The organism is Phycicoccus elongatus Lp2 (assembly GCF_000367525.1).
GTDB lineage: Bacteria > Actinomycetota > Actinomycetes > Actinomycetales > Dermatophilaceae > Phycicoccus_A > Phycicoccus_A elongatus.
On the sequence record NZ_HF570956.1, the window covers coordinates 1,034,985 to 1,091,972 of the forward strand.

Consider the following 56,988-nt stretch of genomic DNA (forward strand, 5'->3'; position numbering starts at 1 on the left):
TGTCCCGCTTCAGACTTTCTGGCAGGCCGGTTATGAGGGCATGATCGGCGCCTGAGTCAGGGAGGTGTGCCATGGGGCGACCACCGGTGATTCCGCCGGAGAAGAAGTCCCGGATCGTGTTGAGCATCCTTGCCGGGGAGGTCTCGATCGCCGAGGCCGCCCGCAAGGAGAAGGTGTCCGAGCAGTCGATTGGGCGGTGGAAGGCCGAGTTCATCGAGGCCGGCAAGTCCGCCTTGGCTGCTGGGAAGACCGGTCCGTCGACTCGGGAGGCCCAGCTGGAGGCCGAGGTTGATGACCTGACCCGGGCGCTGGGTGAGGCCGCGGTCGAGATCCGGGTGTGGAAGAAGAGCGCGGAGGGCCGTTTGGGCCCTTCACGGACCTCGAGGTAGTCCGCGTCAGCGAGGGGATGCCGACCGCGAGGTTCACCCAGCTGGTCGGCATCCCGGAACGGACGTACCGGCGGTGGCAGGCCAAGGCCAGGGCTGGGCATCCGCCGAAAGGACCGTGGCCGGCGCCGGCCCGCGACGCGCACCGGGAGGTCGTGACGTCGCTGGCTGGGCAGCATCCGGCATGGGGACATCGGAAGGTGTGGGCCATGGCCCGCCACGCCGGACACCGGCTCTCCCAGTCGACCGTTCTTCGGGTGCTCGCCGAGGAAGGCCTGCTCCTGTCCGCGTCCTACCAGCGGGAACGACGTCAACTCGCCGCAGCCCGCAAGGCCGCGTTCGCGGCGCCTCCGACCGGGCCGAACATGGTGTGGCAGTTCGACTTCAGCGAGTACGAGACCACCACCGGCGGAACCTGGCGAGTCGCCGGCGTCGCGGACTACTGGTCGAAGTACGAGTTCGGGTGGCACTGGTCGCCGACGGCGAACAAGCACGACGCGATCGAGGCCGTCGAGCTGGCGCTGGCCGAGGCCGAGCGGCTGCTCCCGGACGGGCAGTCGCTCATCGAGTACCTGACCGACCCCGACACCGGCGAGATCGTCCCGATCACCCTGGTCACCGACAACGGCGGCCCGTTCCGTTCGTTCGTTTTCGAGTCCTTCATCACCAAGCGACCCGAGCTGCGTCACGTCCGCACCCGCGTGAGGTCGCCGGGCCAAAACGGCGTGCGAGAGCGCGCGTTCCAGTCGCTGAAGTACGAGCGGCTGTACCGCGAGCAGATCGACGACGCCCTCGACCTGGTCCGAGAAGCCGAGACGTTCCGCATCGAGTTCAACACCCACCGGCCGCACGAGGCGCTGGCCTGGAACAGGCCCCGAGAGGTCCACTTGGGCCTCGCTGACCCGGCGACACCCAACTTTCCCGAGCCCGAAAACCTGCCAACTTCTTGACGCGGGACAGCGAGGGTCATCGACGGCTGGGTCGGGGGGCAGGGCGGCGAGGTCGGGGGGCAGGGCGGCGAGGTTGGGGGTTGGAGGGATGGTGTTGAGGAGGTTGACGGGGCTGGTGGTGATGGTCTTGCCGTAGGGGGTGGTCCATTCGGTGGTGGCGTCGGGAAGGAGCCGGACGTTCCAGTGGGGGGTTTGCTTGAGTCGGTGGTGTCGGCGACACAACGCGATGAGGTTGTTCGGGGTGGTCGGTCCGTGGGGCCAGGGGGTGACGTGGTCGAGGTCGCAGAAGGTAGTGGAGATGGCGCAGCCGGGGAAGCGGCAGGTTTTGTCGCGGAACGCGATGAATCGGCGGATCGCGGCGGGGATGCGGTAGCGGGGGTCGACGTCGGTCGCGGTGGTGGCTCCCCGGGTGGTGGTGCAGGTGGTCGGGTGGCGGGTGGAGGGTCGGAACCCGCGGGTGATGTCCCCGGCGATCAGGGCGCCGGTGCCGCGGTCGCACAGCAGGGGCTGGTCGATCACAGCGCGGCCCGTGTCGAGGGCGTCGCGTAGCCAGGTGGTGGGGACCAGGGTGGTGTCGGTGGCGCCGAACCCGGTCAGGCGCACCAGGTCCGATGCCGTGTCATCGGCTGGAACGGCGGCGTGCAGGTGCACGGTGACCTTCGTGTGGTCCAGGACCAAGGCAGTGAGGGCGTCGCTGCGGGATTGGAGAACGCTCAGGTCCTGGTCTTTCGATCGCAGCACGCCGGCGTGTTCCTCGACGGCGGCGCGCACGAGGCGCGAGTCCTCGACCGGCACCCGCCAGGTCCACTCATCCAGGGTTTCGCTGAGTCCTCGGACATCGATTCCGCGGTCGCGGCGGTCGGCTTTCGCGCCGGCAACGGGCAGGTCGGGTGCGCACCTGGCCACGATGGTCCTGGTCCGACGCCGAAGCGGCCCGACCGGCTCCACCCAGGCACCGACCTTTCTGGCGTGCCCGACGAGGCGGGCGACCACCGCGGCTTCGACCGCGGCTGGGGCGTCGGCGAGATCGGCGTGGACCATCGAGGCCCGGTACCCGTCCAACCGGCCTGCGGCCATCTCCGCGACCAGGGCGGGCGCGCGGTGGACCAGCCCGACCGCGGTGTGCAGGCGTCCGGTCGCGACCCCGAGGGAGACGCCCAGGATGGGCGCGACCAGCTCGGGCGCATCCGACCAGTCCTCCAACCGGCCATGGGTGTCGAACTCGGTGTCGTCCTCGTCGGGGCAGTCGGCCAGGATCCGCCGGTCCCGGTCCACCGCGATCGCCGCCAACACCTCGACCTTCTCGGCCTCGATCCGGTTCGCGGCCTCCTGCAACGCCACCAACCGATCCAACTTCGCCTCCAGCGACACCAGCGACCAGTCCCGCCCCACCGGGCACGCCACACCCCCACCAGCAGCAGGAACGGGGGTCGAGGTCATACCTCACGATACTCGAACACACGTTCGATCACAACCGAAGAGGGCAGGCAATTCTGCTGTCCCGCAGCAGTTTCGCTCAGGGCATAACGCCTCTGAGTGAACCCGGCATACCATCGACGACATGCCCAACCCCCGTCTCTCCGTCCTCGACCTCGCCCTCGTCGCCGAGGGCCAAACCGTGGGTGAGGCGCTCTCCGACAGCACGACGCTGGCGCGCAAGGCCGAGGAGACAGGCGCCTTCGAGCGCATCTGGTTCGCCGAGCACCACAACATGGACTCGATCGCCAGCGCGGCGACGGCCGTCCTCATCGGCCACATCGCCTCTGCGACAACGACAATTCGCGTCGGCGCCGGCGGCATCATGCTTCCCAACCACAGCCCGCTCGTCATTGCCGAGCAGTTCGGCACCCTCGCCGCGCTCCACCCCGGCCGCATCGACTTGGGTCTCGGCCGTGCCCCGGGCACCGACCAACGCACCTGGCAGGCACTGCGTCGGGACCCGAGGGCCAGCGATCGCTTCCCCGAGGACGTCGTCGAGCTCCAGGCGTTCCTCGCCGACGACCATCCGAGCCTCGCGGCGGCCGGCATCCACGCCACTCCTGGCCGCGGCACCAAGGTGCCCCTCTACATCCTCGGCAGCAGCCTCTTCGGTGCCCAGCTCGCGGCACAATTGGGCCTCCCCTATGCGTTCGCCAGCCACTTCGCGCCGGACGCCCTCGAGGAGGCAATCGCGGCATACTGTGCCAATTACCAACCCTCAGAGGCGAATCCGCACCCCTACGTCATTGCCGCCTGCAATGTCATTGCCGCAGACGACGCCGAGCACGCCCGGGCGACCCTCGACCGAGTGATCCGCTCCCGCGTCCGCCGGTTCGTCCCCGGTGGCAAGGACCTCACGGACGACCAGCTCGAGGCCCTCGTCGCGGGCCCAGGCGGTGCGCAGGCACGCCACATGATGCGCCACACGATCGTGGGCGACACCACGGCCGTGGCTCGGGGCCTGAGCGACTTCGCCGGCCTCACCGACCCCGACGAGGTCATGGTCACCAATCAGGCCATCGGACTCCCTGACCGAATCCGTGCCCTCGAGATCATCGCCGCCGCACGCTAACGCGAATTCACCACGCGCACACCGACATTCGTGACGATCGGCTCGCGCTGGCCACCCACGTGCACGACCTCCCCCTCGTCCACCCGCACCTGCGTCGCGTGGGCACGCAGCGCCTCTTGCACGACGTCCAGGTGACGAGCCAGGTTGCGCCACACGACGGCTGCGGGATCACCGTCGACCTCCCGCCCGGGCGGGATCACCTCGATCATCGCGACACCGCATCGTTGCGCCGCCCTCCGCGTCACCTCGTGCATCCGCACGTGATCCGGGTGCCCGTAACCACCGCCCGCGTCATAGGTCACCACCACGTCGGCCCCCACCCCTTGCAGGTATGCCGCGAGGTCGTCGACCGCTTCCGCCACCGGTGCCGCCGTGAAGGAGTCCGGACCACTGTCGGCAGCTGGTCCGGCCAGACCCTCCCGGATCCACTCCATGCCCGAGTCGTGATAGACGCGAGCAGCGCCCGTCGCCCGCGCCGATTGCCCGGACTGCGCGGCCACTGCGCCGAGGTAGGCGTGGTGCTCGACGCGCAGTGCCCGAAGCGCGGCGGCGAGCTCGCTCTCGCGCCACGCGGCATACGCCGGGGAGCCCGGCTCGACGTCCGTGACGCCCGGCATCAACTCGCCCCGCTCACCGCGCGTGGCGGTCACCACGTGGACCTCGTGCCCGGACGCGACGAGTTCGGCGATCAAGGCGCCGGTCGCCAAGGTCTCGTCGTCGGGATGTGCATGAGCGAGAACGATGACCGCTGCGTCTCGCAGGAGCGACCAAGGGTCCGGTGAGGGTGCTGCCACGGGCTGATCGTACGAGCCAGGACCGGGTGAGAGGCGACCGTGGACACTGAACGGGTGGATGACGACATCGCCTGGGTGGGTGAGCAACTGGCCGAGATCTGCCCCGGCGAGTCCGTGGTCGCGGTCGGCGCCCATCCTGCCGGCTGGTCTCGGTTGCCCGCGAACGCGCGGCTGTGGCGAGCAGGTGGGGTCGTCGCGAAACTGCACTCCGCGGACGCCTCCCAGGAGCATCTCTCGGCCAGGCTCGCCGTGGCTGCTGATCCACGGGCAGCCGGGATCCTCCTTGCTCCGCTGGAACCCGCTGCGCGAAAGGCACCCTCCGGTCGTCTGCTCACGCTGTGGCCGCGGGTCGAGCCGGTCGACCCCGCGGCAGACCCCCTGCCGTGGGACGCGCTCGGGGACACGGTGGCCCGCCTCCACTCCCTGCCCGTCGAGGGCCATCTGCCGGCGGCCGACCCTCGCGCGCGTGCCCGTCGCGCTGTGGCGCAGGTGCCCGATCCGACGCAGCGCGCCCTGCTCGAGCAGGTGCTCGCCGGGGTGCCGGACGATGTGCCGGCGAGCATCGTCGTCCACGGTGACCTCCACCTCGGCCAACTGGGCCAAGTGGGCCAGCGGGGCCAGCCGGGCCACCTCGGCACCCACGCCACGAACGGCTCACAGCCCGGCCAGTGGCTCCTGCTCGACATCGACGACCTCGGACGCGGCCATCCCGTGGCCGACCTCGCACGCCCGGCGGCCCTGTGGGCAGTGGGGCTCCTGGCGGACGAAGACTGGACGCGACTCCTCGCGGCCCACCGCCGCCGCAGCCCCGGCCTCCTCCCGCCCGACGAGCACCTCTGGGAGCACCTCGACGCCCCGGCCCGCATGGCACTGGTGATCCTCACCGCGCAGGCCCTGCGGCACGGGGAGGACGCCGAGATCATCCGCCGACTGCTCAGCGCGTGCACACGAATCACACAGACTCACGCGCCAGACTTGGGGCCATGAGCCAACCACCGCCCTACCAGCCCTACCAAGGATCCGACGCGGCCGCGGGCCAGCTCACCTGCCCCAAATGTCGCGGCACGATGCGCACCTACGAGCGCAACGGCATCCACCTGGAGCAGTGCGACACCTGCCGCGGCGTCTTCCTCGACGTCGGCGAACTCGAGGCACTGACCAAACTTGAGGCGCAGGTCAGCCACTACCAGGCGCCGCCACCACGGCCGCCCCTACCGCAAAAAGGGCTTCTCCGGGCTCTTCTTCAGCAGCTGACCCCCGCGCCGCGGGCGGAGCTCAGCGGAAGGCCTGCTGCCGGCCCAAGGTGCCGACGAGGCGCTCGCGCGCTGCAGGCGTGGCGGCCTCGTCGCGGGCCGCGCGGACGTCCGCGAGGCGCTCACCGAGTCCGGCGCGATCCGGCGACCCGGCCAGAAATGCCTCCAGCGCACCGATGCCCGCCTCGAGCTCCGCGACCTCGGCCGATTGCGCGGCGTCGAGGCGCGCGGCATACCACGAGGAGTTGAGGACCGACTCGCGCGTGAAGAGCGCCCGGAACTCGGGGGAGTGCACCGTCCAGCCCTCGCTCGACGTGCCGTTCGCCATGATCTCGAGGAGAGCTCGGACCGGCGGGCACGCCGAGGCGATGGTGCCGTCCTCGAGGTAGGAGCGCGCGACCCGCTCGTGGGTGGTGACCATGACGTCGACCGAGTCGACGAAGACCTGCCGGTCCTGGGTCTCCGGGCGCAGGATCGCCTCGGTGAGGACGGCGGTCGGGTGCATGAAGATCCGGCCGAGGAAGGTGCGGGTGAAGGCCTCGGTGATGCGGTGCCCGAGCCGGCTCGCCGGAACCACGCGCCCGTCAATCTCGAGGTCGGCAACCGGCTCGAGATAACCGTGCTCGATGAGCCACTGTGCATCCCGCTCCTGCGGTGTCATGCGGGCGAAGACCTCCGGCACGAGCAGGCTGATGTCGTGGTCGACGCGGACCTGCGGGCCGACGTGACCCGCGCCGGAGATCCAGCCGTCGTACTCACTGAGCGCGAAGGACAGGAACGCCGCGTTGAGGTCGTAGGTCGTGGGGAGGGCGTTGAAGGGTGACTTCGTCATCGCTCCCTCGCTGCCCGCGCCCGTCGTCGACGGAGACTTGCCGGTCATCGAGGAGATGAACTCCATGAGCAACTCGGGCAATTCGAGGTAGTGCAGCGGCGAGAACGCACACAGGGCAGGCGCACCGGGCTCGGGCGGATTGTTGCGTCGACCGGCCGCGACGACGTCGACCCCCGTCGTGATGGGGGCGTCCATGGCCAGGCCGCGGTGCAACCGCAGGGCCGTGTATGCCGCGCGCGTGGCCACCGGGTCGGCCAGGTCCGGCCGGAGCTGGAGGTAGCGAGGGTTCTTGCTCGGTTTGCCGTCGACCAAGCGCGGGCGTGCCGAGCAGGCCAGGTAGCCCGCGGGGGCCGATCCACTGGTTGCACCAAGAGCTGAGGATGTGGCCGTCGCGAACTCGGTGATGAGGTTGCGCATCGGCGCCGTGAACTCGCTCAGGCTGATCGCGTCGTCCCGCATCGCCTGTGCCGCAGCACGATCCAGCGGTTCGAAATTCGACAAGAAGGTGCCCGGGGTGGCGATGTCGGCCTCGGCGATCGTGTCGTAGCCGGGCTTGATCGCGTCATCGGGGCGCTGGAAGAGCAGGCCTTCGCAATTCTCGACGTACTTCACCGACCGGCCCTCGTCAGCAGGGTCGACACTGGGCACGACGGTCGAGGCGGTGATGTCGTCCTCGGTCTGGACCTTTACCGCCGCGGCATAGTCGGGCCGCAGGCTGAAGAGCCGATAGGAGCCGTCGGACTCGAAGCCGACGCGCAGCATGTCGACGAGCACCTGCTGACCATCGAGCCGCAGCCGGTTGCCGGGACGGCCGTTGACGCGGCTCACCGAGAAGTGGCTGCGCCAGTCCTCACCCCACTCGGGTCGGTAGGCGCGCTTGATGACGAAGACGAGCTCGAGGACGTGCGGCGGGATGCTGCGGATGAATGCATTGTGGTCATCGCTGAACTCCGCACTGGGCGTGAGCAACTTGATGACACTGCCCATGCTCCGGTCGCTGCCCAGGATGGGGCGGTGGTCCTGACCGTTCCACGAGGTGTCGACGTAACGATCTGCCCAGTCTCGCTCGAAGATCGCCTCGACGGCATCCATGTCGGCGTCGAAGTCCGCGACATAGGCGTTGCCCAAGGTGATCGCATCGGCGATCGACTTCGAGATCTCGGACTTCCCGCCGCCGGAGACAGTGGAAGGCTTGTGGCACACCGTGGTTTGTGGTGAGGTGCCGATGATCGTCCACTGTGCAGGGTCGTTGCGGACCTGCTTCATCGCCACTCGGAAGCCGGTCGGGTCGAGGTAGGTCGTGTCGCCTCGGAAGGGTATGCCGCGTTCGCCGCCGCCGTTGGTCCCCGCCTCGTCACCCCAGGTGATCGAGCGGGTCGCCAGGGAGAAGCGAGCACCGGTCGGGACGAGCACCAACTCGGGATGCCCGGCGAGGCTGGCCCAGCCCAGGTCGTGGCTCTCCCAGGCGGCCGGATCACGCGAGACGACGTCGTCGACGGTGGGTGAGCCCGCGGCATACCGATTGGCGAACTCTTGCCCCTCGTCCCAGGAGGGGAAGACCATGGCGCCGCCGCTGTGCTCCTCCTCGGCTCCGCCGAAAAGGTTGGCAGACATGGAGATCTGGGTCTTGACCTCCTTCTTGCAGTAGCCGAAGTAGTTGTCCGCGATGATCGTGACCATGACGCCGCGCTCGTCGCGGGCGCACACCTTGAAGGCCTTGCCGTCGTTGTAGCGCTCGGCCGGGTCGGACCAGCACATGCCGTCACGGATCTGCCGCTCGGTCGCCTTGTCGCGATGGGGGAGGCCTAGGGACTGCTTGGTCACGTGGGTGAGGTGGGGCGCGAGGATGACGCAGCCGGTGTGGCCGGTCCACCCGAGGGGATCGAGGGCGGCATCGTTCTCGGGGAGGTAGGGGTCTCCGGCGTTGCCGAAGATGCCCTCGACGAAGTCGAGGTTCGCGACCATCGACCCGGGCACGATGAACCGGGTCTCCATCCGGCGCTCGCGGGTGCGACCGGGGACGCCGACGACGACGAGCGGGCGCAGCAGCAGCGAGACGAAGCAGGAGGCGGCCTGGGCCTGGGTGCTCGTGATCGGCAACTCCAGGGCGGCTGCCGGCGGGGTGAGCGCGCGCTCCAGCAGGTGACCGAAGACCTCGCGGGGAACGGCCTTCTTGTCGGCCGGGATCGGCAGGCCACCCTCGGCGATGTGGAAGACACCGGCGGTGGTGCGGCGGTCATTGCGCGGGTTGTGCAGGACCCCGTTGGCGAGCCGGTAACTGGTGAGCAACTCGGAGGAGTAGTCGTCGGCGTCGACCGGCAGCGACAGGGTGCGCGCCAGGCCCGGCAGGTCCAGGGTCAGGGTGCGCCGCGGCAGCCGCGGCTGGGTGTCGGTGCCCTCGAGGAAGTCGGCGAGGAAGGCCTCGATCCGCTCGTCGACCGGGGGCAGGCGATCGTCGAGGCGGCGGCTCAACTCGCGCTGGCGCTCCAAGAGCGGGGCGACAAGGTCCTCCTCGGCGTCGTGCACCCCCTGCAGGGTGGGCAGGCCGAGCAGGGCCAGACGCAGGTTGACGGCCGAGAGAAGGTTGGGCGTCGTCGTGGGGAGTGGGTCGGTGGTGCGCACTGCGTTCACGGTTTCCAGTGTTCTCCCGTGAAAGCGCTTCCGCAAGCCGGTTCACCCAGTATTAACTCGGCCGCAAGAGTCTCGGGGGCGTTGGGGGACGGGAGAGTCAGAGCGCACGGACCCATCGGGCGAGGGGGTCGCCACAATGGACGCCATGACCATCGCACCGTTGCCCACCCACACGCTCAACGACGGCCTCGAGCTCCCCGCCATCGGCTTCGGCACCTGGCCGCTGCGCGGCGATGACGCCGTGGCTGCGGTGCGCTCGGCCCTGGACGTCGGCTACCGACTTCTCGACACGGCGGTCAACTACGAGAACGAGGCCGAGGTCGGTCGGGCCGTTCGGGAGAGTGCCGTGCCCCGCGCCGAAATCCTCGTCCAGACCAAGGTCCCCGGGCGGTTCCACGCCCGCGACCTCGCGATCCGCTCGGTCGAGGACAGCCTGCGCCGGATGCACCTCGACGTGCTCGACCTGGTGCTCGTCCACTGGCCCAATCCGAGCCAGGGGCGCTATGTCGAGGTCGTCGAGGCGCTCCTCACCTGCCGCGAGCGTGGGCTGGTCCGCTCCGTGGGCGTCTCCAACTACACCGAGCGACTGCTGGACGAAGTCATCGAGGCCACCGGCTTCACACCGAGCGTCAACCAGGTCGAGCTGCACCCCTCCTTCCCCCAGGCCGAACTCGTGGCACGACACGAATCCCTCGGCATCCGGACCCAGGCGTGGAGCCCGCTGGCCCGCATGGAATCCGAGGGGGACGGTGACGACCCGCTGACCAGGATCGCTGCGGCACACCGAATTTCGCCGGCACAGGCGGTGCTGGCGTGGCATGTGGCCCGCGGGATCGTCCCCCTGCCCAAGTCCGCGGACCCGGCCCGACAGGTGGCCAACCTCGCCGCGCTCGAGATCACCTTGACCCCGGACGAGGTCGCCGCCATCACCGCACTCGGCCGCCCCGACGGCCGACTCTTCGACGGCGACCCGGAGACCCACGAGGAGGACTGACACCGTGCCGGTCATCCCCCTCTTCCCGCTCGGGACCCTCCTCGTCCCGGGCCAGGCACTGCCGCTGCGCCTCTTCGAGGACCGCTACCTCGCCCTCCACGACGACCTGATGGCCCGGCCTGAGGATCAACGATCCGTCGGCATCGTCCTCATCCAGGGAGGGTCTGAAGTGGGTGACGGCAACGCCGGCCGCCTCGCACCCGTCGGGACCGAGGGTGTGCTCCAACGATCGGAGGAGGCCGACTTCCACGGGAGCCGCGTGGTGATGTGGGAACTCCTGGGGCACAGGCGATTCCGCCTTGACGGTATGCCGTCAGCCGGCCCCACGGCATATCTCACCGCGGAGGTCGGCTGGCTTGCCGACGACGATCGAGCGCCATTCACGCACCGGCGGGCGGCCGAGGCGGGTCTCTCGGTGCGCGATCGCCAACGCATCCTCGAGGCGGCCGATCCGGCAGCCCGTGATGCCCTGGCCGACGAGCTGATCCGGCACGAGCAGTGGCTGCAGAGCCAGTTCGGTGGACGGCCGATCCACCAGATGCCCGGCGGCGAATCGCTCAACTGAGACGAATCGCTCGATCGAGCAGCGTCAGGACAGGACGCGGTCGATCCAGGCGATGACGTCAGCAGTGACCTCGTCCCGGTTGGTCTCGTTGAGCATCTCGTGCCGCCCACCGGGATAGAGGACCAACTCGACGTCGCGGACACCGGCAGCGCGATACTGCTCGGCGACCGCCAGCGGCCCCTTTCCGTTGTTGCCCACAGGATCCTGATCACCGGAGAAGACGAGGATCGGCAGGTCCTTGGGGACCTGGGCGACGAGGGCGTCGCTGTTGATCTGTCGCAGCCCGCCGAGCAGGTCGGCATAGAAGCCGGCCGTGAAGACATTGCCGCACCACTCGTCAGCGACGTACTTGTCGACCTCGGCCGGGTCCCGCGACAGCCAGTCGAAGGCCGTGCGATTCGGCTTGAAGGCCGCGTTGTACTGACCGAACGACAACTTGTCCATCAGTCCACTGGTGTGCCGCCGCCCCCGCAGGCGCGCCTGCAACCCAGCGATGCCCGTGCCGACGACACCGAGCGGGCCGGGGTCGCCGGCCGTGCCGGACAGCACGAGCCCGGCGATGGCATCCCGGTCACCCTCCGCGCCGGCGTGCTTGGCGGCATACGCCCGGGAGAGGAAGGAGCCCATTGAATGCCCGAAGAGCACGACGGGCAACCCCGGCTGCTCGCCACGCGCGGCGGCCGTCACGGCCGCGAGGTCGTCGACGACGGTGTCCCACCCGTCGTGGTCGGCCCAGTAACCCTCGGCGTCGTGCGTGCCCGCGGTGCCCTTGTGCCCGCGGTGGTCCGCGGCATACACCGCGAAACCGGCACCGGTCAGCGCCTCGGCGAACCGCTCATAGCGGTCCGAGTGCTCCGCCATCCCGTGCGCGACCTGGACGACCGCTCGCGGCGTGCCCTCCGGCAGCCAGCGATTGACGTGAAGGGGGGTGCCATCGGCGGCGCGGACCGTGAACGTGCTGTGCTCCATGGGCGGGAGTCTCGCACGTCGCCCTCCTTTTAGGATGCGCCCCATGAGCACGACCGTCGGGCCGACCCTGATCTTCCAGGCCGTTGACCTCGCGGGCGTGCTCGCCAACGGTGTCCTGGGCGGGCTGCTCGCGCGCCGACTCGGCTTCGACCCGGTGGGCTTCGTCGTCCTGGCCCTCATCTCTGGGCTCGGCGGCGGAGTCCTGCGCGACCTGCTCCTCCAGGTCCCGCCCGTCGCCCTCCACAATCCCGCCTATCTGGGGGTCGCGCTCGCCGGTGCCGCGATCGCCTTCCTCGTCGACCTGCGCGGCACACTGACCCACCGCGGGCTCGTCGTCGCCGACGCCCTCGCCCTCGGCGCCTGGGCGGCGACCGGCGCGACCAAGGCTCTGGCCCAGGATCTCCCCCTGCTCTCCGCGATCCTGCTCGGGCTGGTCACCGCCGTCGGCGGCGGCATGATCCGCGACCTCGTCGTCCGCGAGATCCCCAAGGTCTTCAGCGGCACGCTCTATGCGTCGGTCGCCCTCGTCTCCGCCGTCGCGGCCGCCCTGCTCGCCCTCGCCGGGCACCCCGAGATGGGCATGGGCTCGGCCATCCTGCTGGCCGGCGTCCTCGCCGTCGCGGCCCGACGGTTCGGCTGGGTGCTCCCGGCCGCCACCGACCTCCGTCCGCGCATCCCACACCGCCGCCGCGGCTGATCGACGCTGTGCGAGCATGACGCGATGACCCTCGCCGAGCTCCAGTCCGTCATCGCCGCGACCTATGGGGCGCGGGACGCCGAGCGCGGGATCCCCTCCACGGTGGCGTGGATCGCTGAGGAGGTGGGCGAGCTCGCGCAGGCGGTGCGCAAGGGCACCCGAGCGCAGCAGGAGCACGAGTTCAGCGACGTCCTCGCGTGGGTCGCCTCACTCGCCAACCAGCTCGACATCGACCTCACCCACGCCCTCGAGAGGTATGCCGCGGGCTGCCCCAAGTGCCACGCCGTCCCCTGTGCGTGTGGCTGAGTCCCACACCTGGCCGGCTCACTGACCGGCTCAACGCAGGAGCGAGCGGACCGCCTCGATGGTGTCCGTCTCGGCCGCTGACTTGTCGTCGCGATAGCCCTTGACCCGCGCGAACCGTAGGGCCACCCCACCCGGGTAGCGCGAGGACCGCTGGACCCCGTCGATGGCGATCTCGACGACGATCTCCGGCCGCAGCCACACGACACCGGGGGTCTCGCGCACGGCATACCCCGGGAAGGTTTCGGTCTGCCAGCGCAGGGTCTGGTCGGTGAGTCCCTTGAAGGTCTTGCCGATCATGACGAAACCACCTGGCTCCCCGAAGGCGCCCTGCGGGTCACGCGCCCCGAGGTGGAGGTTGGAGAGCCAGCCGGTGCGCCGGCCGAAGCCCCACTCCGCGGCGAGGACGACCAGGTCGAAGGTGTGCACCGGCTTGACTTTGACCCACGACTTGCCGCGGCGGCCCGCGGCATACGGGCTGTCGATGGCCTTGACGAGGACGCCCTCGTGCCCGGCCGCAAGTGCCTCGTCGAGCACCTGCTGCGCTGCCACGGGATCCTCGGTGACGGTCCCGGGAATGACGAGGTCGGGCCCGACGAGCGCCACGAGCCGTTCCCGGCGCTCCGCGAGGGGTCGGCCGGTGAGGTCCTCGCCGTCAATGGTCAGGACATCGAAGAAGCGGGGCTGGAGGGCGATGGCCGGGTCGGCGCCCTGGCTGCCGAAGCGGCTCATCGTCTCCTGGAAGGGTTTGGGTGAGCCGGCCTCGTCGAGCATGAGGGTCTCGCCGTCGAGGACGAAGGAGTCGGCGGGCCACGTGGCTGCGAGGGCGACGATCTCGGGCACCCGTTCGGTGATGTCGGCGAGGCTGCGCGTGTGGACGCTGATGTCGGCAGCCGTGCGGTGCACCTGGATTCGGGCACCGTCGAGTTTGTGCTCGACACTTGCCCGGCCCGTCGTGGCCAGTGCCTCGGTGACATCAGCCGCGGTCGACGCGAGCATCGGCTGCACGGGTGTGCCCGCACGCAGGGCCACGGTCGCCAGCCGTGATGGATCACGCAGTGCCATGGCTGCCGTGCGGCCGAGGTCACCCTCGAGCATGACGGCCCGCCGCACCTGTGCCAGTGGTCGCGCCACGGCCCTGGCAAGGGCATCGGTGAGTACTCCGTCGAGCGCTCCCGTGCGCACGTCGCCGAGGACGGCGGCCACGAGCAGGTCGCGCTCACTGTCGGTCGCCGGCGACAGGAGGGCGCCGACGAGTTCCTGCCGCCGCCTGGCCGATCCCGGACCCGAGAGCGCGGCGATCTCGCCGAGTGCCCGACGACGTCGAGCGTCGTGACGAGATCGCTGATGGCCAGCGGTGCACGCGGCACGAGCTCGCCCGGCGGCGCCGGCGCTCCGAGGTCGCCCGGTCCCTCGTCGCTCATCGGTCCGCGGCCGCGGGGTCGTCGACGATCTGCATCATGCCGCCGTCGACGAGGGACTGGAGGGCTTCGAGGACCAGCGCGTTCGATCGGGGGTGCCCACCGATGTCCTCGACGACGCGGGTGAGGTAGGCGACCGACATCCGGTCGCCGCTGAGCCGCCAGAGCGTTCCGCCGAGACGATTGAGCAGGCTGGGGACGTGGTCGTGGAGGACCACGACCTCACCCTCACTGGCGACCGCATCGTTCCACGGGGCGCGGGTGACGACCGAGTCCCAGGAGACGGTCGTCCAGGGGGTGTCGAGAGGCTGGCGCTCGTCGTCGGGCAGGTGCTCCCACTCCGGTGACGCGGGGGCACCAGCGGGTGGGCCCTCGGTCAGTCCGATCAACACGTCCACGCAGTCGGCGATCTCCGAATAGACCAATCGATAAGGGCCACCCCCCTGGCACAACGCTCTAGCCAGGCGAGCCAGAGGCATGGGGATCTTGGGCAACGCCGACGTCTCCGGGATCGTGGCGATCATCGCCTCCGGCAGGCTGAGCAACTCGAAGTCGGGCACAGTGATCGCGGGGTCGCGGCGGATGATCACGATCGCGCCCAAGGTCGGGTCCTTCGGGGTGGGCCCCAGCCCCAGGGTGTCCGGGGAGAACTCCTCCTTGTGGCCCGGCCGGCTCGCGTCGACGATGATCGACAGCGGCTTGGGGTAGGGCGAGATGCGATCGTCCCCTCGACGATCACCGTCTCGTCGGTGACGTAGCCTAGCGGTTTGCCCAGGCGACTGGCTGCCGTGGTTTTTCCCGTCCCCGACGGGGCGACCAGGGCCACGGTGCGACCGTTCGCTCCGGCGACACCGACGGCGTGGAGCATCAGCGCAGTGCCCCGGCGGCGGTGCATCGAATGCATGGTGACGGTTCCCGACAGCGCATAGGGGGCCGCCTCCGGATCGGTGCCGACAAAGGCGACAAACGGTGGCTCCGGACCCTGGAGATCCTCCGGGTGGGGTGCGACGACCAACTCCTCGACAGCCGGGCCGGGGCTGTCGGGTTCGACGATCGCGCGGGACCACAGCCCGTGCAGGTGGGCCACGAGCTCCGCGTCGATCCCGACCGGACGCACCTGCCAACGCACCCCGAAGACCTGGATCGTGAAGCCCTCGGCCACACCCGCGGAGGTCTGCTGCGCCGGAGTCACGAAGACAGTCTCCCCTAGGCTGCAACACATGCCACGCCCGCACGTCGCAGCGCTCGTGCACGACGCGTGGAATCAGCGTGTCGCGAGGCGGCTGACCGATCGCGGGTGGGGCACCCGGATCGTGCCGCACATCGGCTATGGCTCGACCATGACCCTGCGCGTGCTGGGCCGGGTGGTCATGGACCGTGACGGCCGCAATGGGACCGACGACGCTCGCCGATCCCCCCGGGCCGGCGACGCCATCCGCGACCTCGACAGTGCGACGCGGTGGTGGCGCGACTTCGTGTCCTCGCCGGCCATGCAGGTGCCGGTGGCCGTGACGATAGGCGAGCGCACGGTCGACACGACGACTGATGCCAGCGGGCTCATCGACCTCACGGTCAGGGGCCACGGGCTGCCTCCCGGTCGGCACCAGGTCCTGCTCTCCACGCCGCACGCCGATGACGCCCACGCCGACGTGATCGTCGTGTCCACGACCCAGCGCTTCGGGGTGGTCAGTGACATCGACGACACGGTGCTCTCGACTTCGCTGCCTCGCCCGGTCATCGCCGCATGGAACACCTTCGTCCGGGAGGAGGGCACCCGGCGTGCGGTGCCGGGCATGGCCACGCTCTATCGCGAGTTGCGCGCCGCCCATCCCGACATGCCGTTCGTCTATCTCTCCACCGGCTCGTGGAACATCGCCCCGAATCTGGGCCGCTTCCTGCGCCGCCACGGCTATCCGTCGGGGCCCCTCCTGCTCACGGACTGGGGTCCCACGAACACCGGCTGGTTCCGGTCCGGGCAGCAGCACAAGCGGGCTTCGCTGCATCGGCTGGCCCGGGAGTTCCCGCACATCAAGTGGCTGCTCGTCGGTGACGACGGCCAACACGACCCGAAGGTGTATGCCGAGTTCGCGGCCGCCCGACCCGGCAGCGTCCGCGCCATTGCGATCCGTCAGCTGACCACGGGCGAGCAGGTGCTCTCCCACGGACTGCCCGTCGCCAACGACGACCTCGTGCCTGCACCGACCGAGGACCTGCCCATGCCCGTCGTCCGCGCCGCCGACGGCTACGGCCTGGCTCGGCTGCTCCGCCCGATCCTCGGCCTCGGGCGACCCGAACTCACCCTCGACCCGCAGGCCGTGGACGATGAGGATGACCATCTGGTCGACGACGAGGATGACGACCTGATGGACGACGAGGACGACCAGCTGCTCGACGACGAGGAGGACGCCGACGATGCCTGAACTGCCCGAAGTGCAAGCCCTTGTCGACTTCCTGAGCACGCGGCTGGACGGCCTGGCCGTCACGGGGGTCGATCTCGGCTCGATCAGCGTCCTCAAGACCTTCAACCCACCGCCGCAGGCCCTCATCGGCGCGCCCGTCACGGACGTCACTCGTCATGGCAAGTTCGTCGACATCGACTGTGGCGGAACGCACCTGATCTTCCATCTGGCCCGCGCCGGTTGGTTGCGGTGGTCCGATGCCCTGCCACAGACCGTGATTCGCCCGGGCAAGTCGCCGATCGCCCTTCGTGTCCGGCTGGACGACGGCTCGGGCTTTGACCTCACCGAGGCCGGGACACGCAAGCGGCTCGCGGCATACATCGTCAACTCGGTCGCCGACGTCCCCGGCATCCAGACGCTCGGCCCGGACCCACTCTCCGACGACTTCACCCTCGAGCGCTTCGCGGCGATCCTTGCCGGACAACGGGTCCAGCTCAAGGGCCTGCTCCGCAACCAGGGCACGATCGGTGGCATCGGCAATGCCTACTCCGACGAGATCCTCCACGTCGCGAAGTTGTCGCCCTTCGCGATCGCCGGCTCGCTCGACGACGCGACCGTCACCCGCTTGTATGCCGCGTTGCGCGACACGCTCTCCGCTGCGGTCGCGGCGGCCTCGGGCAAACCGGCAGCGGAGCTCAAGGACGCCAAGCGCGCGGGCATGCGCGTCCATGGTCGGACCGGAGAGTCCTGCCCGGAGTGCGGTGACATCGTCCGGGAGGTGTCCTTCGCGGACTCCTCCCTGCAGTACTGCGCGACCTGCCAGACCGGCGGCAAGCCCTTGGCGGATCGGCGCACCAGCAAGTTCCTCAAGTAGCGCGCGCCCACGTGTCCACCAATGCGCCCTCGTCCCCCGGCGCGCCCTCGCCCACCGGTGCGCTCTTGCCCACCGATGCTCCCCCCAATCGGTCCTGGCCGGGTACATCTAAGGCCGTCGCCTGAAGGTGACGACCTTGCGGTTTCCCACCCGGTGGATGCGCGTCTGGTGCCTCTCGCCATGCACGAGGCGATGGTGGAACCCGCACAGGGGGACGGCATCGGCCAGGTCGGTCCGCCCCCCGCGTGACCATGGCTTCTCGTGGTGCAGGTCGCACCAGGCGTAGGGCCGATCGCAGTCTGCGGCGGCGCATTCGTGGTAGGCCGTGGCCAGGGCGACCCGCTGAGACTCCTGGAAGTGCCGCTTCGTGCGGCCCAGATCCAGCGGGACTGAATCACCGTCGAGGACGGCCGGCAGGATTCCGGCCTCGCAGGCCAGCCGCCGCACCTGCCCGATGGACATTGCCGAACCCGTGTCCATTCCCGCGGCCCCCAGACCGGACACGAGTTTCTGATGCTCGACGGTGACCACGACCGTCGCCGCAACCTTGCCGTGCAGTCGCTCGGTCGGCAGATGCTCGAGGATCTCGGCGAAGGCCTGCCCATTGCGCTGTTGCCAGTCGATCTCACCGACCACGGTCGCTGCACGGTGCTCGGTCCCCCTGGTGTCGAGGCCGAGCGCTCGGCCCCGCTCCTGCTCGCGCGCCGCCAGCCGCTTGGGTGAGGCCAACTGCTGGACGACCTTCTTGAGGATGTCCGCCGCGGTCCGCGGCACGGTGAAATGCCCGGTGGACGTGCCATCGTCGTTGTGGCGGAGCGTAAAGCGGCACTTCTGCCACGCCAACTCCTCCTCGGCTGCCAACTGCTCGCCCTCATGCGTGTCGGTCTCCTCGACCGACCGCTCGGCCAGCGCCAGCGCCCGGCGGGCCACCTTGCGCAACCGCTCGGGGTCGATCCGCTCGCCCGCCGCCACGAGTGAGGTCTCGATCCGTGCCCGCTCCGTGGCGGCCAGCGCCTCGGGCAGTCGCGCCGCCGTCGTCGCGATCACCTTGGCGTGCTCGGTCGACAACCGGCCCTCGGACAGCGCTGACCTCGTCGCGGCGAGCTCGCCGTCCAGAGCCACCGCGAGCCGGACGTCGTCCGAAGCGTCCGCACCGGACGTGCGTGACCGCGCGGCCACCCAAGCGCTCGTGGAGGACATCCCCGAGTCGTCCGCCACCTGCTTCTCGTCGGCCTCCGCGATGACCCGAAGCCGCAGGCCCTGCAGTCGCCGGATGGCCCTGTCGATCTCCCCCAGCACCACCGCCGGACCGACCGCACCCTCGAGCACCGAACCGTCGAGCACCGAGCCTTCCGCGGGCACGCCGTCGAGCGCTCCGTGGACGGCGTCCAGGGCAGGACGCGCACCCCTGCCGGGCGCTCGGTGGAGGGCTTGGATGCTCATGGAACAAATGTACGAACGACCACCGACAGCCCAACCCGAGCGTCACCGCCGCGGCCACGGCATACCGCTCTCTGTAGTTGTATGCCGTGTGCGCTAGACAGCCCTATCGGGCGCGAGAAGGTGTCGGGCGAGCCCGGCTGGCGGCCACATCCCGAGGGGCCAGCCGCAGCCAGTGCTCGGGCCGTGCCAGCGCGTCCGCCACGGAACCGGCCAGCCGCACGAGCTCGGCCACCTGACACGCAAAGACTCACGCGATGGCCTCCCCAACTTCAACGAGGACACTCCCGGCGACTTACACCGCGCTGGGGGACGTCACCCATTCGGTCAGTCTGGGGCGCGAAGGGGTGGCGTGGGGGACACGGCATACCAAAGTCTGAAGATGTATGCCGTGAAATCTAGATTTCGCTATAGCCTCCGATCGTGGACCCGATTCGCAACCCCTATGCCCCTGGGGCCGGCCAGCGCCCGCCCGAGTTGGCCGGCCGTGACGAGCAGTTGACCGCCTTCGACGTCGTGCTCGAGCGGGTGCAGCGCGGTCGACCGGAGCGTTCGTTGCTGCTCATTGGCCTGCGCGGGGTCGGAAAGACGGTCCTGCTCAATGCCCTCCGATCTGCGGCTGTGCGCGCCGGCTGGGGGACCGGCAAGTTGGAGGCGCGCCCCGATCAGCGCCTCCGCCGACCGCTGGCATCGGCGTTGCACCAGGCCGTGCGCGAACTCGGCCAGTCAGGCGGTCGGCACGACGACGTCCTGGGGGTCATCCGTGCCTTCGCCGAGCGCGACTCCGGAGCCGGCGCCAAACTGCGTGAGAAGTGGAACCCGGGCATCACGGCCACCGCCACCAAGGGGCGAGCCGACTCCGGCGACATCGAGATCGACCTCCTCGAGCTGCTGACCGACGTGGGTGGGTATGCCGCGGACACCGGTCGCGGGATCGCGCTCTTCATCGACGAGATGCAGGACCTCGGGCCGGAGGACGTGTCCGCGCTCTGCGCGGCGTGCCATGAGATGGGTCAGGCGGGCCTGCCCGTCATCGTCGTGGGGGCAGGCCTGCCGCACCTGCCGGCAGTGCTGTCGGCGTCGAAGTCATACTCGGAGAGGCTCTTTCGCTACGCACGCATCGACCGCCTCGACTCGGTCGCCATGGAACTGGCGCTGTCCGCCCCGGCCGAGGAGGAGGACGCCGAGTGGTCTCCGGACGCGCTGTCCGCCATGTATGCCGTGACCGGCGGCTATCCCTATTTCGTCCAGGCCTACGGAAAAGCCGTGTGGGACAGGGCACCTCGCTCGCCGATCACCGCTGAGGACGTCACGGTCGGCGCGCCCGAGGCCGAGGCAGAGTTGGCCGTTGGCTTCTTCGGCTCACGCTATGAGCGCGCGACCCCAGCCGAGCGGGAGTACTTGCGGGCCATGGCGGAAGCTTCGTACCTGAGATCCGAGGGTGCCCCGGATGGTGCCGACGCGGCATACACCTCGGTGTTGGAGACCGAGTTGGACTCCGTGCCCACAGCCGAGGTCGCCCGGATCCTCGGCAAGAAGCCGCAATCCCTCTCTCCGGCAAGGGATGCGCTGCTGAAGAAGGGGTTGATCTACTCTGCCGAGCGAGGTCAGATCGCCTTCACAGTGCCGCATTTCGGCAGGTATCTGCGCGACCACGCCTGATGGCCGTTCTTGTTGTCCGGAGGTGCTTGATTCTGAGCTTTCTACGGGATCTGGGACTGGAATCTGATCATGGCGAACTGTTTGAGGCACTGATCGAAGAAACTGAGTCTTCTGGGTGAGGATTCTGATCCCATCGACATGAGATCCACCGGCGGGAACAGGGCTTCGAGGGGCTGCCTCTACTGTGCGTTCATGACTGAGCCTGCGACCGTGGATTGGAAGGGCGCGGACGAGCTGTGGCCGTCCATTGCCGACGCCTATAGCCGCATGCAGGGGCTCGACGACTCTGGGGCAGCCTCGACGAGCTTGGCCGCGCGGCAGGTTGATCGGGTCCAGCCCGCGGGTCATCGTCCGTACATCGCGGCGCATCGGCTGCTGACGATCGCTCACGAAAACCACCTGGCGTTCTTGGGTTTGGTCCGGGCGATCGGCTTCGGCCCGAATGCCCCCTTCAACTTGCTCCGACCGGTCCTGGAGAACTCGTTGTGGGCGATCTGGCTGCTTGACCCTCGAAGGAGTCATGACCGCCGTCGCCGAGGGCTGCACTACGAAGTTCTCGATCACAAGGCGGAGCTCGCCTTCTTGGAAGAGCTCGGCAAGTTGTCCGATGGACGGGAGTATCGCGAGCAGGCAGCTGAGCGGCGGGCGACAGCGGGTGCCAGCTACCGGCGTGACGCCGAGGCGCTCGGTGTGGAGTACGCGGAACTGGGGAGGAAGGTCAACCTGACGGACGAGGTCCCGAAGCTGGACTGGCTGGTGTCTCGACACGGCACGGACTATGCGCGCATTGTGGTGGCCGAGTGGCGCCGCCTGTCCGGGTACCAGCACACCAAGGTGTGGGCCAGCATGTTCGGATCGGATCGAACCTTTGTCGCGCGCATCGACGGTGGCGGGGTAGCGCACTTCGTGGCCTCGGATGACGGGATCAGCCTCGCCGTCGGGACCAGCGGTCTTGTCCTGCTCGAGGCGATGCGCCTGTACGAGCGACGGCATAACGGCCCAGCGTGACCGTGCCATCGCAGGTCACCCGCGAAACCCGGATCCCGCGACACCATGAGCAGTGGCCGCATGCAATCTCTGCGTCGCCCTTGCGCGCACGGGTACGTTTGATGGCGAGGTGCGCCAAGGGGGCGCATCGCACCCGGTGATGGCGTTGTGGTTGGTCCGCGACGCGTGAGAGGCGGTCTGGTGACAGGGAGTACGTAGCGCCAACGGGGCGGCGCTGGGAGCCTCAAACACCCCAGACACACACAAGGCCGGGCGGGAACCCGGCGCGTGTGTGGTGTACCGCGCGATTCGTGGTCGCGCGTCGAAACCTGTCAGATCAAGCAAGGAGGCTTTGCCTTGCCATTCTTGGGGACAGCCCACAGTCGTGTCAACGCTGTGTCGAAGGTCCGGGTGCCGCTGTGACGGTCACGCGCGCGAGCGTGTCGCATCGTCGCGGAACCCGAGTGGACTTCCTCGAATCTCTTCGTGGGCCGCGAGCCCCGTGGGAAGAGGTCGTTTCGGCGGCACAGGATGCCGCCCTGGCTCGCGAGGTCGCGCTCACCTCGTCGGTGACCATCCGGGAGGTGGACCCGGTCTCGGGTCGTGACCGGCAGAAGGCGTGCGATGTTCCAGGCGCCGCGACGTTGACACCGGATGTGCTGGCCGAGGTGCGTCGCCCGGTGTCCTACCACGGGATGCGGAACTACATCGGCCGGATGGCGTTGCCGTCGGTGGACCGGGAAGCCCACGCTGGTTGGTTCGAGTCCCGCAACGAGCAGGAGACTTACCGTGACCTGCTGTTGACGCGTCCGATCACCCAAATGACCACCCAGCCGCTGCGACTGGAGTGGCCCTTCGCGTCGGGGGTGCGCACCCACGTCCCGGACGCGCTCTATGTCACGGTCGACGGTGTCGTCACCCTCCTCGACGTCACACGGCGTGCCCGTCTGGACTCCGCGGAGGCGCACGCGGTGTTCGTCCTTGCCCAGGCGACCGCCACCGCCTTGGGCTGGCGTTACGAGCTGCGCGGCGAACTGTCGGCCCAGCACCACGCGGAAACCGGGGAAGTTCTCGACCTCGGTGGTGTTCATCAGGGCGCCACCAGCAGTGACGGCCCCTTCGAACAGGACGGGCTGGAGATTCGCGCGGGCGGCATACACCGCGGCGGTGTAGCCGGCCGGGCCGGAACCAATGATGATGACGTTGCGGACGTCGGTGGTCACGTGCGTTCTCCTCGTGGGACGTTCAGGCGCTCACGGGCGTCACGCCGAGCTCGTCGAGGAGGGTCAGGACCCGCTGCTTGATGTCGTCGCGGATGGGGCGGACGGAGTCGACGCCCTTGCCGGCGGGGTCTTCGAGTTCCCAGTCCTCGTAGCGCTTGCCCGGGAAGATGGGGCAGGTGTCGCCGCATCCCATGGTGATGACCACGTCGCTGGACTGCACGGCATCGGTGGTGAGGATCTTCGGGGTTTCGGCGATGATGTCGATGCCCTCTTCGGCCATGGCTTCGACGGCGGACGGGTTCACCTGGTCTGCGGGTGCGGATCCGGCCGAGAGGACCTCGACGGCGCCGCCGGAGAGGTGATGGGTGTACGCGGCGGCCATCTGCGATCGTCCGGCGTTGTGCACGCAGACGAACAGAACGGAAGGCTTGGTTGCGGTGCTCATGGGTGGGCTCCTTCTGGTGTGGCGGGTGCGGGTCAGTTGAGGATTTCGCGCAGGAGGGTGGTGACTCGGGCCTGGATGTCATCGCGGATATCGCGGACGACTTCGATGGGCTGGTCGGCCGGGTCCGCGACGTCCCAGTCCTCGTAGCGTTTGCCCGGGAAGATGGGGCACGCGTCGCCGCAACCCATGGTGATGATCACGTCGGCTGCGCGAATGACGTTGTCGGACAGCGGTTTCGGGTATGCCGTGACCAGGGAGATGCCGCGCTCGGCGAGAACGTCGACGACCATGGGGTTGATCTCTCGCGATGGGGCGGAGCCGGCGGAGCGGACGTGGACCCGGCGGGCCGAGAGGTGTTCGGTCATCGCTGCTGCCATCTGGGAGCGGCCGGCGTTGTGGACACACACGAAAACGATCTCGGGGACCGTCTTGGCGATGTGACCTTCCGCCTGGGCGGCGGCCATCAGCTGTTCCCGGGCCTGGCGTGCGACCAGCACGGGAAGGTAGGTCTGGACGGTGGACGCCGGCTCGAGTGCCAGACGTGCGGCGTCGACGGCAGCGGCAACGCTCTGCGAGGAGAAGATGCCCTCGTAGGAGTAAGTGAGGTCCTCGGTGATCGCCGCGTACGGGTCCTTCGAGGGGGAGATAGTGCTCATGGCGGAGCCCTTCCTTAGGCCGAGTTCGATGGAGCGGGGTGAGGGACGACGACGTCGTCGGCGCTCGAGGCGGCGTCGGGGTACAGAGCCAAGGTGATGGCGACGCCCACGACGAGGCCGACCAGCTGCGCCACCACGAACCCCGGGGCCGAACTCGGGGCGATGCCGGCGAACGTGTCGGAGAAGATGCGGCCAACGGTGACCGCGGGGTTGGCGAACGAAGTTGAGCTGGTGAACCAGTACGCGGCACCGATGTAGGCACCGACGGCCGGGGCGGCCATGGCGCCGCGGCCAGTGCGCGCCAGGGCAAAGATCAAAGCGACCAGAACGCTGGTCGCGACGACCTCGGCAAGCAGGTGAGGGCCGGTGGCGCGTTCCTTGGTCGACAACGCCATCGATGCACCGAACATCGCGTTGGCCAGGACGGCACCCGTGATCGCGCCCACGACCTGCGCGACCGCGTAGGCAGCGACCTCTGAGAGGGAGAGGCCCGTCCCTGCGCGCCGCCCGATGAACCAGTCGGCGAGAGAGACGACCGGGTTGAAGTGAGCCCCGGACACCGGTCCGAACATGAGGATGAGCACCGCAAGGCCGAGCACGGTTGCCGTGCTGTTCTCGAGGAGCTGGAGCCCGACGTCCTGCGGGGAGAGCTGTGCCGCGGCAATGCCGGACCCGACGACCACGGCCACCAGGAGGGCGGTGCCGAGGAACTCGGCGAGCAAGCGGCGCGGCAGGGGCGGTGTCTCAATGTCGGTCACACGAGAATGTTGACTCAACCCCAGTGGCTCAGTCAAACTTGAGTCAATGAACACTGAGCAAACAGAGATTCTGCAGCGACGGGCCGCTCTTCATGGCGCCCTCGCCGACGTCACACGCCTGCGCATCGTCGACCTGCTCGCCGTCAGCGACCGGTCCGCGACCGAGCTGGGGACCGCCCTCGCGATCCCATCCAACCTGCTCGCGCACCACCTCAAGGTCCTCGACTCCGCCGGCCTGCTCACCCGTCGCCGCTCCGAAGGTGATGCGCGCCGCTCCTACCTCTCCCTCAACGGCCACAACGAGTGGCTCCTGCGAGACCTTGGTGCGGGGCAGACCCAGGTGAGCGCCTCCCGCATCGTCTTCGTGTGCACCGCGAACACGGCCCGCTCCCACTTGGCCACCGCTGCGTGGCGACGTGTCAGCGACATCCCGGCGACGTCGGCGGGCACCCACCCGGGCGAAAGCACCCACCACGGCGCGATCGCCACAGCACAGCGTCACGACCTCGACCTTCCGGCGATCACCCCCCGCGCGCTGGGCCCAACGGACCTCACCAACGATCTCATCGTCACCGTGTGCGACCGTGCCCACGAGGACCTCGACGGCCGCGACTGGGCACACTGGTCCATCCCCGACCCCGTGCCTGCAGGCAGCGACCGAGCCTTCGACGACGCCCTCGAGGCAATCACCACCAGAGTGGCGCGCTTGTCGGCTCAAGTTGTCAGCACAACCGGTTGACCCTTGCGTTGGACGGGTCTCTCGCGTGTTCGGATCCACCGTTGGGACAGACGGCAGGCCGGTACGTCCAAGCCCTCATGCGTGCTCATAGTTGGATCTCGGTTGCCAACACCCCTAATATCTGATCATGCGCTCAGATGACATAATTGTTGGCTTGGATGGTTGCTCGGTCCACTGTGTCCACCCTGAAAAGGTTCAGCTGGTGCTCGATGCGACGTTGCCGGTCGATGATCTGGCCCGGGCGGCAAGCATGTTCAAGCTGCTTGGGGACTTGACCCGTTCCCGACTGTTGTTCGCCCTGCTCGAAGCCGGAGAGTTGTGTGTGTGCGATCTTGCGGCCTCGACCGGGACTCAGGAGGCGACGGTGTCGCAGTCGTTGCGGATGCTGCGTGCCTCGGGGGTGGTCACCGGGCGCAGGCAGGGGCGGTTGGTGTTCTACCGGCTCGCGGACTCGCACGTGCGGATGCTTCTGGACCTGACCCGAGAGCACTTGGCCCACGACGCTGGCGGCGCCTCCGAAGGGCCGGTGACTGCTGTCGGTCCGTCCACCCAGGTGACCCGATGAGTGGCGGGCACGGCCACGCGGGCGGCGCGCACCGGTGGCGCCTGCGGTTGGCGTTCATCCTCGTCGCCGGGTACTTCGTCGTTGAACTCGTCGCAGGCCTGATGTCGGGCTCTCTGGCGTTGCTTTCCGACGCGGGCCACATGGCCGCCGACGTCGTCGCCCTGGGTGCGGCGTTGGTCGCCACGCGGATCGCCACTCGCCCCGACAACACCGGGCGTAGGACGTTCGGCTCCTACCGGGCCGAGGTCTTCGCGTCGGGGCTGGCGGTGTTGTTGATGCTTGGGGTCTCGGTCTACATCGCGGTGGAGGCCATCGGGCGCATCGGCGAAACCGCTGAGATCTCGTCCGGGCCGATGCTGATCGTGGGCGCCGTCGGACTGGTGGTCAATGTCATCGCGTTGCTCCTGCTGCGTGGTGGGGCCAGTGACAGCCTGAACGTCAAAGGCGCCTACCTCGAGGTCGTCGCGGACACGGTCGGGTCGGTCGGTGTCATCATCGCCGGCGTCATGGTGAGCGCGACCGGGAACGCGTGGTGGGACACCGGCATCGCGCTGGCCATCGCCGTCTTCGTCGCTGTCCGCGCCGTCATGCTTGGACGTGAAGTCCTCACCGTCCTGGGTCAACACGCCCCTGCTGAGATGGCGCCGGACGAGGTTGAGCAGGCTCTGGCAGGGGTCCCGGGAGTGAGCGACGTTCACGACCTGCACGTGTGGACCCTGACCTCTGGGATGAACGTGGCCACCGCGCACCTGATGACCGACCAGGACGCGGACCCGCACGCCGTCCTGGACAACGCCCGCTTGGTCATGCGCACGAAGTTCGGGGTCGAGCACGCCACCCTGCAGGTCGAACCCGACACCCATACCGGTTGCAAGGAGGTGACCTGGTGAGCACGTGGACCACTGTGGGCACCAACGAGCGACGCGCGACGTTGATGCGCCGCGCCCAACTGTTGGCCGGGGCCTCCGTCGCCTACAACACCATCGAAGCCGTCATCGCGATCACGGCCGGAAACATCGCCGGCTCCTCCGCCCTGGTCGGGTTCGGCCTGGATTCACTGGTCGAGGTGTCCTCCGGGCTGGTGATCCTGTGGCAGTTCCGCCACCCCATGCCAGAGAGCAGGGAACGCACCTCGCAGCGCCTCATAGCCGTCTCGTTCTTCACCCTCGCTGCCTACCTCGCCGTTGAGGCGGGGCACGCCCTGATCAGCGGAGCCCAACCAGAGAGCAGCCCCGTCGGCATCGGCCTGGCCCTGGCGTCCCTGGCGGTCATGCCGTTCCTGAGCCTGTGGCAGCGCCGCACCGGTCGAGAACTGGGTTCGGCTGCCGTTGAGGGGGATGGCACCCAAACCCTGCTTTGCACCTACCTATCCGCGGTCCTGCTGGTCGGGCTCGTCCTCAACGCCACCCTCGGCTGGTTCTGGGCCGACCCGGTGGCCGCGCTGATCATCGCCGCGGTCGCGGCTCGCGAGGGCTGGGAGAACTGGCAGGGCGACGACTGCTGCACCCCGGCAGCACTCACCACGCCACGGGCAGTGACGGACGTGCCGGCCGTGACCACGCACTGCGCCGAGGACGACTGCTGCACCCCCAGCGCCACCGAACTCGACCACGACGCGTCCACCAAGGTCGATCGCGGAACCTGACCGCGCCACTGACCGTTCGCCCCACCAAGCCCTGCCCTGTCCCTTACCCTGCCCTGGAGTTGACCCCTGTGACCCCCGTGAAACGCAACGCCATCGTCTCTGCCATCGTCGTCGCCCTCTTCGTGGCGTTCGTGGCGACCGCCCTGGCCCTGCGCCCGAAGACGGCCGACCCCACCGACGCCGCCACCACCGGGGCAGGGACCGGGACGGGCAAACTCGTCCGTGAGAACAGCCACCGGCTCGGTGCCGCCGGCACGGGCAAGGTCGTGCTGGTCGAGTTCCTGGACTTCGAATGCGAATCCTGCCGGGCGGCATACCCCGTCGTGGAAGAGCTGCGTACCACGTATGCGGGCAAGGTCGACTTCGTCGTGCGCTACTTCCCGATCCCCAGCCACACCAACGCGATCAACTCCGCCGTCGCTGTCGAGGCCGCAGCCCAACAGGGCAAGTTCGAAGAGATGTACAAGCGGATGTACGACACCCAGTCCGAATGGGGCGAGCAGCAGGACTCCAAGGCTGCGCTGTTCCGCGGCTTCGCCCAGGAGCTGGGTCTGGACCTGACCGCCTACGACAAGGCCGTCGCGGACAAGGCCACCCTGGACCGGGTGGAGGCCGACCGGCAGGACGGGATCGACCTCGGCGTGGAAGGCACCCCGACGTTCTTCCTCAACGGCAAGAAGCTGCAGCCGTCCTCGGTCCAGGACTTCCGCGACCAGATCGACGCCGCCCTCAATGGCTGAAACCCCACCCGCCCGGCCGACCGCTCAACCAACAGCTCAGATCGAAGCGGTTGGTCGAGGCACGGTCTGGTCCCTGACCCTGGCCGGCCTGACCGGGTTGGCCGCAGCGTTCGTGCTGCTCGTCGAGAAGATCGCCCTGCTCACCGACCCCACCTACGTGCCCTCGTGCAGCATCAACCCGGTGCTCTCCTGCGGGTCGGTCATGAACACCGACCAGGCAGCAGCGTTCGGGTTCCCCAACCCCATCCTGGGCGTCGCCGGCTTCACGGCCCTGCTGACCGTTGGTGTGGTGCTGATGGCCCGGGTGAGCCTGCCGGGGTGGTTTTGGTGGGGCATCCAGGCCGGGACCACGTTCGGGGTCGTGTTCGTGCACTGGCTCATCTTCCAGAGCTTGTATCGCATCGGCGCCCTGTGCCCCTATTGCATGATCGTCTGGGTCGCGGCCATCACCGCGTTCGCGGCCGCCACCGCCCACAACGTGAGAACGGGACGGCTCCCCGTTCCCGCGCGACTGCGCGGGATCGCGTCCTACGGTCCGATCGTCGTGACCGTGTGGCTCGTGGTCATCGCCGGCCTCATCGTCATCCAGTTCTGGGACTACTGGGTGACGCTGGGCAACTGACCGGCCGTGGTTCAGATCGGGACGGTGAACCCCGAGACGAGTTCTGCCTGGAGCCAGCGGGTGAGGTCTTCCCATACCCCGGTCAGCAGCAGCAGCCCCACGAGGATCAACATGACGCCGCCGAAGATCTGGATGGGACGGTGGTGTCGACCCACCCATCTTGAGACGCCACCGAAGCGTTCGATCCCGGCCGCAGCGAGGATGAACGGCAACCCCAGACCCAGCGCGTATGCCGTGGCCAGGGTGGCTGCGCGTCCCGTGCTCGGGTTCGTGGTCGAGGCCGACAGGGTCATGACTGCGGCGAGGGTTGGGCCGGTGCAGGGCGCCCACCCGAGCCCGAAGATGGCCCCGACCACGGGCGCCCCGAGTAGGCCGGTCCGGGGTCGCCACCTGAGTGCGAACTGGCGCTGCGAGCCAGCGCGAGCACCCACGCCAAGGAAGACCAAGCCCATGACGATGATGACCGCGCCGCCGACTCGCATGAGGATCACACGGTGCTCGGTCAGCGCCCGACCCAGGGAGGCGATGAAGATCGACCCCACCACGAAGACTGCTGCGAAGCCCAGGACGAAGAGCACCGCCCCGAGCAACATCCGACCGCGTGAACGCCGCTCCAGCGCGGTGTCACTCAGCCCTGTCACGTAGCCCAGGAACCCCGGCACGAGCGGCAGGACGCACGGCGACGCGAAAGAGACCAGCCCGGCGAGTGCCGCCACGAGGACAGCGAGCGGCAGGGCTCCGGAGGCGATTGCGTCGGTCACAGTGATCAGGAGTCGAGCACGTCGTCGATGAGGCCTCGCAAGGTTGCGGCCGACACGACGCCGCTGACGCGACCCGCGACCCGCCCCTCACGGTCAAGGATGAGAGTGGAAGGCGGGCTCGTGGGGGCCTGGCGGCCGAAGGCGAGAATGAGGACGCCCGACTCGTCGGTCAGGCTGGGGTAGGTCATCTTCTGCGTCGCCACGAACGCCGACCCGCGCTCGGCGGACTCACGGAAGTCGATCCCCATGAACATCACCGGCTTCTTGGCCGCCTGAACCTCCGTCCAGACCTTCTCCAGGTCGGGGATCTCGGTGATGCACGGTGGGCACCACGACCCCCACAGGTTGATGACGACCACGTCTTTGCCCCTCGCGGACGTGCTGGACCAGTGCGCGCCGTCCAAGGTCGTGCCTTCGAGGGTGATCGGCTTCAACCTCTGGGCGGAAGGGATCTGCTCGATCGCACCGTTGCCCGCGATGTATCCCTTCTGGTCGCCTTTCTTGGCCTGCTCCGCGATGGAGTTCGGGTCCGAGGAGCAGCCTCCCAGGGCCACGAGCGCCACAACGAAAGCGAGGGCAACGGCGCCGCGCGATAGGGCACGCCCAGTGGTCCTGCAAGTCATCCGCCAGCTCCCGGGGAGGTGGGCGGGAGCATCGGCTCGTTCCAGAAGGGGTGAGCTGCTGTGGCGCTGATCGGGGGAACGTCCGGGCTCATGGTCGTGATCATCGCAAATGCACCTGAGGGCTCGGTCGCCCGCGGGGCCGCAGGGGCCCGGGTCACTGCCTCGGTTCCCAACCGGCGGAGGGGTGGCCGATGCTGGAGTCATGAGGATCGAACTGCTGGTGATACCCGACTGCCCCCACGCGGAACACGCGACGCGAGCGTTGGAGACCGCTCTCACTGAGCTTGGCGTCGGTGAGCTCCAGTTCAGGATCGTGGTTGTGAGCACCGATGAACAGGCGCAGGCCTTTGGTTTTCCCGGGTCGCCGACCTTCCGCGTGGATGGCCGGGACGTCTTCGACGGAAACCGAACTCCCGCGTTGTCCTGCCGCCTGTACCCGGGTCAGGGCGGGTGCCCAACCAGAGCGACCTCACCGACGCGTTGCGCCGGGAACTCACCTCAAGCCGCGGCGCCTAGCGTCGGGTCGCGCCCCAAGAGGTCAACGACCATCACTGGTTCTCCACGCTTTTGTCGACGCTGATGTTCCTCGACGCTCACCGCGTCCAGGGGGTCGCCCGAGCCGAGGTGCGGAGATGCGCACCTCGGCCGGCAACACACTGGCGCGCGTTGTTCGTGCGAGTGGGGCCGCTCAGAGGCGGCCGGTGCGCAGCCGTAGGGCATTGGCGATGACGCTGACCGAGGACAGGGCCATGGCTGCTGCGGCGATCATCGGGGAGAGCAGGAGTCCGAAGGTGGGGTAGAGGACTCCGGCGGCGATGGGGATGCCGGCGACGTTGTACATGAACGCGAACACGAGGTTCTGCCGGATGTTCGACATGGTCGCCTGGGACAGTTTGCGTGCTCGCACGATGCCGGTCAGGTCGCCCTTGAGCAGGGTGATGCCGGCGCTCTCGATGGCGACGTCGGTTCCTGATCCCATGGCCAGGCCCACGTCGGCGGCGGCGAGGGCGGGTGCGTCGTTGACCCCGTCGCCTGCCATGGCCACGACCCGTCCTTGGCTGCGTAGCCGCTGGACGACGCCTGCCTTGTGGTCGGGCATGACTTCGGCTTCGACGTGGTCGATGCCGAGTCGGCGGGCGACGGCTTGGGCGGTGACGCGGTTGTCGCCGGTGAGCATGACGACCTCGATGCCCTCGGCGCGCAGCTCTTTCACGGCCTGCGGTGTTGTCTCCTTGACGGGGTCGGCGATGGCGATGATGCCGGCGACATGGTCGTCGACGCCGGCGAAGATCACCGTGGCACCGTCGGCACGCAGCTGGTCGGCCTGGGTTGTCAAGGCGCTCGGGTCGAGCCCTTCGTCGGTGAGGAAGGATGCGCTGCCGACCCGGACCTGTCGCTGTTCCACCGTTCCGATCACGCCCTTGCCCACGGGTGCGTCGAAGTCGGTCACGTCGGGGATGGTCAGGCCGGCCTGGGTGGCGGCGTTGACGATGGCTGTGGCCAGGGGGTGTTCGGAGGCTCGTTCGACGCCGGCCACGAGGCGAAGCAGGTCGTCTTCCTGGAACCCATTGGTCGTGACGATTTGCGTCACGGACGGTTTGCCCTCGGTGAGCGTTCCGGTCTTGTCCACGACGAGGGTGTTGACCTTCTCCATCCGTTCGAGCGCTTCGGCGTTCTTGATGAGGACGCCGAGCCCGGCACCTCGCCCGACACCGACCATGATCGACATCGGTGTCGCCAGCCCCAGGGCACAGGGGCACGCGATGATCAGGACGGACACGGCCACGACGAGCGCGTGAGCCAGCCGCGGGTCCGGGCCAACTATTGCCCACACTGCGAACGCGACGATCGCGATGATGATGACGGCGGGGACGAACCACGCCGCCACCTGGTCCGCGACCCGCTGGATCGGTGCGCGGGAGCGTTGCGCGTCGGCGACCATCTGCACGATCCGGGCCAGCATGGTGTCGCGGCCGACCTTTTCGGCGCGCACGATCAGGGAGCCGCTCTGGTTGATGGTGCCGCCGATGACGGTGTCGTCAACAGTTTTGGTCACCGGCATGGACTCACCAGTCACCAAGGACTCGTCCAGGGTGGAACGCCCCTCCTCGACAAGCCCGTCGACGGGGATCTTCTCGCCCGGCCGGACCCGGAACCGGTCACCCACGTTCACCAGGTCCAGGGTCACCTCATGCTCTGTGCCATCCGGGTCGATCCGGCGCGCCGTGTCGGGGGTGAGGTCGAGCAAGGCGCGGATGGCGCCGGAGGTTTGCTCGCGGGCCCGCAGCTCGAGAACCTGCCCGAGCAGGACAAGGGTGGTGATGACCGAGGCGGCTTCGAAGTAGACGTCGACCGCACCATCCATCCGGAACGCCTCAGGGAAGATCCCCGGTGCGAGGGTGGCAACGACGCTGAACAGCCACGCGACACCGGTGCCCATGGCGATGAGGGTGAACATGTTCAGCTTCAGGGTGCGCACCGAGGTCCAGCCCCGCTGGAAGAACGGCCACCCCGCCCACAACACCACCGGGGTGGCGAAGATCAGTTGCAACCACGCGGACACGCGCGGCGGGATCGCGTCGTGGATCGCCGGGACCAGGTCGCCACCCATGCCCAGGATGACCACGGGGATCGACAGGGCCACGCCGGTCCAGAAACGGCGGGTCATGTCCGCCAGCTCAGGGCTGGGCCCGCTGTCCGCGGTTACCATCACCGGCTCAAGGGCCATCCCGCAGATCGGGCATGAACCGGGACCGGGTCGTCGGATCTCCGGGTGCATCGGGCAGGTCCACTCCGCGACTTCTCCAGGCGCCGGCGTCGATGCGGCGCCGTCCGCGCTGGGTCCGTGGCCGTGGTGCTCGTGCGCGCCGTCGTGGTCGGCCAGAGCGTCGGGGCCGCTCGAGGAGTACGACGCAGGATCGGCGTCGAACGTGGCCTTGCAGCGCGCGGAACAGAAGTGGAATGTGGCGCCGTCGTGCTCAGAGCGGTGGGTGCTGACAGTGGGATCGACGTCCATCCCGCAGACAGGATCCTTCACCGTGGTCGCAGCAGTGGCGCGTTCAGTGGGATGGCTCATGCGTGTAACGGTATACCCCCTAGGGGTATGCCGTCAACGAGGCGAACCTGTTGGCTGGGACGCGTTATCCCCTGTCGGAGCTGATCCCACGGCTTCTGGCGCCGCGCACAGGGTGGTCCGTGTGGCTGGGCTCGTCCTGGATGATCCGGCGCCGCGCGAGGCGCAAGCGAGGCTGATGTCTCGAGCTTCCTGCGTGGGAGTTTTCGAAGGATGGTCGGGCGCGTTAGGGGCGGACCATCGCGTCGATGGTGCCCACGACGACGCGGGCTGCCTCGTCCTGGGAGAGGTTGCCGTTGCGTACTTCTGTGGCGGCGCCGTGCAGGATGAAATGGATCGCACTTCCCAGCCATTGGTCGGACAGGTCGCGACGGAAGGCTCCCTCGGCTTGTCCTCTCCGGAGCAGGGCGGTGATCCGCAGTGCTGGTTCGGCGTGCATGGCCTTGAGTTGATCGGCAGGCACGACCCCGTCGGCCGCGGTCAGCAGGGAGGCCGACTCGGCGACCAGCGCCCAGCTCGAGGTGAGCAGCCGGGTCAAGACTTCGCGAGGGGCCCCGCCGAGGTCGATACCGCTCAGCTGCTTCTCACCGTCGACGAGGGCTTGCTCGAGCGCAGCCGTGAGCAGGATCGCGCGCGTGCGGTAGTGCCCGTACAGGGTCATTCGGCCGACACCCGCTTCGTGCGCGATGTCCTCCATGGTCGCGCTCGGTTCGCGACTGAGCAGGCGGCGAGCCGCATCCAGGATCCGCAGCCGGTTCTCCTGCGCATCTGCGCGCTCCGCGCGGCGTCGCGTCGACGGGGGCGCGGTCCCTCGTGGCGAAGTCATGACACCCATCTTAACTCGTACGGGAATATCCGACTTAGGATACGGTTCTAAGTCGTACATCAAAGTACGAGTAACGAGAGTGGAGGTAGTGCCATGACTGGCCAGCAGGTATCCGATCCCGTCGAGGTGGGGGCAGCGCACGCTGCACGTTGGAAGATTTTGGGGTTCTTGGGTGTGGCCCAGCTGATGCTGATTCTGGATGTGACCGTGGTGGCGATCGCGCTGCCGCACATCCAGAGCGATCTGGGCCTGAGCCGGGAGGCTCTGACCTGGACGGTGAGCGCGTACACCCTGACTTTCGGTGGCCTCATGCTCCTGGGTGGTCGGCTCGCAGACATCTTCGGTGCGCGTCGCGTCCTGCTCATCGGGTTGACCCTGTTCACGGCAGCCTCGCTGATGGCCGGTTTCTCGACGTCTGCGGAAACGCTGCTGTTGGGTCGCGTCGGGCAAGGAGCGGGCGCCGCACTCCTGTCGCCGGCCGCGTTGTCGCTGGTGGTTTCGCTGTTTCAGGGCGAGGAGCGCAACCGTGCCCTAGGCGTGTGGTCCGCACTCGGGGGTGGGGGAGCAGCCCTGGGTGTCCTCATCGGTGGGATCCTGACCGCCGGGCCCGGGTGGGAATGGGTGTTCTGGGTCAACGTTCCGATCGGCCTGGTCATTCTGGTGGCGCTGACAAAGATGCTGCCGACCGGCCTGACGTCGCTCACCGATCCTCGCCTCGATGTCCTGGGCGCTGTACTGGTCACGGCGTCGTCGGTCGTCTTGATCTACGCGTTCGTCGGGGCAGGTGAAACCGGCTGGTTCGCTGCCCGCACCGGCGTGCTCGTCGCGGCCTCCGCGATCGGGTTTGCGTTGTTCGTTGCCTGGCAGCGCACCACTGCGACCCCCTTGATGGATGTGCGACTGTTGGCTCGCCGGCCTGTTGCCACGGGCACGTTCCTGATCTTCGTCGCAACAGCCCTCATGGTTGCGGTCTTCTTCCTGGGCACGTTCTACTTCCAACACGGACTGGGTTACGGGCCGATGAGGGCCGGACTGTTGTTCCTGCCGGTCGCACTGGCCACGATGGCCGGTGCGCAACTGACCGGCCGGTTGCTGGCCCGCCTGGGCGTGCGCACACTGGCGGTGTCCGGGCTCGGTCTCGCGGCCGCAGGGATGGCGATCCCAGCCCTGTCCCTACACGTGGGATGGGCTCTGATCGGAGTCGTGATCGCGGCGGCAGGCACCGGCGCACTGTTCGTGGTCGCCTCCGCAACCGCTCTGGGGCAGGTCGCCCCGCACGAGGCAGGAATCGCCTCCGGGATCGTCAGCACTTCGCACGAGCTGGGTGCCTCCATCGGCGCCTCGGTCATCTCCAGTGTGGCCGCGGTCAGTCTCACCGGCGCCACGAACGACGGGTTCACCCGTGGGTTCGCCGTTGCCGCAATCGCTGCCGCAGCGTCGGCTCTCATCGCTCTCGCGCTCACCCCGGGTCCCCAGCCCGCCGAGCAGGCGTGAGTTCCGCACCGGCTACCCCCTTGCCATCGACAAGGAGGTAGCCGGTGCGGGTTGAGGCCACGTGCTGAGCAGCCCTGAGGCAGCGTCAGCCCAGCGGGGTGAAGGCTGACCCACCATCGCTCGAGCGCAGGATGGCCGCGTGGGTCACGGCCAAGATCTCCACCCGCCCGTCCTGGATGCTGGCACTCAGGGCTTGGGGTGGCCCGAGTGCCTTCGCGGGGACTCGCTCCCAAGTGCGACCGGCATCGCCACTGGAGAACACAGCGCCGGCACGATCCGCACCCACGACCTGGTTGTCGTCGGCCCAGTCCACGAGCACCAGGGCGGGTGCGCCGGGCACGAGCGCCCACGCCTTCCCTGCGGTGCTCGAGGACTGCAATCCGGCACCGGTGGCAGCCAACAAGTGCACCCCGTCGGGGGAAGCGCCCAGCGACATCACCTCCGGCGGCGAGGACAACGTCCGCCACGAGCTGCCGTCGTCACTGGCCCGCAGCGTGCCGTCATAGCCGACGACGCCACCCGCTGACGCGCTCAGGGCATGGAAGTCGGACTGCCCACCACGAGAACGGACAGCCCAGCTCTTCCCGCCATCGACCGACTCGATGAGTCCCACGGGCTGCGGGAGATCTGTGCCGACCCCGGGATGCCCGGACGCGAGCAGATCACCCGACTTTGTGATCGTGAAGCCCATGAGGTCGATGGCCGGACCAACGAACCGCGGCGGTGCCGACCCCGTGATCACGAACAGCCCGTCGTGGGTGGCGACATAGACGTCCCCACGATCGGGATGTCTGGCGATCCCGTGCACATGCCCGGTGATCAGCGGGCTCGAACCCTTCTGGCCACCGACAGCGAGATCTCCGGGGGTGGAGTCATCGGGCTCGAACAGGCCGCCGCTGGCAACGATCAACGCCGCGAACACCACCGCTGCGACCAGCGGCAGCACAATCCGTCGTCTCACGGATTCTGGTTGCCGGCGAGCAAAGAGTTCATGGCGGCAATCTCCTTGCCCTGCCCATCAACGATCGCCTGCGCCAACTTCTTGGCCTCGGCGTCGCCGCCTTCGGTCAACTCGATACGGGCCATGACGATCGCCCCGTCGTGGTGCTTGATCATCATCTCCAACCACATCTTGTCGAACGCGGCGCCGGTGGCGGTCTCGAGCTGACCCATCTCCTCCATGCTCATCATGCCGTCGCCGTGCTGCATCTCACCTGCTGCGGGCACCGGCTCACCCCAGGCCTCCAGCCACCCCGACATCAGCTTGATCTCGGGGTCCTGTGCGGCTTGGATCTGCGTTGCGAGGTCTTTGACCTGCTGGCTGCTGGCCCGGGTCGGCACCATCTTGGCCATGGCCACAGCCTGAGCGTGGTGAGGAATCATGTCGGTCGCGAAGGCGACGTCGGCGTCGTTGTGTGCTCCCGGGGCGGACTGTCCTGAGGGGGAGGACGAGGCCGCGCCGGGGCTGGTGCGGGTGCTGTTCATGTTGTCCATGTCATGCCCACCGTTGTCGGTGCAGGCGGACAGGGTCGCGGCCGCGAGGGCGGACACGACAAGGACACGGGTGATGCGCTTCATAGGTCATTCTCCTTTTCGAGGGTCTAGCTGGGCGTGCAGGAAAGAGTGGGGTGCGGGCATTGCCCGCGCCCTTGCTCACGTCCGCAGCACACAAACCTCGATCGGTGAGAGCGCTATTCGCCGCAGCGGTGAGCGCGGCGTGACCGCTGTTCGCGCCCACGCCGGAAGCGTCAGGGCAGGCCGCCCACGCAACAGGTGCCGCAAGGACAGCAGCAGTGCCAGGGCGAGCAAGCTCGACACCACCGCCAGGCACATGGCACCCATGGCGCCTTCGCCGGCCAGGCACCCGACGCATGTCGCCATGACCCCGGTCTGCATCGCCTCCTGCGCGACGGTCGGCGCTGCCACATCGGCGGCGTGGTGATCCATGCCTGAACTGGTGGCAGGCAGATGATCGTCTGCCTCGACCTCGGCCCCCGCAGTTAGGTGAGAGCCGTGACCCACAGTCGTCGTCGCGCCGTGGTGACCAGCGCCCAGGGAATGCATCCCCACCACAGCCAAGGCCAGCACGAAGACAGCAACCAACTGCCACCCGCGCCGAGCCATTGCCACTGAGGCCAACATGACTCCGATTCTCGCACGCGCGCAGGATGCGCTTCCACGATCCCACCCTCGAGCAGGGACGCGTCACATACATATACCCCCTAAGGGTATAGTTCGCAACATTCGCCACGAACCGGGCGATCGCTCACGAAAGGACCCATCCATGAGCACCACCAGCTCCACCGCCACTATCACCGTCAACGGTATGACCTGCGGCGGCTGCGCCACCAAAGTCAGCGCCGCGGCCGAGTCCGTCCCCGGCATCACCGGAGCCGACGTCGACCTGGCCGCCTCAACCGTCACCGCCACCGGTGAGGACGTTGACGAAGCCGCGGTGCGTGCCGCGATCGCCTCTGCTGGCTACGCGACCGCCTGACCCCAACCAGCACTTAAGTATCAACCGTCGTATCGGCCGACGGCGCCGCACACCTGGCTCCGTCGGCGGGTTTCGATCACGTTCTTGGGTCAGCCGTGTTGCCAGACTTTGCGAGCTGAAATGACGAGTAGTACGGCGAGGAGGGGGACAAGCACCTCGGTGGGGACGACGTCGAGGAGCGCTCCGCCTGCGGCGGTGCCGGCCACTGATCCGATGGCCATGGCGAGCAGGAAGGCACGGTTGTGCCGGAGCACGGCGAAGGATTTGTCTTGGCTATAGCGGGCGAACGCGACCAGCATCGTGGGCAGCGAGACTGCGAGGGAGAGGCTGCCTGCGATTTTGATGTCTGCCCCGTAGAGCAGCACGATCGTGGGGATCAGCAGTTCCCCACCGGCGACTCCCATGAGGGCGGCGACCACGCCGATGCCTGCTCCTGCTGCGACGCCGGTAATCGTTTGAAGTGGCCCTTGTAATTCGGCGGGTTGCACCCGTCCGAGATGGGTGACCAAAAGGGCGGCCGCGATCAGGATCAGCAGGATGGCGAGGACCCGGTGGAGGGTGCGATTTCGCATGCGGGTTGCCCAGGTCGCACCGAGGTAGGCGCCGAGAAGGCTTCCGGTGAGGAGGTTGACGATGATCGGCCAGTGCGGGGTGAGCTGTTCCAAAGGGACCGCGACCAGCCTGGCGGGCAATGCGGTGGCGACCACGAGGAGGCTCATGGCCTTGTTGAGGATGACGGCTTCGAGGGCCAAGAACCCAAAGAGTCCGATGAGCAGGGGTAGCCGGAACTCGGCACCGCCCAGGCCGATCATGCCGCCGAGCAACCCAACGGCAGCCCCGGCACCTGCTGCGGCCCACTTGTTGCGCCGTTCCGGCAGGGACGTGCGGGTCGAATGCGTGGGGTGTTCGATACTCATTGCGCTCGACCATGGCGGGAGGTCCACGCACACAGGTTAGGTGCTCCATGAGTGTTGGCGTGCCTCATGGGGGAGTTACCCCGCGTCCAGGATCGAGGGGGGGCACCGGGACTGTGTAGTAGAGGTTCGGTGCTCCTCCTCCGAGGGGGTTCGGGCCGCTCCAGGTGCCGGAGGCATCGATGACTGCATGCGCGCTGAGGTGCTCCATTTCCGCTGGCTTGGAGAGCTGCATGCATTTTGAGTGCGATCGGTCGACGTTCGCTGGGGCTCGCGCCGCAAACATGTCCAACAGCTGTCGGCCCGAGAGTGGCCGACGTGCTCGCTGATCAGTTTCTTCGAACGAAGTGCGCTCAGTTTCGTAGGTCGTAGGTGCCCCATGGATCAATTTCCCTCGGACCCGGACAGTTCAACGTGTCAACGGTGAGCGATTTTGAGACTTACCGGGAGCCTGAGACGGCGTGAGACAGATCGGCACTTCGGCGGCGAAGTTCGAGGCGATGAACCCAACCTGGACGACTAGGTCCCCGACGCGCCCGTCACCGTCACCTACTCCAAGGACCTGCCTCCACAGGCCTTCGACCTCGTCATCATCGACGAGGCACACCGCTCCATCTATGGCGTCTGGCGCGGGGTGCTCGAGTACTTCGACGCCCACGTCATCGGCCTGACCGCCACACCCGGCAAACAGACCTTCGCCTTCTTCCGGCAGAACCTGGCCACTTGAGCCTCCCAACACTGGGTGGGTGGGCAATCGCATGGAGGGCTTCCGCCGACTCGGCCCGAGTCTTGCCGGAAAACGGAGCTACCGGCAATCGTTCAGCAGCCGCCTGTCGCACGCTGCAGGTGATGTCCACCACCCGGAGGACACCAGCCGAGGTGGGGACTGTGGGCGATCGGAGCGGGCTGGTGCCCTCGACACCGTGTGCGCCGGAGGGCTGTCGAGGGTGGGAGCCGGACGGCTCCAGGGCGTGCGTCCTAGCCGGGCCGCACCCGTTGCCGGACGCGCTCCTCCAGTTCGCCGAGGGGGCCGCTGGCCCGGAGCACCAGGCGTTGCTCACTGGCGGGTAGGTCGTGCAGAGCCCTCGCAATGAGGTCGATGCGCCGTTGAGCGGCTGCGCGCATCAAGGCGTTGCCCTTCTCGGTGGCCGCGACCAGGACCATGCCGCCGTGGTCAGGGTGTGGGCCGCGCTCGGCCAGTCCGAGTTCGCACAGGGCGTCGACGAGCCGGCACATGGTCGCGCTGGTCACGTCCTCGTCGCGGGCGAGCCGGCCAAGTGTCCGCGGCCCACCGAAGTGCAGGACCGAGAGGGCGCTCAGCCGCGCCGGCGTCAGGCCCGACTCCGCGTCCACCCGGCGCATCGCGCGGAGCAGGTGGATGGCGAAGGAGTTCAGCCGCCTGCCGGCCTCGGTCAGCTCTTCCGTGTCCACACGCATCATGTTAGGTTACCTAACACATCTTAGTGACACTGACCGGATTCAACCAGTGGAAGCAACACCGGTTGGTGGGGACGATCGTAGGTGCTGGTCGAGGGCTTCGGCGGGGGTCTTCCAGTCGAGGACTTTTCGGGGCCTGGTGTTGAGGGCGTGGGCGACGGCGTCGAGGTCTTCTGCGGACCAGCGGGAGAGGTCGGTGCCTTTGGGGAAGTACTGCCGTAGCAGGCCGTTGCCGTTCTCGTTGGTGGCTCGCTGCCAGGGGCTGTGGGGGTCGGCGAAGAAGACCGGGATGCCGGTCTCGACCTTGAACTGTGCGTGGGCGGACATCTCCTTGCCGCGGTCCCAGGTGATCGAGCGGCGCAGCTGCTCGGGCAGGGTCGACATGGTCTCGGCGAGGCGGTTCTTCATCGTGATCGCGCCGTAGCCGGCCAGGGCCGGGCCGTTCTTGACCGCGCCCTTGTGTCGCCACCCTTCCTCACGGGGGAGGTGGACCAGCATCGTGTAGCGCGTCGTGCGCTCGACCAGTGTGCCGATCGCGGAGCGCTCCAGGCCGATGATCAGGTCGCCCTCCCAGTGCCCGGGCACGGCACGGTCCTCGACCTCGGCGGGACGTTCACTGATCAGGGCTTCGGGAGTCACGTGCGCCCGGGTCTTGCGCCGCGACCGGGCCCGCGGGGCGCGCAACGCGCGTCCGGTGCGCAGGCACAAGATCAGCTCACGCTTCAGGGCGCCGCGGCCTTCGATGTACAGCGCCTGGTAGATCGCCTCGTGCGAGATCCGCATCGACTCATCATCGGGGAAGTCGATCGGTAGCCGGTTGGCGATCTGTTCCGGGCTCCAGCCACTGACCCAGGCCCGGTCCTTACGGTGGGGCTTGTTCCGTCCGCTCCACGTTCCGACCGGCGGGCCGAGCACGACCGTGCCATCAGGGCGGGTGACCTGACCCGCCAGCCGCTCTTGCACATACGCGCGCAGCGGCTCGTTGGCGACGAGCTTCGCGGTCTTCGGCCGGCGGGCGACCAGCTCAGCCTTCCACTGCGCCACCGACGCCCGGTACTCCAGCTTCCCGCCACGAGTCGCAGCGTTACGGCGTAGCTCCCGACTGATAGTCGAGGGTGAACGACCCACCTCACGTGCGATGGTCCGCACGCCAGCGCCCTGAGCCTTCAACAACGCGATCTCCTCGCGCTCGGCGAACGTCAGATACCTACCCGAGAACGCCTTCAGGTCGAACGGTGACATGCCGCCACCGTGGCGGAACCATCGCGCTCCCACGGCTTGCGACGCGCCGACCACTTCGGCAGCCTCCTCGGCCAACAGCCCCTTGGCGATCTCCCGCCAGAACCCTCTCTCCACCTCCCGACGATGCGACGGCGCCCCCGGCGACCTCATCGGTCCCCGACCCGTCAGCTGCGTCATCCATCCCGCTGGCCTGCCCATCAACACCTCCATGAAGAGGGTGTTGCGACGACCAGTTGAATCCGCCCTGATAGAGGTAGTCGCGATGAAGCTCGTCCAGGTTGCACTCCGGGCCACCGACCTCGACCGCGCGGCCGCGTTCTACGGCGACGTGCTCGGTACGGAGCCAACTGGCCGTTTCAACCCACCGGGGCTGGTGTTCTTCGACTTGGACGGCACCCGGCTGCTTCTCGACGCGACTGCGCCGTCGTCGATGCTCTATCTCGAGGTCGATGACGTCCGGAGGAGCCTCGAGGCGTTGCGGGACCGGGTGGAGGTCGTCAGCGAGCCGCACCCCATCTTCAGGCACGAGGACGATGTCCTGGGTCCTGCAGGCACGACCGAGTGGCAGGCTTTCGTCACCGACTCCGAGGGCAACACCCTCGGTCTCGTGAGCTTCGCCCGCGAGGACTCCTGAGCGATTGCAAGCCTGCTGGACAAGTGCTGTCGGAACGGAAGGTGCGCCGATGCCCGATCTCGACCCCGTCTTTGAACGTCTTGCAGCGATGCTGCGCGAGCACGCTGAGGGGCTGGTCGCCACGCGCGACGACGCGGACCAGCTGTACCTGGAGACGTCGCAGGATCCCGCGGAGTTCTTCGGCGCGGTGATGCGCAAGAAGGCGCAGGTGGCCTACCACCTGATGCCCGTCTATCGCGATCCGGGGCTGCTCGCCGACCTCGGCCCGGCCCTGCGCAAGCGCATGCAGGGCAAGTCATGCTTCAACTTCACCCGGGTCGACGACGACCTCTTCGCCGAGCTCGCCGTACTCACCGCCCGTTGCCGAGCCGCCCAGGACGCCCAGCCCGCCGGTCGATGACCGAGCTGCTGCTGGCGACCGGGGACCACCGCGCCACCGCGGCCTGTCCGGGTGCTCGCACTGACCCGGCAGCAGTACGACAAGGACCCAGCCGCCCAGCAAAAGGTCCCGACCAGCTCAAGACCCTTCGGGGTGAGATCAATAAGGCGACCGCGTCGTTCGTGCAGCTCCCGGCCAACACCGGGTTGGTTGGGTTCTCGGCGCACTTGTGCAGGGCATCGATCTTGTCCAAAGCTGCCCTGATCATGTCGCTGAATCCGGCGGCGGCGCCCCCCACCTTGCCGGCTGTTCCGCCACGCACCTGACGGACTTCTTCACGGACATGCTCTGACGTGCCGGGCGCGGCCGCGTTGGCCTGGCTCCTGGTCCCGGGGGCGAGCCTGCTGGCGAACCGGCTGGCCACGCTCTCCCCGGACATCGATGAACTGGTCGCCGCCCAGTTGTGGATCGAGGTGCGGACCTTCGGGTCCAGCCGCGGCCGCCGTCGCCGCGACCATTCTGCGCAACACCCGCAAGGGCGTGCTTCCCGACCTCGGTGTCGGGGACCACGCGGACACGGCCTGGCAGCGGCGTGTGGTCCTGGACCCGGGGGACCAGATGTGGCAGCGAACGGTGCCGCTGCATGCGGGGTCGGACCTACCATCCCCCGTGCTGCGGGCCCATCATCAACGGCCACCCGGACGTGGCCCGAAGCGCCCTCACGGGGCCGCCAGGTGCCGGGCCTGCCGGCGTCGTCCCGTTGGTCGTCGTCGAGCTCCATCCGTCGGCGCGCGATCGCTCGGTCGCCATTGCGGCCGTGCTGGTGGAGCTGGCGGCGCGTCATGAGGCCACAGCGGGCATCGATCGCTTCGAGTTCATCGACGAGCTCCCGGTCGACCGTCGGCACAACGCGAAGATCGACCGCGCGGCTCTGGCCCGTCAGGTCTCCGCCGGTCGGATCGGCTGACCGGTCGGATCGGCTGACCGGCCGGGCGAATCCTTGCGAGGTCACGCTGCCTCCACCGAGGCCGACAGGCGGGCAGGACTCAGCACCGACCCCGAGTGACCAGCGATGCGAGGGAGGGACTAAGGTTAGGCTTACCTAACTACAAGGAGCCCAAGCGATGATCGGCGAGAGAATCCGTCACGACCTGCACACCAGGCTGGGGGCGGTGTCCGAGGTGTCCGACCTGAGCGACCGACTGCGTCGCGTCAGGATCACCTTCGAGCCGGGGACGGCGCCGGTGCCCCACATCCCCCTCGCGGTCGGTGACCACGTCAAGCTCGCCTTCCCGCACCCCGACAGCGGTGAACTCGACCTCGAAGGCGGCGAGCGCCCCGTCATGCGCGACTACACGATCCGCGCGGTGCCCGACGAGGACAGCGTCATCGTCGACGTCGTGCTTCACGGCAGTGGCCCCGGCAGCACGTGGGCGCGCGGCGCCGGCGTCGGCGCCAGGGTCGGCGTGCTGGGTCCGCGCGGGTCACACGTCATGCCGGCGGATCGGTCTCGATACCTCGTCCTGGTCGACGACAGTGCTCATCCCGCGGCAGCGCGCTGGCTCGAGGAGGCGCCCGACGGGGCCGAGGTGCACGTCGTGCTCGAGACCGAGGACCGCCTCACCGCCGACTTGCCGACTCGGGCCGAGGCGAGCGTCACCGTCGTGGCAGGCGCCAACGGCACCGCGCTTGTCCGTGAGCTCATTGCCCTCGGGCCGCGCCCGGGCGACCTCATCTGGGCGGCCGGGGAAGCCGGCGCGATGCTCGCCGTCCGCCAAACCGCGAAGGGTCTCGGGGTCGCCCAGGACGACCTGGAGGTCGACGGCTACTGGAAGCGCGGCATCGCCGGACGCGACCACCACGCCCCGCTCGACGAATGACAAACCGACCACACGGCATACGAAGTGACTCCGCAACACCGACCGAAAGGCATGACCTGATGTTCTACCTCCGATCCCGCCGGGGAGTAGCAATCGCCACCATCGCGACGGCCGCCCTGCTGGCGACCGGTTGCGGCAGCTCCACCGCAGAACCATCCGCGAGCGGCTCGCCCGGCTCGGGCAGCACGGTCGCTGGCAGCACCGCGCCGAGCGGCCCGGTCAGCATCACCGACGCTCAGGGGCGCACGGTCGAGGTGCCGGCCAATCCCAAGACGGTCGTCGCCATCGACTGGAGCGTCATCCGCACGCTGACCGACCTCGGCGTCGAGGTCGACGCCGTCCCGAAGCCGAACTCGGCCCTGCCGGCGGACCTCGCGAAGTACGAGAAGGCGACGCAGGTCGGCACCCTCTTCGAGCCCGACTACGAGGCGATCGCGGCGATGAACCCCGACCTGGTCATCGTCGGATCGCGCAGTGGCACACCGGAGATCGTCAAGGAGTTCGAGAAGTTCGCGCCCGCCGTCATCGACATGTCGGTGCGCTCCGAGAGCCCGGCCGACACCTTCAAGCTCACCACCGAGCGGGTCACCCAGCTGGGCTCGATCTTCGGCAAGCAGCAGCAGGCGAGCGATCTGATGGACAAGATCGCCACCGACGTCGCCAAGGTCAAGAAGTCCGCGACCGACTCCGGCAAGAGCGCCATGGTCGTCCAGGTCTCCGACGGCACGGTCAGCGCCTACGGCCCGGGCTCCCGCTTCGGCACGGTTTATGAGGACTTCGGCTACAAGCCGACCGGCGCCCCGCTCGACGACGAGGGCGGGCACGGTGAGGAGATCAGCCAGGAGTTCTTCGTCCAGTACAACCCGGGTGTGCTCTTCGTCCTCGACCGCGCCAAGGTCGTCGGCCAGACGCAGGCCCCGGCGCTCGACGTGCTCAACAACGGTCTCGTCGGCACCACCGATGCCGCCAAGGACAAGAAGATCGTCGAGATCGACGGCTTCTCCTGGTACATCGCCACCTCTGCGCCCAGCTCGTGGCAGCAGATGGTCGAGGACGTGCAGGGCTCGCTCTGACGATCACCCAGCATGCGCCGGCCACGGAGTCTCGCAGGGCGAGACTTCGTGGCTGGCACCTCGGCGTCGCCACCGTGGCGCTGCTCGTCGCGGCCTATCTGTCGCTGGCGGTCGGCGTCGTCGACATCCCCGTGGGCGACTTGCTCGACCCGAGCCCCGCGCAGTGGCAACTTCTCTCGCTCTCGCGCATCCCGCGCGTGCTGTCGATCCTCATGGCTGGTGCGGCGCTGAGCGTGGCGGGCCTGATCATGCAGCGGATCACGCAGAACTCCTTCGTCTCGCCGTCCACGTCGGGCACGACCGAGGCCGCCATCCTCGGCGTCCTCATCGCGACCGTCGTGGTGCCGGGGCAGAGCCTGCTCGCCAAAATGGTTCTCGCCATTGGGGTTTCGCTGGCGGGTACGTTCGGTTTCCTGCAGATTCTGAGCCGGATGCCGGCCCGTGACCCGATCGTTGTGGCCCTGGTCGGGTTGATGTACGGCGGCGTCATCGGCGCCGTGACCGTCTTCGTCGCCTATCAGGTGGATCTGCTGCAACTGCTCGAGATCTGGTCGAGTGGGTCCTTCAGCGCAGCCATGTCCGGCCAGTACGAACCCTTGTACCTTGTCGTCGCGGTCGGCCTGATCGGTTACTGGTATGCCGACCGGTTCACTGTCGTGGGCATGGGCCGGGAGTTCGCCACGAACCTCGGCGTGTCCTATCGCGCAGTCCTCAACATCGGCCTGGTCATCGTCTCCGTCATGGCGGCGACCGTCATCGTCGTGGTCGGGGCGATCCCCTTCCTAGGGTTGATCGTGCCGAATGTTGTGTCCCTGCTCATGGGCGATCACGTGCGTCGCACCCTGCCTGTGACCGCCCTCGCGGGGGCGGGCTTCGTCCTGCTCTGCGATGTCCTCGGGCGAGTCATCCGCTTCCCCTACGAGGTGCCCGTCGGGACCGTGGCCGGCGTCATTGGCGCCGCCATCTTCGTCTGGTTGGTCATGCGCAGCGCCGCCGGTAAGGAGGCCCACGGATGAGCGCGAGTGTCCTGTCCCGAGGGGCAGCTGACCCGGGCGAGGCGACGGAACCCGCTACGCCACACCGTTCGCCGGTGGAGGCCAGACGGTGGCGGCGGGTCACGGTGACCCTGCTGGTCCTGGTCGGTCTCTGCGCTGCCGCGTGCGCGGCATACCTGGTCTTCAACGTCCGGGGGAACTGGACGTACGCGATGAACCTGCGTGGCCGACAGCTCGGCGCGCTCGTCGTCGTGGGGGTCGCGGTCGGGGTCTCGAGCCTGGTTTTCCAGACGGTGTCGGGGAGCCGGATCCTGACCCCGGGGGTGATGGGGTTCGACGCGCTCTACGCGTTCATCCAGACGGTCATCGTCTTCACGCTCGGGGCCGGGACGCTGCAACTGCTCGGGGTCGTCGAGCAGTTCCTGCTCAATGCGGTCCTGTTGGCGGCCTTCGGGATGCTGCTGTTCCGCTGGCTGTTCCGGGCCCACAGTCGCAACCTCTTCGTGCTGGTGCTCGTCGGGATCGTCCTTGGTGGGTTGTTCTCGTCGTTGAGCTCGTTCGCCTCACGCCTGCTCAGCCCGGACGACTACCTGACCCTTCAGGCGGTCCTCTTCGCGAGCTTCACGACGGTCGACCTCGACCTGCTGCTGGCCTGTGCGGTGGTAACCGTCGTGTCGTGCCTCGTCCTCTGGCCGCTGTTGCGCCGACTTGACGTCATCGACCTCGGCCGGGACCGGGCCACCTCGCTCGGGGTCGACCACCACAAGGTCGTGACCCGCGTGCTGCTCGTGGTCACGGTCCTCGTCGCCACGTCGACGGCGTTGGTTGGGCCGATGGTCTTCCTCGGCCTGCTCATCGCCAACCTGGCCCGCCAGCTCGTGCCGACGCACGAGCACCGGGTGCTCGCGGTGGGTGCGGCGCTGGTGGGCGTCCTCGCCCTCGTGCTCGGCCAGTTCGTCGTCCTGCACGGGCTCGGCCTGTCCGTGCCGCTCTCGGTGGTCATCAACCTCGTCGGCGGTCTGTATTTCCTCGTCCTCCTCGTCAAGGCGGTCCGGCTGTGATCCGTGCCCAGGCGCTCACGCACTCCTACGACAAGGGCACGACCCTCGTCCTCGACGATGTCTCGGTCGAACTCCAACGGGGTTGTGTCACCGGCCTGATCGGGCCGAACGGGGCCGGCAAGTCTACCCTGTTGTCGGCGATGGCCCGGTTGCTCGTGCCCGACTCCGGTCAAGTGCTGCTCGATGACATCGACGTCCTTCGCGCCCCGGCCAAGGAGGTGGCGCGCCGGTTGGCCGTGCTGCGCCAGGACGCGAGGGTGACGGCGCGGCTCACCGTCGTCGACCTCGTGCGCTTCGGGCGCTTCCCCCACAGCCAGGGACGGCTGACCGCGCACGACCACGAGGTGGTGCAGCAGTGCCTGGACCAGGTGGGGATGGACGCATTCCGCGACCGCTACCTCGACGAACTGTCCGGCGGGCAGCGCCAGCGCGCCTTCGTGGCGATGGTGCTCGCGCAGGAGACCGAGTTCGTCCTCCTCGACGAGCCGCTCAACAACCTCGACATGGAGCACGCGGGGGCGACGATGCAGTTGCTGCGCCGGGCCGCCGATGAGCTGGGGCGCACCGTCATCGTCGTCCTGCACGATGTCAACGTCGCCGCGGCCTTCTGCGACGTCATCGTCGGGATGCGGCAGGGGTGCGTCGTGGCAGAGGGCCCGGCACGCCAGGTCATCTCGGCCGAGGGGCTGCGGAGGGTCTTTGCGCTCGACATCCCGGTCCACGAGATCGACGGCCGACCAGTCGCGCTGCACTGGGCCATCGGCGCTGCAGTCCAGGTGTGAGCGGGGTGTTTCGAGGCCGTCGGCCGTCCAAGAACCAAGTCTCAAAGCCCTCGCTCGAGATCGGTCTCAGGCTCCTCGATCCACGCTGATCCCAGTGTCGTTTTCCTGCAGGCCCGACAGGCGGCGTCGGAGAATGAGAGTTGGTCGAGGATTTCTAGAGTGGATGAGAGTGATGGGGCGGCCGACCGGACAAATTTGAGAGTGTGCGGGGTGTCGCGGACTACCGCCAGGACCGCAAGGCGTACGGCACTGACGGCCGCAGCGACGAGCGCAACGCACTGGTCGCCGGACAGGCCCCCCGGTGGATCGTGCACCATCCCGCGGATCAGTCACTCGCGGGCTTAGGCCCCGGTCGCGCGCCGGTCCTGTGGTGAGAGCGCCCCGAGCAGGACGAGCACGAGCGCGAGTTGGTCAACACCTATTAGGGGAGCGTGGGCTTCTCAACATCCCCGACACCCAACTCGCCGCCCAGATGTTCAACTGGCTCGTGCTCTCGATCCCCGTGATCAAGGCGATGGCCGTCGTCGGCAACCATCTGCTCTACACCCGAGCGCAACTGGACGGCTACGCCGACGAAGGTGTGCGCATCTTCCTCGCGGCATACGGCGCCTGACGACCGAGAGCCGAGCATCCCGACGCCGATCACCGCCCGGACACGCCATCCACGGGTCGATCCCGGACCCCGTCCCGGGCTTGCTCACCGGCACCTCACCTACCCCCTCCGGAGCCTCTGCAGTTGCGCCACCCACGGGGGCAAGTGACATGCGCCAGATCGTGGCGCATGTAACTTGCGCCAAATGGTGGCGCATGTGACATGGCCCGGAATGTGGCGCAACTGCAGACGCTCGTGGACCCCCTCGTCCCCGGGGGACTCGCCTCGGGCAGATTGGGCGACTCCGGTGCATCGGACGCGGATACCCTGATCAGATGACCACGGCCGCGCAGTTGGAGGCGTCACAGCGGGTGCGGTTCTGTCGCTCCAGTGACGGCGTCCGGATTGCGTATGCCGTGCACGGGCACGGGCCCCCGGTCGTCTTGGACGCGTGCTGGCTGAGCCATCTCGAGTTCGACTGGCGCAGTCCGGTGTGGCGGCACTATCTCGTGGAGCTCGGGCGGGTGGCGACGGTCATCCGCTTCGACGAGCGAGGCCACGGGCTCTCGGATCGGGAGGTCTCGGACTTCTCCTTGCGACGTCGGGTCGACGATCTCGCGGCTGTCGTCGACGACGCGGGACTGGACCGATTCGCCTTGATCGCCATGGCCCAGGGCGGTCCGGTGTCGCTGCACTACCTGCATGAGCAACCGGGCCGGGTGACCCGCTTCGTCTGTGCGAGCACCTACTCGGGAGCCGGGCAGCATGTGACGGACGACGACCGCGACCTCGAGGCCGCCTTCGAAGCGATGATCCGGGCCGGTTGGGACCGCAAGGACCCGCTCTTTCGCCGGGTCTTCACGACCATGATGATTCCCGACGCGGGCGAGGAGCAGATGGCTTGGCTCGACGACCTGCACCAACGCGCGGTGTCGGCGCGCACGGCATACCTGTCGCGGCGCGAGCGGGGAAAGGCCGACGCGACCCACCTGTTGCCCCACATCGACGTCCCCACACTCGTCGTCCACTCTCGCCACGAGCGGATGAACTCCTTCGAGCACGGTCGAGCGCTCGCGGCCGGGATCCCGGGCGCGCGGCTGGTGCCACTGGAGAGCAACAACCACATCCTGCTCGAAAGCGAGCCGGCGTGGCCGGTCTTCCTGCGGGAGGTGACAGCCTTCCTAGCCGCGGGCTCGGCCGAATCGGGAGCCGGCAGGACACGAGGGGTGCATGCCCTGACGGCGCGCGAACTCGAGGTCCTGCGCCTGGTGGCCCGGGGGAGCGACAACGCCACGATCGCTGCCGACCTGCACCTCAGCGTCCGAACGGTCGAGCGTCATCTGCAACGCATCTACGCCAAGCTCGAGCTCTCCGGCCCGTCGGCGCGTGCGGGTGCCGTCGCGAATCTGCTCGGCTCCCCACCCAGTACGCGCTGACCGACACTCGCCAGCGCGACACCGGCGGCAGGTTGGGTACCGACGCTCTCGCGACCACTGCGGACCTGTCCCTAGCGTCGAGGACGACGGGGATCACCCGTCCGGACCGCAGGGAGCACATCATGGGCAAGGCCGCCATCAGCCTGACGACAGGCCTCGAGGACCCCGAGAAGGTGACCGTCGCCTTCCTCGTCGCCGTCGGTGCCGCCGAGTCGGGAAGGCCGACGATCATGTTCCTCACCAAGGAAGCCGTTCGCCTGGCCGTCCCGGGGCACGCCCGGGCGGTGGCCTGCGAGGGATGCCCATCGCTGGACACCCTCATGCAACGGTATGCCGCCGCTGGCGGGACGATGATCGCCTGCGGAATCTGCGTGGATGCCAAGGGAATCGACGCCGACTCCCTCGTCGACAACGCGACCAAGGCGGGCTCAGTCCAGCTCTGGGAGTGGATCGGCGACCAGGGTGCGACGACCTTCAGCTACTGAGGGGGGCGCCATGTTCATCGACACCACCGCGCCGGAGGACGCGGCGGCGGACTTCGGGGAGTACATGGAGCAGCAGCGCCAGGCGTGGGGATTCTTGCCTGACTACGTCGGCTGCTTCGCCGCTCGCCCGAACGTAGCACTCGCGTGGAGCGCACTGTCCCGGACAGTGGCCACGTCGATGCCCAGACGCCGCTATGAGCTCGTGACGATCGCCGCAGCGCGTGCCCGCAAGTCGAGCTATTGCGCCGTGGCCCACGCGACCTTCCTCCGCGACAACGGCGGCGGCGACGATCTGCGCGCCCTTGCTGCGGACCCAACCGGGTCAACCCTGGACGTGGTTGATGCTGCGGTCTTCAGGTTCGCGGCGGCCACCGCGAGTGACCCGACGTCGATCCGGCAGGCGGACATCGATGGGCTGCGTCGGCTCGGGCTGACTGATCCGGAGATCGCCGACATCACGTATGCCGTGGGCGTCCGCCTCTTCTTCGCCACGGTTCTCGACGCGCTGGGTGCGCGACTGGATGCGCAGACCGCGGCGCAGGTCGAGCCGGGGGTGCTCGCCGTGTTGTCGGTCGGCCGACCCCCACTCGCGGAGAAGGGCCCTGACCCCTGACGGCCCCCGCCCCGGCCGCCGGCCGGACGCTCACTGGTGGACCCTCAGTCGCCAGCGCGCCTGGCAACCGACCGACGGCGCGCGATCCCACCCAGGCCTTGGGCGATCGCCGCACCGAGGAGCAACCCGAGGGCGATGGCGGCCACGATGCCGACGACGCCCAGGACATCGGCATCGGCGGTGGGGTCGACCGCCACCTGGGTCGCGGCGAGCACGCCCAGGCTTCCGGGGACGAGGAGCCAGAAGGACGGAAGGAAGACGACCAGACGTGCGAGGCGGGGGACGACTGACTCCACGGCATACGAACCGAGGATGGCGACGAGGGCGCCGAGGAAGGCGCCGCCCACCGCGCCACCGAGCGCCTGACCAGCCACTTGGGCACCGAAGGCGAGGACGAGCACGACGAAGATCCATGGCACCAGTCGCGGCGGTGGTGACTCCAGGAGCGCGATCGCGAGGGTGACGAGGACGAGGCCGAGGGGCGCGGCATACCAACCGATGTCGTTGATCCGGACGTTGGCGAAGTCGGCTCTGGAGAGGGGGAGGAGCCGCGCCGCCCCGAGGATCCCGAGCGTGAAGAGCAGAACCTGGACCAGGCCATACCCCAGGCGCGACGTGCCGGCGACCATGTGGCCGGTGACCAGTTCAGCCATCGCCGTCACGAGGAGGGCGCCCGGCAGGAGGACGGCCAAGGGGGCGAGCAGGGTGCGAAGGGGCGCCTCGACGAGGCCGTGGCGGGCGGCGGCGAAGACGATGCAGGCGACCACAAAGGCGGCGACGACGGGGAGCAGGGCGGTGAACCGCGGTGCGCGTTGGGAGAGTCGGACCAGCGCTGTCACCGCGATCCCGGCCACCGTCGCAACCGCCACGCTGGACCACATCGGTTGGAGGATGAGGGCGATGCCGGGCGGGCAGATCACCCAGCCGAGGGTGCCGAGCCACGCCGGATGCCGCGGGGCCTGGTCGCGCACGGCGAGCAGGCGCGCGGTGGCCGCGGGTGGATCCAGACGGCCGCGGGCGATCAGGTGCCTGATCTCGCGGACCTCCGAGGCCTGGTCCAGGCGTAGCGTGCCCGGATTCGCGGCGAAGGTCGAAGGGCTCCCGACGGCGAGCGACAGGGTCACCCCCGTCGGTGCGGCGGCAATCTGCGCGTCCGGGAAGCCGAGGGCGGTGCCGACCTCCTGCAGGTCGGCCTCGACCTCATTGACCGGCTGGCCGGCGGCCACGAGTGCTGCCCCGAGGCGAGCAAGCAGCGTCCTGACCTCGACCTCGTCACTCACGCGAGAACTCTTGCACCTCGGCTGGTATCAGGCTGCATCGTGCGTGCCTCTTCAGGGAATCGGCACGATCCCCGTGCCGCCGACATTGGGGGCAAGCCCATGAAGTCCCATCGGCACCACTCGCTGGCGCTCGTCGCGGCCACCTCGCTCGTCGCGCTCCCCACGGCGGCGTTCGCGGACGGCGTCACTCCCGCCTCCGTCACCCAGTCCGTCAATCCGGCGCGACCATCCATGTCACCAAGACGGTGGCCACGCCGACCATCCCGCCCAAGCCGGACGTCGTGCTGCTCGTCGACAGCACCTACAGCATGAACCCCGCCATCGGCAACGTGCAGGCGAATCTGTCGACCATCCTCACCACGGTCCAGACCGCCCAGCCGGACGCCCTGTTCGCCGTGGCCGACTACAAGGACATGGGGGATTCCCAGCCCTTCACGGTCGACAGCAACCTGACGGCTAGCGCCGCCACGGCCATCGCCGCCGCCAACAGCATCACGGCGAGCGGGGGCGGCGACATCCCCGAGGACCAGATCAACGCCCTCTATCAGGTCGGCTCCGGCGCGATCGGCTTCCGGCCCGACTCGACCCGTCTCGTCGTCTGGTTCGGTGACGCCATGGGTCACGACCCGAGGAACGGCAAGACGATCAATGACGCCATCACCGCGCCGACCGTCTCCTGCGGCCCCGGTGTCAACCCGGGCGGCGTCACCCCGCCGGGCTACCAGAACGCCGGGTTCTATCGACTCGTGGCCGCCGACAACCTGCCGGGCGTCATGGTCACCGTGTCGGACACCAAGTCCAGTGCGAGCTTCGGACCCTATGCGCCGGACACGACGATCAAGCTGACCCAGGCCCTGGGCGCGGCACCGTCCGCCGTCCCGGGTGAAGGTGCCGTCAACTGGAAGATCCTGCTCAAGGGCGATGCCCTGCTGACCGCCACCGACGCGGCCGGCAACACGGCCACCGCCACGTGCAAGGTGCCGCCGAAGGGCAAGTGAGTCGGCCCGCACAGACACCACTGATCGGCGTCGAGGAACAATGCCACCGGTGTGGGCGTTTCCCCAACGACCATGACTCCACAACAGCGCCTCGATCTCGCCCAAGGCTTCCACACGCAGGGCCGGTATGCCGCGGTCCTGCGTCTCGTCGCGCCCCTCACCGCCCGCGCTCCCCGGACCCGAGCGGACCTGGACGCGCAGCGCCTGCGGGCGCACGCGGCATACCACCTGGGGCGGTTGGCGGAGGCCGAGCAGGCGTCCCTTCGGGTGATCACGCGGCGCGCGAAGGACGAGGCGATGATGCGCCTGCTCGTGCGCGTCCTGCAGCGCGAGGGTCGGCACCGAGACGCGGCCGCCTGGATGACCCGCCTCGACGAATTGGGCACCGACACCTGGGACGACACGTCGACCGCGACGCCGGCCCAGCCTGCGGAGCTGACGGTGGACCAGTCGGCGGATCAGCCGGTGAAGCCGCACCGCGCGGCCTGACGAACCCGCCCTTGCTGGTGGGCCGCCCGCCGCACCGGCCGTTGTCGTGAGTGTCGTCGCCGCCAACTCAACCTCGTGGAAAGCGTTGCAGCGCATAGGCTCGCAGGCGTGAGCACACGCTGGGGAATCGCCGGGCCGGGCAAGATGGCGGCGGCCATGGTCGCCGGCTTCGGGCAGGTCAGCAATGGTTCGTTGGTCGCGGTCGGATCCCGGTCGGAGGGGCGCGCGCGGGAGTTCGCCGACGAACACGGCATACCAAAGGCACACGGGTCGTATGCCGCGCTCGTCGCCGACCCGGACGTCGACGCGATCTACATCGCGACGCCACATCCGCAGCACACCGACATCGCACTGTCAGCGATCGAGGCCGGCAAGGCGATTCTCGTCGAGAAGGCTTTCACCGCAGCGGTTTCCGACACCGAGCGGATCGTCGACGCTGCCCGCAGCGCGGGCGTCTTCGCGATGGAGGCGATGTGGACGCGCTTCAACCCCGGGATCGTGCGAGTGCGTGAACTCGTCGACTCGGGTGCGATCGGCCAGGTGCGCGGGGTGCAGGGCGACCTGACCGCCTTCCGGGCATTCGACCCGGATGATCGGCTCTTCGCACCCGAGCTCGGGGGCGGTGCGGTGCTCGACCTCGGCGTCTACGTGCTGTCCTTCGCGCAGTACTTCCTCGGCACCCCCGACGTCGTGCACGCCCATGGGGGGTTGTTTCCGTCGGGCGTCGAGGGCGAGTTCGGGGTCCTGCTCGGCTATGACGACGGCCGGTCGGCGACGCTGTCGGGAGCGTTCACGGCCTACGGGCCGGGTCGGATGATGCTCATCGGCAGCGAGGGCTGGATCGATGTCCACCCGCGCTTCCACCGGGCGCCGTCCATCACGGTGTGGCGCGGCAAGGAGCAGGTGGGGACCGAGGAGTTCACGCCGGGGTATCACCACGAGGTCATCCACGTCGGCGAGTGCCTGGCGCAGGGGCTGACCGAGAGCCCGATCATGCCGCTCGACGACACCATCGCCGTGCAGCGCCTCATGCAGGAGGTCCTCGACCAGGTCCGCCGGTAGGGACGCCACATCGCCCACCCGGGCGACTTGCGAGAATCCCGTGCATGACCGCGCGTGAGCACGTCCTGCTCCTCTCCTGCCCCGACCGCCCCGGCATCGTCGCCGCCGTCACGGCGACACTGGCCGCCCACGACGCCAACATCGAGGACAGCCAGCAGTACAAGGACTCCGGGACCGGACGCTTCTTCATGCGCATCCACTTCACGGACCCCACGGGAGAGGCGGACTGGCACGCTCTGCTGGAACCGGCGGCCGCGGCATACGCGATGGAGTGGGACGTCCGCCCGGCCGCCCAGCGCTGCCGCACCCTCATCCTCGTGAGCAGGTTCGGGCACTGCCTCAACGACCTGCTCTTCCGCTGGCAGTCCGGCAACCTCGACATCGACATCGTCGGGGTGGTGTCGAACCACGAGGACATGCGTGGGCTCGTCGAGTCGTATGCCGTGCCCTTCCACCACATCCCCGTCACGGCGGCGACCAAGGACGCGGCGGAGGCCGAACTCCTGGAGCTCGTCGAGGCCGAGCAGGTCGACCTCGTCGTGCTCGCGCGCTACATGCAGATCCTCAGCGACGGGGCCTCCCGGGCATTGGAGGGTCGGGTCATCAACATCCACCACTCCTTCCTGCCGTCCTTCAAGGGGGCCAAGCCGTATCACCAGGCGTATGACCGGGGCGTGAAGATCGTCGGTGCGACCGCGCATTATGTGACCGCTGACCTCGACGAGGGGCCGATCATCGAGCAGGACGTGCACCGGGTGGACCACCGGATGGCGCCCGAGGCGTTGGTGCGGGCCGGCGAGGAGTGCGAGTCGCGCGTTCTCGCGCGTGCTGTGCGATGGCACGCCGAGCATCGGGTCGTGCTCAACGGCCACCGCACCGTCGTCTTCGCCTGACCTCAGTCCGCTGCGGTGAGAGGGCGGAAGCCCCGCAGGCGCAGGCTGTTGCTCACGACGAAGACCGACGAGAAGGCCATCGCGGCGCCGGCGAGCATCGGGTTGAGCATGCCCATCGCGGCCAGGGGTAGGGCGGCGACGTTGTAGGCGAACGCCCAGAACAGGTTGCCCTTGATCGTCGACAACGTCCTGCGGGACAACCGGATGGCGTCGGCGGCCACCCGCAGGTCACCACGGACGAGGGTGAGATCACTCGCCTCGATCGCGGCGTCCGTGCCGGTGCCCATGGCCAGTCCGAGGTCGGCCTGTGCGAGAGCGGCGGCGTCATTGACGCCGTCGCCGACCATCGCGACGACCTTGCCCTGTGC

The 56,988-nt window shown here is 68.5% G+C and carries 57 protein-coding genes and 3 pseudogenes (1 of these 60 cut by a window edge); 38 read left to right on the forward strand and 22 right to left on the reverse strand.

The genetic code is table 11. From position 1 onward, the window contains the following. Positions 1-71: 71 nt before the first annotated feature. The 3 genes from BN10_RS04910 to BN10_RS04925 all read left to right on the forward strand — a co-directional run bounded on the left by BN10_RS04910 (position 72) and on the right by BN10_RS04925 (position 3,887). Positions 72-389: a helix-turn-helix domain-containing protein gene (locus BN10_RS04910; RefSeq protein WP_010850074.1), complete on the forward strand. Its 318-nt coding sequence runs from the start codon at positions 72-74 to the stop codon at positions 387-389. A 206-nt stretch (positions 390-595) separates the two neighbouring features. Continuing rightward, complete coding sequence (locus BN10_RS04915) at positions 596-1,336, forward strand: integrase core domain-containing protein (RefSeq protein WP_324603510.1); 741 nt, start codon at positions 596-598, stop codon at positions 1,334-1,336. 1,561 nt (positions 1,337-2,897) lie between these two features. Next, positions 2,898-3,887, forward strand: a complete 990-nt coding sequence (locus BN10_RS04925) for an LLM class flavin-dependent oxidoreductase (RefSeq protein WP_010850076.1) — start codon at positions 2,898-2,900, stop codon at positions 3,885-3,887. On the opposite strand, the gene BN10_RS17240 is transcribed toward BN10_RS04925, so the two are convergent. Further along, on the reverse strand, positions 3,884-4,681 hold the full coding sequence (locus tag BN10_RS17240) for a PIG-L family deacetylase (RefSeq protein WP_010850077.1): 798 nt from the start codon (positions 4,679-4,681) through the stop codon (positions 3,884-3,886). The two genes, BN10_RS04925 and BN10_RS17240, sit on opposite strands and share 4 nt — an antisense overlap. 54 nt (positions 4,682-4,735) lie before the next feature. Between BN10_RS17240 and BN10_RS17245 the strand changes: the two genes are divergently transcribed. Beyond that, positions 4,736-5,668 (forward strand): aminoglycoside phosphotransferase/kinase family protein, encoded by a 933-nt coding sequence (locus BN10_RS17245; protein WP_198014008.1) that lies wholly within the window; start codon positions 4,736-4,738, stop codon positions 5,666-5,668. Then, a pseudogene (locus BN10_RS17945) lies at positions 5,665-5,829 on the forward strand (TFIIB-type zinc ribbon-containing protein); the annotation flags it as partial. The gene BN10_RS17245 and the pseudogene BN10_RS17945, both read left to right, overlap by 4 nt. A gap of 127 nt (positions 5,830-5,956) precedes the next feature. On the opposite strand, the gene BN10_RS16730 reads toward BN10_RS17945, so the two are convergent. Further along, positions 5,957-9,397 (reverse strand): hypothetical protein, encoded by a 3,441-nt coding sequence (locus BN10_RS16730; protein WP_010850079.1) that lies wholly within the window; start codon positions 9,395-9,397, stop codon positions 5,957-5,959. A 136-nt stretch (positions 9,398-9,533) separates the two neighbouring features. On the opposite strand from BN10_RS16730, the gene BN10_RS04945 reads away from it, so the two are divergent. Next, complete coding sequence (locus tag BN10_RS04945; protein WP_010850080.1) at positions 9,534-10,391, forward strand: aldo/keto reductase; 858 nt, start codon at positions 9,534-9,536, stop codon at positions 10,389-10,391. 4 nt (positions 10,392-10,395) lie between these two features. After that, entirely contained in the window at positions 10,396-10,956 is a 561-nt protein-coding gene (locus tag BN10_RS15590; protein WP_010850081.1) for an LON peptidase substrate-binding domain-containing protein, read from the forward strand. A gap of 24 nt (positions 10,957-10,980) precedes the next feature. Here BN10_RS15590 and BN10_RS04955 read toward each other — a convergent pair whose 3' ends face one another. Next, a complete protein-coding gene (locus tag BN10_RS04955; protein ID WP_010850082.1) occupies positions 10,981-11,925 on the reverse strand; it encodes an alpha/beta hydrolase in 945 nt (314 codons plus the stop codon). Between the two features lie 43 nt (positions 11,926-11,968). On the opposite strand from BN10_RS04955, the gene BN10_RS04960 reads away from it, so the two are divergent. Continuing rightward, positions 11,969-12,622, forward strand: a complete 654-nt coding sequence (locus BN10_RS04960) for a trimeric intracellular cation channel family protein (RefSeq protein WP_010850083.1) — start codon at positions 11,969-11,971, stop codon at positions 12,620-12,622. Between the two features lie 24 nt (positions 12,623-12,646). After that, positions 12,647-12,928, forward strand: a complete 282-nt coding sequence (locus BN10_RS04965) for a MazG nucleotide pyrophosphohydrolase domain-containing protein (RefSeq protein WP_010850084.1) — start codon at positions 12,647-12,649, stop codon at positions 12,926-12,928. A gap of 30 nt (positions 12,929-12,958) precedes the next feature. Here BN10_RS04965 and BN10_RS04970 read toward each other — a convergent pair whose 3' ends face one another. Together BN10_RS04970 and BN10_RS04975 are read right to left on the reverse strand one after the other, a co-directional pair. Further along, positions 12,959-14,227 (reverse strand): ATP-dependent DNA ligase, encoded by a 1,269-nt coding sequence (locus BN10_RS04970; protein ID WP_084310931.1) that lies wholly within the window; start codon positions 14,225-14,227, stop codon positions 12,959-12,961. A gap of 118 nt (positions 14,228-14,345) precedes the next feature. After that, positions 14,346-14,948, reverse strand: coding sequence for a hypothetical protein (locus tag BN10_RS04975; protein WP_010850086.1), 603 nt, complete (start codon positions 14,946-14,948; stop codon positions 14,346-14,348). Positions 14,949-15,566: 618 nt separating this feature from the next. On the opposite strand from BN10_RS04975, the gene BN10_RS04985 reads away from it, so the two are divergent. Together BN10_RS04985 and BN10_RS04990 are read left to right on the forward strand one after the other, a co-directional pair. Next, positions 15,567-16,766, forward strand: coding sequence for an App1 family protein (locus BN10_RS04985; RefSeq protein ID WP_010850088.1), 1,200 nt, complete (start codon positions 15,567-15,569; stop codon positions 16,764-16,766). After that, positions 16,759-17,619: an Fpg/Nei family DNA glycosylase gene (locus BN10_RS04990; protein ID WP_010850089.1), complete on the forward strand. Its 861-nt coding sequence runs from the start codon at positions 16,759-16,761 to the stop codon at positions 17,617-17,619. Before BN10_RS04985 ends, BN10_RS04990 begins: the two co-directional genes overlap by 8 nt. Positions 17,620-17,727: 108 nt before the next feature. On the opposite strand, the gene BN10_RS04995 is transcribed toward BN10_RS04990, so the two are convergent. Next, positions 17,728-19,062 carry an HNH endonuclease signature motif containing protein gene (locus BN10_RS04995; protein WP_010850090.1) on the reverse strand — a complete coding sequence of 445 codons (1,335 nt, stop codon included), beginning with the start codon at positions 19,060-19,062 and terminating at the stop codon, positions 17,728-17,730. A 420-nt stretch (positions 19,063-19,482) separates the two neighbouring features. Here BN10_RS04995 and BN10_RS05000 point away from each other — a divergent pair, with 420 nt between their 5' ends. Beyond that, complete coding sequence (locus BN10_RS05000; protein WP_010850092.1) at positions 19,483-20,721, forward strand: ATP-binding protein; 1,239 nt, start codon at positions 19,483-19,485, stop codon at positions 20,719-20,721. Between the two features lie 192 nt (positions 20,722-20,913). Continuing rightward, positions 20,914-21,729, forward strand: coding sequence for a hypothetical protein (locus tag BN10_RS05005; protein WP_010850093.1), 816 nt, complete (start codon positions 20,914-20,916; stop codon positions 21,727-21,729). Positions 21,730-22,760: 1,031 nt separating this feature from the next. Here BN10_RS05005 and BN10_RS16210 read toward each other — a convergent pair. From BN10_RS16210 to BN10_RS05025, 4 genes and pseudogenes are all read right to left on the reverse strand, one after another. Then, positions 22,761-22,931: pseudogene (locus tag BN10_RS16210) on the reverse strand (FAD-dependent oxidoreductase); the annotation flags it as partial. Positions 22,932-22,953: 22 nt separating this feature from the next. Next, entirely contained in the window at positions 22,954-23,376 is a 423-nt protein-coding gene (locus tag BN10_RS05015; RefSeq protein WP_010850095.1) for an arsenate reductase ArsC, read from the reverse strand. A 32-nt stretch (positions 23,377-23,408) separates the two neighbouring features. Further along, positions 23,409-24,032, reverse strand: coding sequence for an arsenate-mycothiol transferase ArsC (locus BN10_RS05020; RefSeq protein WP_010850096.1), 624 nt, complete (start codon positions 24,030-24,032; stop codon positions 23,409-23,411). Between the two features lie 14 nt (positions 24,033-24,046). After that, a complete protein-coding gene (locus tag BN10_RS05025) occupies positions 24,047-24,790 on the reverse strand; it encodes an aquaporin (RefSeq protein WP_010850097.1) in 744 nt (247 codons plus the stop codon). Between the two features lie 46 nt (positions 24,791-24,836). Between BN10_RS05025 and BN10_RS05030 the strand changes: the two genes are divergently transcribed. From BN10_RS05030 to BN10_RS05055, 6 genes are all read left to right on the forward strand, one after another. Beyond that, positions 24,837-25,529: an arsenate reductase/protein-tyrosine-phosphatase family protein gene (locus tag BN10_RS05030; protein WP_010850098.1), complete on the forward strand. Its 693-nt coding sequence runs from the start codon at positions 24,837-24,839 to the stop codon at positions 25,527-25,529. A 202-nt stretch (positions 25,530-25,731) separates the two neighbouring features. Beyond that, positions 25,732-26,094, forward strand: coding sequence for an ArsR/SmtB family transcription factor (locus tag BN10_RS05035; protein WP_010850099.1), 363 nt, complete (start codon positions 25,732-25,734; stop codon positions 26,092-26,094). Continuing rightward, positions 26,091-26,984, forward strand: coding sequence for a cation diffusion facilitator family transporter (locus BN10_RS05040; protein ID WP_010850100.1), 894 nt, complete (start codon positions 26,091-26,093; stop codon positions 26,982-26,984). Before BN10_RS05035 ends, BN10_RS05040 begins: the two co-directional genes overlap by 4 nt. Beyond that, positions 26,981-27,739: a cation diffusion facilitator family transporter gene (locus BN10_RS05045; protein WP_010850101.1), complete on the forward strand. Its 759-nt coding sequence runs from the start codon at positions 26,981-26,983 to the stop codon at positions 27,737-27,739. The genes BN10_RS05040 and BN10_RS05045 overlap by 4 nt, the downstream gene beginning before the upstream one ends. Before the next feature lie 68 nt (positions 27,740-27,807). After that, on the forward strand, positions 27,808-28,479 hold the full coding sequence (locus BN10_RS05050; RefSeq protein ID WP_010850102.1) for a DsbA family protein: 672 nt from the start codon (positions 27,808-27,810) through the stop codon (positions 28,477-28,479). Further along, positions 28,472-29,101 carry a vitamin K epoxide reductase family protein gene (locus BN10_RS05055; RefSeq protein ID WP_010850103.1) on the forward strand — a complete coding sequence of 210 codons (630 nt, stop codon included), beginning with the start codon at positions 28,472-28,474 and terminating at the stop codon, positions 29,099-29,101. Before BN10_RS05050 ends, BN10_RS05055 begins: the two co-directional genes overlap by 8 nt. 11 nt (positions 29,102-29,112) lie before the next feature. Here BN10_RS05055 and BN10_RS05060 read toward each other — a convergent pair whose 3' ends face one another. The 4 genes from BN10_RS05060 to BN10_RS05075 form a co-directional block, all read right to left on the reverse strand. Next, positions 29,113-29,862: a cytochrome c biogenesis CcdA family protein gene (locus tag BN10_RS05060; RefSeq protein ID WP_010850104.1), complete on the reverse strand. Its 750-nt coding sequence runs from the start codon at positions 29,860-29,862 to the stop codon at positions 29,113-29,115. 5 nt (positions 29,863-29,867) lie between these two features. After that, a complete protein-coding gene (locus BN10_RS05065) occupies positions 29,868-30,425 on the reverse strand; it encodes a TlpA family protein disulfide reductase (protein WP_233354265.1) in 558 nt (185 codons plus the stop codon). Positions 30,426-31,173: 748 nt separating this feature from the next. Continuing rightward, positions 31,174-33,561: a heavy metal translocating P-type ATPase gene (locus tag BN10_RS05070; RefSeq protein ID WP_048548139.1), complete on the reverse strand. Its 2,388-nt coding sequence runs from the start codon at positions 33,559-33,561 to the stop codon at positions 31,174-31,176. Positions 33,562-33,784: 223 nt separating this feature from the next. Further along, on the reverse strand, positions 33,785-34,384 hold the full coding sequence (locus BN10_RS05075; protein ID WP_010850108.1) for a TetR/AcrR family transcriptional regulator: 600 nt from the start codon (positions 34,382-34,384) through the stop codon (positions 33,785-33,787). A gap of 93 nt (positions 34,385-34,477) precedes the next feature. Here BN10_RS05075 and BN10_RS05080 point away from each other — a divergent pair, with 93 nt between their 5' ends. Further along, on the forward strand, positions 34,478-35,878 hold the full coding sequence (locus BN10_RS05080) for an MFS transporter (RefSeq protein WP_010850109.1): 1,401 nt from the start codon (positions 34,478-34,480) through the stop codon (positions 35,876-35,878). An 85-nt stretch (positions 35,879-35,963) separates the two neighbouring features. Here the strand turns inward: BN10_RS05080 and BN10_RS05085 are convergent, their stop codons facing one another. The 3 genes from BN10_RS05085 to BN10_RS16740 form a co-directional block, all read right to left on the reverse strand. Continuing rightward, positions 35,964-36,839 carry a F510_1955 family glycosylhydrolase gene (locus BN10_RS05085; protein ID WP_010850110.1) on the reverse strand — a complete coding sequence of 292 codons (876 nt, stop codon included), beginning with the start codon at positions 36,837-36,839 and terminating at the stop codon, positions 35,964-35,966. Beyond that, positions 36,836-37,456, reverse strand: a complete 621-nt coding sequence (locus BN10_RS05090) for a DUF305 domain-containing protein (RefSeq protein ID WP_010850111.1) — start codon at positions 37,454-37,456, stop codon at positions 36,836-36,838. The genes BN10_RS05085 and BN10_RS05090 overlap by 4 nt, the downstream gene beginning before the upstream one ends. Positions 37,457-37,531: 75 nt before the next feature. Further along, positions 37,532-37,825, reverse strand: a complete 294-nt coding sequence (locus tag BN10_RS16740; RefSeq protein ID WP_156917145.1) for a hypothetical protein — start codon at positions 37,823-37,825, stop codon at positions 37,532-37,534. Positions 37,826-38,162: 337 nt separating this feature from the next. Between BN10_RS16740 and BN10_RS17950 the strand changes: the two genes are divergently transcribed. Beyond that, positions 38,163-38,375, forward strand: coding sequence for a heavy-metal-associated domain-containing protein (locus BN10_RS17950; RefSeq protein ID WP_010850113.1), 213 nt, complete (start codon positions 38,163-38,165; stop codon positions 38,373-38,375). A gap of 89 nt (positions 38,376-38,464) precedes the next feature. On the opposite strand, the gene BN10_RS05105 is transcribed toward BN10_RS17950, so the two are convergent. Beyond that, on the reverse strand, positions 38,465-39,292 hold the full coding sequence (locus BN10_RS05105; protein ID WP_040750950.1) for a sulfite exporter TauE/SafE family protein: 828 nt from the start codon (positions 39,290-39,292) through the stop codon (positions 38,465-38,467). 559 nt (positions 39,293-39,851) lie between these two features. Between BN10_RS05105 and BN10_RS17955 the strand changes: the two genes are divergently transcribed. Then, positions 39,852-40,016, forward strand: coding sequence for a DEAD/DEAH box helicase family protein (locus BN10_RS17955; protein ID WP_267878883.1), 165 nt, complete (start codon positions 39,852-39,854; stop codon positions 40,014-40,016). 251 nt (positions 40,017-40,267) lie between these two features. Here BN10_RS17955 and BN10_RS05110 read toward each other — a convergent pair whose 3' ends face one another. Then, entirely contained in the window at positions 40,268-40,720 is a 453-nt protein-coding gene (locus BN10_RS05110; RefSeq protein WP_198014010.1) for a MarR family winged helix-turn-helix transcriptional regulator, read from the reverse strand. 48 nt (positions 40,721-40,768) lie between these two features. After that, entirely contained in the window at positions 40,769-42,145 is a 1,377-nt protein-coding gene (locus BN10_RS05115) for an IS30 family transposase (protein WP_084310934.1), read from the reverse strand. An 85-nt stretch (positions 42,146-42,230) separates the two neighbouring features. Between BN10_RS05115 and BN10_RS05120 the strand changes: the two genes are divergently transcribed. The 12 genes from BN10_RS05120 (at position 42,231) to BN10_RS05170 (ending at position 51,898) form a co-directional block, all read left to right on the forward strand. After that, complete coding sequence (locus tag BN10_RS05120; protein ID WP_010850119.1) at positions 42,231-42,602, forward strand: VOC family protein; 372 nt, start codon at positions 42,231-42,233, stop codon at positions 42,600-42,602. Between the two features lie 49 nt (positions 42,603-42,651). Beyond that, positions 42,652-43,002 carry a hypothetical protein gene (locus BN10_RS05125; RefSeq protein WP_010850120.1) on the forward strand — a complete coding sequence of 117 codons (351 nt, stop codon included), beginning with the start codon at positions 42,652-42,654 and terminating at the stop codon, positions 43,000-43,002. Positions 43,003-43,684: 682 nt separating this feature from the next. Continuing rightward, complete coding sequence (locus BN10_RS05130; RefSeq protein WP_233354267.1) at positions 43,685-43,948, forward strand: hypothetical protein; 264 nt, start codon at positions 43,685-43,687, stop codon at positions 43,946-43,948. A 157-nt stretch (positions 43,949-44,105) separates the two neighbouring features. Further along, complete coding sequence (locus BN10_RS05135; RefSeq protein ID WP_010850123.1) at positions 44,106-44,861, forward strand: siderophore-interacting protein; 756 nt, start codon at positions 44,106-44,108, stop codon at positions 44,859-44,861. A gap of 59 nt (positions 44,862-44,920) precedes the next feature. Further along, on the forward strand, positions 44,921-45,934 hold the full coding sequence (locus tag BN10_RS05140; protein WP_010850124.1) for a siderophore ABC transporter substrate-binding protein: 1,014 nt from the start codon (positions 44,921-44,923) through the stop codon (positions 45,932-45,934). 74 nt (positions 45,935-46,008) lie between these two features. Beyond that, entirely contained in the window at positions 46,009-46,950 is a 942-nt protein-coding gene (locus BN10_RS05145; protein WP_010850125.1) for an ABC transporter permease, read from the forward strand. Between the two features lie 74 nt (positions 46,951-47,024). After that, positions 47,025-47,990 (forward strand): iron chelate uptake ABC transporter family permease subunit, encoded by a 966-nt coding sequence (locus tag BN10_RS05150; protein ID WP_198014011.1) that lies wholly within the window; start codon positions 47,025-47,027, stop codon positions 47,988-47,990. Further along, positions 47,987-48,772: an iron ABC transporter ATP-binding protein gene (locus tag BN10_RS05155; protein WP_010850127.1), complete on the forward strand. Its 786-nt coding sequence runs from the start codon at positions 47,987-47,989 to the stop codon at positions 48,770-48,772. The genes BN10_RS05150 and BN10_RS05155 overlap by 4 nt, the downstream gene beginning before the upstream one ends. A gap of 370 nt (positions 48,773-49,142) precedes the next feature. Next, a complete protein-coding gene (locus BN10_RS17250; protein WP_198014012.1) occupies positions 49,143-49,385 on the forward strand; it encodes a TetR/AcrR family transcriptional regulator C-terminal domain-containing protein in 243 nt (80 codons plus the stop codon). 314 nt (positions 49,386-49,699) lie between these two features. Continuing rightward, entirely contained in the window at positions 49,700-50,800 is a 1,101-nt protein-coding gene (locus tag BN10_RS17745; RefSeq protein WP_010850130.1) for an alpha/beta fold hydrolase, read from the forward strand. Between the two features lie 122 nt (positions 50,801-50,922). Beyond that, positions 50,923-51,285, forward strand: a complete 363-nt coding sequence (locus tag BN10_RS05165; protein WP_010850131.1) for a DsrE family protein — start codon at positions 50,923-50,925, stop codon at positions 51,283-51,285. Between the two features lie 10 nt (positions 51,286-51,295). Then, positions 51,296-51,898, forward strand: a complete 603-nt coding sequence (locus BN10_RS05170) for a carboxymuconolactone decarboxylase family protein (RefSeq protein WP_010850132.1) — start codon at positions 51,296-51,298, stop codon at positions 51,896-51,898. Between the two features lie 44 nt (positions 51,899-51,942). On the opposite strand, the gene BN10_RS05175 is transcribed toward BN10_RS05170, so the two are convergent. Next, positions 51,943-53,178: a threonine/serine exporter family protein gene (locus BN10_RS05175; protein WP_010850133.1), complete on the reverse strand. Its 1,236-nt coding sequence runs from the start codon at positions 53,176-53,178 to the stop codon at positions 51,943-51,945. Positions 53,179-53,423: 245 nt separating this feature from the next. Between BN10_RS05175 and BN10_RS05180 the strand changes: the two genes are divergently transcribed. The 4 genes from BN10_RS05180 (at position 53,424) to purU (ending at position 56,620) form a co-directional block, all read left to right on the forward strand. After that, a complete protein-coding gene (locus BN10_RS05180; RefSeq protein WP_010850135.1) occupies positions 53,424-54,176 on the forward strand; it encodes a hypothetical protein in 753 nt (250 codons plus the stop codon). A 72-nt stretch (positions 54,177-54,248) separates the two neighbouring features. Beyond that, positions 54,249-54,665 (forward strand): hypothetical protein, encoded by a 417-nt coding sequence (locus BN10_RS05185; RefSeq protein ID WP_010850136.1) that lies wholly within the window; start codon positions 54,249-54,251, stop codon positions 54,663-54,665. A 108-nt stretch (positions 54,666-54,773) separates the two neighbouring features. After that, the gene (locus BN10_RS05190) at positions 54,774-55,727 is read left to right on the forward strand and encodes a Gfo/Idh/MocA family protein (protein WP_010850137.1); all 954 of its coding nucleotides are present in this window, start codon (positions 54,774-54,776) and stop codon (positions 55,725-55,727) included. Positions 55,728-55,771: 44 nt separating this feature from the next. Next, positions 55,772-56,620, forward strand: a complete 849-nt coding sequence (gene purU, locus BN10_RS05195) for a formyltetrahydrofolate deformylase (RefSeq protein WP_010850138.1) — start codon at positions 55,772-55,774, stop codon at positions 56,618-56,620. A 2-nt stretch (positions 56,621-56,622) separates the two neighbouring features. Here the strand turns inward: purU and BN10_RS05200 are convergent. Next, positions 56,623-56,988 (reverse strand): annotated as a pseudogene (locus BN10_RS05200) (heavy metal translocating P-type ATPase); it runs 1,909 nt beyond the window's last position.

Coding starts and splice junctions, on each gene's coding strand:
- BN10_RS05090 (WP_010850111.1), bottom strand. CDS start 37,456: ATGAAGCGCATCACCCGTGTCCTTGTCGTGTCCGCCCTCGCGGCCGCG.
- BN10_RS04925 (WP_010850076.1), top strand. CDS start 2,898: ATGCCCAACCCCCGTCTCTCCGTCCTCGACCTCGCCCTCGTCGCCGAG.
- BN10_RS05140 (WP_010850124.1), top strand. CDS start 44,921: ATGTTCTACCTCCGATCCCGCCGGGGAGTAGCAATCGCCACCATCGCG.
- BN10_RS05135 (WP_010850123.1), top strand. CDS start 44,106: ATGATCGGCGAGAGAATCCGTCACGACCTGCACACCAGGCTGGGGGCG.
- BN10_RS05120 (WP_010850119.1), top strand. CDS start 42,231: ATGAAGCTCGTCCAGGTTGCACTCCGGGCCACCGACCTCGACCGCGCG.
- BN10_RS05015 (WP_010850095.1), bottom strand. CDS start 23,376: ATGAGCACCGCAACCAAGCCTTCCGTTCTGTTCGTCTGCGTGCACAAC.
- BN10_RS05170 (WP_010850132.1), top strand. CDS start 51,296: ATGTTCATCGACACCACCGCGCCGGAGGACGCGGCGGCGGACTTCGGG.
- BN10_RS05020 (WP_010850096.1), bottom strand. CDS start 24,032: ATGAGCACTATCTCCCCCTCGAAGGACCCGTACGCGGCGATCACCGAG.
- BN10_RS04945 (WP_010850080.1), top strand. CDS start 9,534: ATGGACGCCATGACCATCGCACCGTTGCCCACCCACACGCTCAACGAC.
- BN10_RS05040 (WP_010850100.1), top strand. CDS start 26,091: ATGAGTGGCGGGCACGGCCACGCGGGCGGCGCGCACCGGTGGCGCCTG.
- BN10_RS04960 (WP_010850083.1), top strand. CDS start 11,969: ATGAGCACGACCGTCGGGCCGACCCTGATCTTCCAGGCCGTTGACCTC.
- BN10_RS05030 (WP_010850098.1), top strand. CDS start 24,837: ATGAACACTGAGCAAACAGAGATTCTGCAGCGACGGGCCGCTCTTCAT.
- BN10_RS05185 (WP_010850136.1), top strand. CDS start 54,249: ATGACTCCACAACAGCGCCTCGATCTCGCCCAAGGCTTCCACACGCAG.
- BN10_RS05055 (WP_010850103.1), top strand. CDS start 28,472: ATGGCTGAAACCCCACCCGCCCGGCCGACCGCTCAACCAACAGCTCAG.
- purU (WP_010850138.1), top strand. CDS start 55,772: ATGACCGCGCGTGAGCACGTCCTGCTCCTCTCCTGCCCCGACCGCCCC.
- BN10_RS05105 (WP_040750950.1), bottom strand. CDS start 39,292: ATGAGTATCGAACACCCCACGCATTCGACCCGCACGTCCCTGCCGGAA.
- BN10_RS04965 (WP_010850084.1), top strand. CDS start 12,647: ATGACCCTCGCCGAGCTCCAGTCCGTCATCGCCGCGACCTATGGGGCG.
- BN10_RS05005 (WP_010850093.1), top strand. CDS start 20,914: ATGACTGAGCCTGCGACCGTGGATTGGAAGGGCGCGGACGAGCTGTGG.
- BN10_RS17745 (WP_010850130.1), top strand. CDS start 49,700: ATGACCACGGCCGCGCAGTTGGAGGCGTCACAGCGGGTGCGGTTCTGT.
- BN10_RS17950 (WP_010850113.1), top strand. CDS start 38,163: ATGAGCACCACCAGCTCCACCGCCACTATCACCGTCAACGGTATGACC.
- BN10_RS04985 (WP_010850088.1), top strand. CDS start 15,567: ATGCCACGCCCGCACGTCGCAGCGCTCGTGCACGACGCGTGGAATCAG.
- BN10_RS16740 (WP_156917145.1), bottom strand. CDS start 37,825: ATGGATCACCACGCCGCCGATGTGGCAGCGCCGACCGTCGCGCAGGAG.
- BN10_RS05165 (WP_010850131.1), top strand. CDS start 50,923: ATGGGCAAGGCCGCCATCAGCCTGACGACAGGCCTCGAGGACCCCGAG.
- BN10_RS05075 (WP_010850108.1), bottom strand. CDS start 34,384: ATGACTTCGCCACGAGGGACCGCGCCCCCGTCGACGCGACGCCGCGCG.
- BN10_RS04915 (WP_324603510.1), top strand. CDS start 596: ATGGCCCGCCACGCCGGACACCGGCTCTCCCAGTCGACCGTTCTTCGG.
- BN10_RS04955 (WP_010850082.1), bottom strand. CDS start 11,925: ATGGAGCACAGCACGTTCACGGTCCGCGCCGCCGATGGCACCCCCCTT.
- BN10_RS05125 (WP_010850120.1), top strand. CDS start 42,652: ATGCCCGATCTCGACCCCGTCTTTGAACGTCTTGCAGCGATGCTGCGC.
- BN10_RS05080 (WP_010850109.1), top strand. CDS start 34,478: ATGACTGGCCAGCAGGTATCCGATCCCGTCGAGGTGGGGGCAGCGCAC.
- BN10_RS05070 (WP_048548139.1), bottom strand. CDS start 33,561: ATGAGCCATCCCACTGAACGCGCCACTGCTGCGACCACGGTGAAGGAT.
- BN10_RS04990 (WP_010850089.1), top strand. CDS start 16,759: ATGCCTGAACTGCCCGAAGTGCAAGCCCTTGTCGACTTCCTGAGCACG.
- BN10_RS04995 (WP_010850090.1), bottom strand. CDS start 19,062: ATGAGCATCCAAGCCCTCCACCGAGCGCCCGGCAGGGGTGCGCGTCCT.
- BN10_RS04910 (WP_010850074.1), top strand. CDS start 72: ATGGGGCGACCACCGGTGATTCCGCCGGAGAAGAAGTCCCGGATCGTG.
- BN10_RS05115 (WP_084310934.1), bottom strand. CDS start 42,145: ATGACGCAGCTGACGGGTCGGGGACCGATGAGGTCGCCGGGGGCGCCG.